The sequence below is a fragment of the Marinitoga sp. 1135 genome (assembly GCF_013363245.1).
GTDB classification, from domain to species: Bacteria; Thermotogota; Thermotogae; order Petrotogales; family Petrotogaceae; genus Marinitoga; species Marinitoga piezophila.
The window spans coordinates 1-46,878 of the sequence record NZ_LBEZ01000013.1; the positions used below are offsets into that span (position 1 = coordinate 1).

Annotated in this window: 38 protein-coding genes; 25 read left to right on the top strand and 13 right to left on the bottom strand. The window is 29.3% G+C overall.

Annotated elements, in window-relative coordinates:
* The 4 genes from XO10_RS06300 to XO10_RS06315 form a co-directional block, all read right to left on the bottom strand.
* Positions 1 to 672: Rpn family recombination-promoting nuclease/putative transposase (locus tag XO10_RS06300; protein ID WP_175421292.1), on the bottom strand; the 672-nt coding region annotated here is incomplete at its 3' end.
* Between the two features lie 29 nt (positions 673 to 701).
* On the bottom strand, positions 702 to 2,219 hold the full coding sequence (locus XO10_RS06305; RefSeq protein ID WP_175421293.1) for an HD domain-containing protein: 1,518 nt from the start codon (positions 2,217 to 2,219) through the stop codon (positions 702 to 704).
* 6 nt (positions 2,220 to 2,225) lie between these two features.
* Positions 2,226 to 2,933, bottom strand: coding sequence for a rhomboid family intramembrane serine protease (locus tag XO10_RS06310; protein ID WP_014296746.1), 708 nt, complete (start codon positions 2,931 to 2,933; stop codon positions 2,226 to 2,228).
* A gap of 13 nt (positions 2,934 to 2,946) precedes the next feature.
* Positions 2,947 to 3,891: an ROK family protein gene (locus XO10_RS06315; RefSeq protein ID WP_014296747.1), complete on the bottom strand. Its 945-nt coding sequence runs from the start codon at positions 3,889 to 3,891 to the stop codon at positions 2,947 to 2,949.
* A gap of 119 nt (positions 3,892 to 4,010) precedes the next feature.
* On the opposite strand from XO10_RS06315, the gene ispD reads away from it, so the two are divergent.
* The 9 genes from ispD to XO10_RS06360 all read left to right on the top strand — a co-directional run bounded on the left by ispD (position 4,011) and on the right by XO10_RS06360 (position 14,048).
* Positions 4,011 to 4,706 (top strand): 2-C-methyl-D-erythritol 4-phosphate cytidylyltransferase, encoded by a 696-nt coding sequence (ispD, locus tag XO10_RS06320; RefSeq protein WP_014296748.1) that lies wholly within the window; start codon positions 4,011 to 4,013, stop codon positions 4,704 to 4,706.
* On the top strand, positions 4,699 to 5,553 hold the full coding sequence (locus XO10_RS06325; protein WP_014296749.1) for a deoxyribonuclease IV: 855 nt from the start codon (positions 4,699 to 4,701) through the stop codon (positions 5,551 to 5,553). The genes ispD and XO10_RS06325 overlap by 8 nt, the downstream gene beginning before the upstream one ends.
* A gap of 16 nt (positions 5,554 to 5,569) precedes the next feature.
* The gene (gene hflK, locus XO10_RS06330; RefSeq protein ID WP_014296750.1) at positions 5,570 to 6,553 is read left to right on the top strand and encodes an FtsH protease activity modulator HflK; all 984 of its coding nucleotides are present in this window, start codon (positions 5,570 to 5,572) and stop codon (positions 6,551 to 6,553) included.
* A complete protein-coding gene (hflC, locus tag XO10_RS06335) occupies positions 6,550 to 7,410 on the top strand; it encodes a protease modulator HflC (RefSeq protein WP_014296751.1) in 861 nt (286 codons plus the stop codon). Before hflK ends, hflC begins: the two co-directional genes overlap by 4 nt.
* Positions 7,411 to 7,415: 5 nt before the next feature.
* Positions 7,416 to 9,185 (top strand): hypothetical protein, encoded by a 1,770-nt coding sequence (locus XO10_RS06340; protein ID WP_014296752.1) that lies wholly within the window; start codon positions 7,416 to 7,418, stop codon positions 9,183 to 9,185.
* On the top strand, positions 9,182 to 9,868 hold the full coding sequence (locus XO10_RS06345; protein WP_175421294.1) for a tRNA1(Val) (adenine(37)-N6)-methyltransferase: 687 nt from the start codon (positions 9,182 to 9,184) through the stop codon (positions 9,866 to 9,868). Before XO10_RS06340 ends, XO10_RS06345 begins: the two co-directional genes overlap by 4 nt.
* A gap of 25 nt (positions 9,869 to 9,893) precedes the next feature.
* On the top strand, positions 9,894 to 10,496 hold the full coding sequence (gene tmk / locus XO10_RS06350; RefSeq protein WP_075780601.1) for a dTMP kinase: 603 nt from the start codon (positions 9,894 to 9,896) through the stop codon (positions 10,494 to 10,496).
* 637 nt (positions 10,497 to 11,133) lie between these two features.
* Positions 11,134 to 12,303 (top strand): ATP-binding protein, encoded by a 1,170-nt coding sequence (locus XO10_RS06355; protein WP_075780602.1) that lies wholly within the window; start codon positions 11,134 to 11,136, stop codon positions 12,301 to 12,303.
* Between the two features lie 161 nt (positions 12,304 to 12,464).
* A complete protein-coding gene (locus tag XO10_RS06360) occupies positions 12,465 to 14,048 on the top strand; it encodes a 4Fe-4S binding protein (RefSeq protein WP_014296756.1) in 1,584 nt (527 codons plus the stop codon).
* 23 nt (positions 14,049 to 14,071) lie between these two features.
* Here the strand turns inward: XO10_RS06360 and XO10_RS06365 are convergent, their stop codons facing one another.
* From XO10_RS06365 to XO10_RS06395, 7 genes are all read right to left on the bottom strand, one after another.
* Positions 14,072 to 14,386, bottom strand: coding sequence for a heavy metal-binding domain-containing protein (locus XO10_RS06365; RefSeq protein WP_014296757.1), 315 nt, complete (start codon positions 14,384 to 14,386; stop codon positions 14,072 to 14,074).
* 16 nt (positions 14,387 to 14,402) lie between these two features.
* Positions 14,403 to 15,158, bottom strand: a complete 756-nt coding sequence (locus tag XO10_RS06370) for an ABC transporter permease (protein WP_175421295.1) — start codon at positions 15,156 to 15,158, stop codon at positions 14,403 to 14,405.
* Entirely contained in the window at positions 15,158 to 15,928 is a 771-nt protein-coding gene (locus XO10_RS06375; RefSeq protein ID WP_175421296.1) for an ABC transporter ATP-binding protein, read from the bottom strand. The genes XO10_RS06370 and XO10_RS06375 overlap by 1 nt, the downstream gene beginning before the upstream one ends.
* Positions 15,929 to 15,948: 20 nt before the next feature.
* Positions 15,949 to 16,308, bottom strand: coding sequence for a GntR family transcriptional regulator (locus tag XO10_RS06380; RefSeq protein ID WP_014296760.1), 360 nt, complete (start codon positions 16,306 to 16,308; stop codon positions 15,949 to 15,951).
* Between the two features lie 116 nt (positions 16,309 to 16,424).
* Complete coding sequence (gene nagA, locus XO10_RS06385) at positions 16,425 to 17,504, bottom strand: N-acetylglucosamine-6-phosphate deacetylase (protein ID WP_175421297.1); 1,080 nt, start codon at positions 17,502 to 17,504, stop codon at positions 16,425 to 16,427.
* A gap of 595 nt (positions 17,505 to 18,099) precedes the next feature.
* Positions 18,100 to 19,863 carry an HD-GYP domain-containing protein gene (locus XO10_RS10505; RefSeq protein WP_075780607.1) on the bottom strand — a complete coding sequence of 588 codons (1,764 nt, stop codon included), beginning with the start codon at positions 19,861 to 19,863 and terminating at the stop codon, positions 18,100 to 18,102.
* Positions 19,864 to 19,933: 70 nt separating this feature from the next.
* Complete coding sequence (locus tag XO10_RS06395) at positions 19,934 to 21,166, bottom strand: hypothetical protein (protein ID WP_175421298.1); 1,233 nt, start codon at positions 21,164 to 21,166, stop codon at positions 19,934 to 19,936.
* 1,153 nt (positions 21,167 to 22,319) lie between these two features.
* Between XO10_RS06395 and XO10_RS06400 the strand changes: the two genes are divergently transcribed.
* From XO10_RS06400 to trmB, 3 genes are all read left to right on the top strand, one after another.
* Entirely contained in the window at positions 22,320 to 23,444 is a 1,125-nt protein-coding gene (locus tag XO10_RS06400; RefSeq protein ID WP_014296764.1) for an MFS transporter, read from the top strand.
* Between the two features lie 246 nt (positions 23,445 to 23,690).
* On the top strand, positions 23,691 to 25,853 hold the full coding sequence (locus XO10_RS06405; protein WP_014296765.1) for a metallophosphoesterase: 2,163 nt from the start codon (positions 23,691 to 23,693) through the stop codon (positions 25,851 to 25,853).
* A gap of 140 nt (positions 25,854 to 25,993) precedes the next feature.
* Complete coding sequence (gene trmB, locus XO10_RS06410; RefSeq protein ID WP_175418372.1) at positions 25,994 to 26,941, top strand: tRNA (guanosine(46)-N7)-methyltransferase TrmB; 948 nt, start codon at positions 25,994 to 25,996, stop codon at positions 26,939 to 26,941.
* A gap of 37 nt (positions 26,942 to 26,978) precedes the next feature.
* Here the strand turns inward: trmB and XO10_RS06415 are convergent, their stop codons facing one another.
* Positions 26,979 to 29,009, bottom strand: coding sequence for a methyl-accepting chemotaxis protein (locus tag XO10_RS06415; protein ID WP_175421299.1), 2,031 nt, complete (start codon positions 29,007 to 29,009; stop codon positions 26,979 to 26,981).
* A gap of 141 nt (positions 29,010 to 29,150) precedes the next feature.
* Positions 29,151 to 31,184, bottom strand: a complete 2,034-nt coding sequence (locus XO10_RS06420; RefSeq protein ID WP_175421300.1) for a methyl-accepting chemotaxis protein — start codon at positions 31,182 to 31,184, stop codon at positions 29,151 to 29,153.
* A 174-nt stretch (positions 31,185 to 31,358) separates the two neighbouring features.
* Here XO10_RS06420 and XO10_RS06425 point away from each other — a divergent pair, with 174 nt between their 5' ends.
* The 13 genes from XO10_RS06425 to XO10_RS06485 form a co-directional block, all read left to right on the top strand.
* On the top strand, positions 31,359 to 33,878 hold the full coding sequence (locus XO10_RS06425) for a DNA polymerase domain-containing protein (RefSeq protein WP_175421301.1): 2,520 nt from the start codon (positions 31,359 to 31,361) through the stop codon (positions 33,876 to 33,878).
* 99 nt (positions 33,879 to 33,977) lie between these two features.
* A complete protein-coding gene (gene nadX, locus XO10_RS06430) occupies positions 33,978 to 34,733 on the top strand; it encodes an aspartate dehydrogenase (RefSeq protein WP_075780610.1) in 756 nt (251 codons plus the stop codon).
* 2 nt (positions 34,734 to 34,735) lie between these two features.
* Complete coding sequence (gene nadA / locus XO10_RS06435) at positions 34,736 to 35,671, top strand: quinolinate synthase NadA (protein WP_014296771.1); 936 nt, start codon at positions 34,736 to 34,738, stop codon at positions 35,669 to 35,671.
* Positions 35,672 to 35,675: 4 nt separating this feature from the next.
* Positions 35,676 to 36,497 carry a carboxylating nicotinate-nucleotide diphosphorylase gene (gene nadC, locus XO10_RS06440; RefSeq protein WP_175421302.1) on the top strand — a complete coding sequence of 274 codons (822 nt, stop codon included), beginning with the start codon at positions 35,676 to 35,678 and terminating at the stop codon, positions 36,495 to 36,497.
* 159 nt (positions 36,498 to 36,656) lie between these two features.
* Positions 36,657 to 37,427: a Fe-S cluster assembly ATPase SufC gene (gene sufC, locus XO10_RS06445; RefSeq protein ID WP_075780612.1), complete on the top strand. Its 771-nt coding sequence runs from the start codon at positions 36,657 to 36,659 to the stop codon at positions 37,425 to 37,427.
* Between the two features lies 1 nt (position 37,428).
* Positions 37,429 to 38,844 (top strand): Fe-S cluster assembly protein SufB, encoded by a 1,416-nt coding sequence (gene sufB / locus XO10_RS06450; RefSeq protein WP_303048671.1) that lies wholly within the window; start codon positions 37,429 to 37,431, stop codon positions 38,842 to 38,844.
* Positions 38,845 to 38,868: 24 nt separating this feature from the next.
* Positions 38,869 to 40,092, top strand: coding sequence for a SufD family Fe-S cluster assembly protein (locus XO10_RS06455; protein ID WP_175421303.1), 1,224 nt, complete (start codon positions 38,869 to 38,871; stop codon positions 40,090 to 40,092).
* Entirely contained in the window at positions 40,049 to 41,260 is a 1,212-nt protein-coding gene (locus tag XO10_RS06460) for an aminotransferase class V-fold PLP-dependent enzyme (protein ID WP_175421304.1), read from the top strand. Before XO10_RS06455 ends, XO10_RS06460 begins: the two co-directional genes overlap by 44 nt.
* Complete coding sequence (gene sufU / locus XO10_RS06465; RefSeq protein WP_075780615.1) at positions 41,257 to 41,685, top strand: Fe-S cluster assembly sulfur transfer protein SufU; 429 nt, start codon at positions 41,257 to 41,259, stop codon at positions 41,683 to 41,685. Before XO10_RS06460 ends, sufU begins: the two co-directional genes overlap by 4 nt.
* A 79-nt stretch (positions 41,686 to 41,764) precedes the next feature.
* Complete coding sequence (locus XO10_RS06470) at positions 41,765 to 43,144, top strand: RtcB family protein (protein WP_175421305.1); 1,380 nt, start codon at positions 41,765 to 41,767, stop codon at positions 43,142 to 43,144.
* 96 nt (positions 43,145 to 43,240) lie between these two features.
* Complete coding sequence (locus XO10_RS06475) at positions 43,241 to 44,134, top strand: DUF89 domain-containing protein (protein ID WP_175421306.1); 894 nt, start codon at positions 43,241 to 43,243, stop codon at positions 44,132 to 44,134.
* 32 nt (positions 44,135 to 44,166) lie between these two features.
* Positions 44,167 to 45,717, top strand: a complete 1,551-nt coding sequence (locus XO10_RS06480; RefSeq protein ID WP_014296780.1) for a 5'-nucleotidase C-terminal domain-containing protein — start codon at positions 44,167 to 44,169, stop codon at positions 45,715 to 45,717.
* Positions 45,718 to 46,266: 549 nt separating this feature from the next.
* Positions 46,267 to 46,878: AAA-like domain-containing protein (locus XO10_RS06485; RefSeq protein ID WP_175421307.1), on the top strand; the 612-nt coding region annotated here is incomplete at its 3' end.

The window sequence follows — 46,878 nt, forward strand, 5'->3', positions numbered from 1 at the left end:
TTTTACCAATACTTTTATTATTCCGTTTATGTATTCACCAAACTTTTCTTTTTCATTTTCTGGTAGTTTTTCAAGTACTTCTTTTATTTCTTTTAAGGATTTTGATATTTCCTCTTTATCCAATTTTTCTACAGCTAATAATAAACTTAATGCATTTTTTGCTTTTAATAAGTCTTTTTCTTCTATTTGACTTAAATCTATTATTTCATATTTAAATTGTGGTACATATACGCTAAATTCTTCCCAGTTAATTATTTTTCTCATAAACCAATTTTCTGCTGTCCATCGTCTTTTTCCGTTATAGAATACTACTGGTATTATTGGCGGTAACTTGAAACTTTTCCTTTTAGATTGTTCTTTATTTTCGTTTATATATTTTTTCCATATTCTTACCATATATTCAAGTATTCTAAATTGCATTAAATAATCTACACTTGATTGATGTTCTATTATTAAATATAGAAATAATTCATTTTCTTCATATTTTATTTTAAATAATAAATCGCTTTCTCTATCTCCATACTTTAAATCTGTGAATTTTGTTTTTTCTATTGTTATGTTTTCAGGTTGTATGTCGTAATTTTTTAGCTTTTTTACAAATAGGTTTATAAATTCAACTAACATCTCTTTATCGGAAAATATCTCCTTAAATAGTTGATCATAATATCCCATTTGCATCCCCCTTACTTTATAACTTAATCTCACCACCTTGTGGTTAGGTTTATACCTCCAATTTTTGGTACTAAATCGTATTTTCTTAATATTTCCCTTTTATCTTCTGTTAAATATATTCTCGATATCTGTATTAAATTGCTTTCCATAAACTTGTATGCAGGATATCTTTCGAATACTTCATCAAATCTAAGTATATCACCGTTATAATCAAGAATTGATACATCGCTTGAAAGGAATTCTTTTGGATGCATTAATGATAATTTATATGGCGTATCGATTATAAATAGATTTTCAAAGTTATCGAGTATATACGATAATTCCTGTTTGTCTTCTTTTGGAATATCTGTTTTTATTGTTTTTTCTATATTGGTTTTTAATTGTTTTAGCACATTTTCTGCAACGCTTACGCTTATTACTGAAGGATCTAATCCTGTTGTTGAAAATGGAATTTCTATTAATAACTTCCATAAATCCCTTGATTTTAATCTTTTTACCAGTTCATATGCTTTGGCAACTTTATCTGATTTTTGCATTAATTCAGGGCTTATGCTGAACAATTCATTGTTTTTCTTTTCGTATAATTCTTCATATACCATTTCTATTTCATTTATTATCCTCTGGTCTGTGAGCGATACAAATTTATCAAGGTCTTCTACTCTTGATTTTATATCAAGTATATCATCAGCTAATCGTAATATTTCCTGTATCATTTGATCTGCTGCTCTTGAGGTTTTATGGAAATATACATTTTTGTACATCATAAACCTTGCAAAAAGAACTGTGTAGATGTTGTCTATTATTTTTATGTTATAACACAATTTTTCTTTTCCATTTGAAGTTTTTATTGATGCATTTCTTATTATTCTGTCAAGGTCTCCAGTTCCAAAATCTCTTGTTCCTGCATAATATGAATCTCTTAAAACAAAATCCAGTCTATCTGCTCCTAAAGGTCCCTGAACAATGTTAAATTCTGGACTTCCTCCTGTATTTTCTGCTTCAAATAATTCGTTTATCATATTCATTACTTCTTTTAATGCTTCTTTTATTTCTTTTTCATTATCTGAAATTTCTCTTTTTACAGTTAAAGATAAGTCTTTTAGAAAATCTTTTTTGGTTCTTGAATCGTTGAGCTTTTTATATACATTATATGCCTGCTCTATTAATTTTGTGTTTAATATCTTTTTTCTATATTCATCATGACCATCATCTAATCCCATTCTTTTGTAAATTACGTCATCAAATTGATGACTGTATGGTCCGTGACCAAGGTCATGTACAAGACCTGCAAGTCTTATTATTCTTATTTTCTGGTGATTATCTTCAAATAATTTATTTGCATATAATCCTGCTATATGCATTACTCCTAACGAGTGAGAAAATCTTGTATGTGTTGCGCTTGGATATACATATTCAGCTCCTGCTAATTGACTTAAATATCTTAATCTCTGTACTAAAGGTGTATCAGCTATTACAATTTCAAGTGGATATAAGAATATTTCTGAATATATTGGATCTCTTGAAACTTTAAAATATAATTTTTCCATTTTTTATCACCCCAATATTAATTGTATATCAAAGAATATAAGCCATGCAAATGATATTAATATTAATGCAAGACTTATATACCCTGCTATTTTCCATATTTTATATGATGTATATGTATCTCTTACCGATGTTAACCAACCAAATGTAAATCCTACAAGCAATCCTCCAATATGCGCAAAATTGTTTATTCCAGATGATGTAAATCCAAGAAAAAGGTTTATTAAAATTACCGGTAATAATGCTGTTCCTGTCATTGGTTTAAGCATTGGTGGTGTATCATCTCTAAATCCTGCGCCAAATAATAACCCAATTAAACCAAAAATCGCTCCACTTGCACCTACAGAAAATGCATTTGGAATAAATATTTGTGTAAGTATTCCTCCACCTATTCCTGATGCAAGATATATTGTTAGAAACTTATATGGACCATATACTCTTTCTACTATATTTCCAAGATAATATAATGCGTATAGGTTGAAGGATATATGTAATATTCCACCATGAACAAATAAAGCTGTTATAAATCTAAAGTATTGATGATATATGGTTATTAATTTTCCATATTGTGCTCCAGCAACTATTAAAGTGTATGAATTTGAAAACGCGCCAAATCCTCCTCCAAATACAAACATTAAGACAAATACTACAATATTGAATGTAAAAATCTTTTGTGTTACATCTTCAAATCTGAAAATCCTTTTTATATAATCCATTTTTTACTCCTTTCTATCTTGTATGATACATTGCAGCTGCAGATGCACCAAGAATCCCCGCATCTTCAACTAACGCTGAAGGTAATATTTTAAATGTTCCTCTAAATGATGGCATTATATATAGACTTATTTTTTCTTCTATTGGTTTTATTAATGCATTTCCTGCTTTGCTCATTCCACCACCTATTACTATTAATTCTGGATTGAATATATGAACATAATTTGCAATTGCTCTTGCCAAAGCATCTGTTACTTTTTCAACTACCAATTTTGCTACGTAATCTCCACTTTTTAATGCTTCAAAAACATGTTTTGATTCTATTTTATCTATTCCACCGGCAAGTTCAACTACTTTGTTTTCAGGTATTTTTACAGAGAATTCTTTTGCCCATCTTGCAGTATTTCTCGCTGAAGCTATTGCTTCTATACATCCTCTTGAACCACAACCACATAATGGTCCATCTGGATCAACTATTACATGTCCCAATTCTGCTCCTATACCATCTCTTCCTGTTATTAATATTCCATGAGAAACTACTCCGCCGCCAATACCTGTACCAAGAGTTAATGCTACAAAATGTTTCATACCCTGAGCAGAACCAAAATACCATTCACCAAGAGTAAATGCATTTGCATCATTTTCCACGAATGTTGGAACTTTCACTTTCTCAGAAATATGATGTGCAAGTTCAAAATTGTTGAACGGAAGATTTGGTGAATATCTAACTATTCCGTGATCCCTATCAATTGAACCTGGTGAACCAATTCCTATTGCCTCTATTTTATTTTCTACACCTTCACTTACCATTTTTATTGTTTCAACTATATTTTCAACAACCTTTTCCTGTCCAAGATGTGCTTCTGTTGGTAATGCAACTTTTTTTATTATTCCTTTATCTTTTGAAACAAGTCCTGTTTTTATTTCTGTTCCCCCTAAATCCACTCCAACTATATACATATTTTCTCTCCCCTTTCAAAATTTTTTGATTCAAAATTCTACTGATATTGTATATTAATAATATTATAGTATAATTATATAATAAAGTGGATAAAATTGATTCGATAAGAGGTGATTTTATGAATATCGGCATTATTGTCGCTGCAGGAAAAGGTTCTCGAACAAATTTAACCTTTCCTAAACAATTTTACCAGATTTTAGGTAAAAGTTTGTTAAGAATTGCATTAGAAAAATATGAATATTCGGAATTAATAGACAAAATTATTGTTGTCGCAAATAAAGATTTTCTTGAAGAAACAAAAAAAGAATGTTATGAAATTAACAAAATTTATAGTATAATTAATGGTGGCGAGTCAAGGCAGGAATCTGTTTTTAATGCTTTAAAGTTTATATACAATGAATTTGAATATGATGCTAAAATCGTCTCTATACATGATGCAGCAAGACCATTTGTAAGTACAGAAAAAATAAATGAAAGTATTAGAATCGCTGAAAAATGTGGTTCTGCTGTTTTGGGATTACCTGAAAAAAACTCTGTTTCATATGTGTTAGACAATAATGTGGAAAAAATTCTCGATAGAAATGAAATATATATTCATCAAACACCTCAAACTTTTGATTTTAAGAAATTATATAAGGCATATACAAATTTTGAGAATGAATTAAAGGCTTTTACTGATGATGCAAGTATATTCCACAAAGCTGGAAATACTGTAAGAATAATTCCTGGTGAGGAATATAACATAAAAATAACAACTGAATTTGATATTAAATTTGCAAAATGGTTATTGAAAGAAGGTATAATTAATGGTTAAAATTGGAGCTCATATGAGTACTTCAAAAGGGTTTAGAAAAGTACCAGAAGATACAATAAATATTGGCGGAAATACATTTCAAATTTTTTCACACAGTCCAAGAACATGGAAGGTTAAACAACCTGATGAAAAAGATGTTGAAAAATTTAAATATGAAATGATTAAAAATAACATAGCATTTGAAGATGTTTTGGTTCATTCTGGATATTTAATCAATCTTGCTTCTCATAAGGATGAAAATTGGCAAAAATCTATTAATCTTATGATTGAAGAAATAAAGGTTACAGCAAAATTAGGAATTAAATATTTTAATGTTCATCCTGGTTCTCATCTTGGTAAAGGTGATGAATATGGTTATGATAGAATTGCAAAGGCTTTAGATATAATTTTCAATGAAGTAAAGGATCTTGATATTTATATACTTTTAGAAAATGTTGCAAAAAAAGGCGGAAATATTGGTTGGAAGATAGAACAATTGGGAGAAATTATTAATAGAACATCTTTTAAAGACAGAATTGGTATGACTTATGATACATGCCACGGTTTTGATTCTAATTATGATATTCGAAATAAAGACGGAGTAAGAGCTTTGTTAGATGAAATTGAAAAATATTTAGGTTTAGATAAACTAAAAATGATTCATTTAAATGATTCAAAATTTCCTTTAGGAGCTGGAAAGGATAGGCATGAATTTATTGGAAAAGGCGAAATTGGTATAGAAGGATTTAAAACGTTTTTCTCTTTTGAGGAAATTTTAAAAATTCCTATGCATTTAGAAACACCTGGCGATGATCAGGAACATGCTGAGGATATAATCACTGTTAGAAAAATTCTGGAAAACCTATAACGAGGGGAGTGGAAGGATGTCAGAAAACTTTGAAATTTTTGATGTTGAAGAAGAAAAGCCCAGAAAAAATAAGCATATTTTTAGAAAGATTATCTGGGCTGTTGTAATTTTATTGGTTTTAGCCTACGCAGGAACAAGCGTATATCAGGTTGGACCATCTGAAATGGGATTGGTACTTACTTTTGGTAAGTATACTTCAAGTACAGGGCCAGGGATTCACTGGCATTTGCCATATCCATTTCAAACACATAGAATTGTGGATGTAAGAACTTTGAAAAAGATTGAAATTGGTTTTAGGACTGTAAATTATCGTGGAAAGATTGAGTATCAACCTGTAGATGAAGAATCATTAATGATTACAGGTGATGAAAATATTGTAAATCTCGAAGCTGTTGTACAATACAGAATTGCTGATCCTGTAAAATTTGAGTTCAGGATACTCAATGGATTTGAAATGGTAAAATTTGCTACAGAAAGTGTTTTAAGAGAAATGGTTGCTATTAATCCAATTGATAATGTTTTGACCACTGAAAGGGATAGAATTGCTATGGAAACTGCAGCAAAGGTACAGAAAATTCTTGATAGCTATGGTGCAGGTATAAAAATTGAAAATGTTTATCTTCAGGAAGTCAGTCCACCAGCTGAAGTTGTAAAGGCTTTTGATGATGTTAATAGCGCCAAACAGGATAAGGAAAAATTCATAAATGAAGCAAATAGATATGCAAATGACGTTATTCCAAAAGCTCAGGGTGAAGCTCAAAAGATTATGAGAGAAGCTGAAGCTTATGCATATGAAAAGGTTGCGCTTGCTACAGGTGAAGCTAAAAGGTTTAAGGCTATGCTAAAAGAATATGAGATGACAAAGGATATTACAAAGAAACGTATTATTTTTGAAGCTATTGAAGGTTTGCTTAAAAATTCAAAGGAAAAGATTATTGTTGATAGTTCTGAAACTTTAAAATTGCTTAATTTGCCAGAAATAGGTGGTGGTACAAAATGAAGCTCACCAAAAATAAAATAATTATAATTGTATTATTAATTTTAGTTGGCTGGTTGATTTTATCTTCTATGTTCATTGTTAACCAGGAACAACAGGCAGTAGTTTTAAGATTTGGTCAAATACGAAAAGTTGTAACGAAACCGGGAATTAATTTTAAAACACCATTTGTTGATAATGTGGTAAAATTTGAAAAAAGGTTAATGTTATATGATATTGAACCAGAAAGAATAATAACTGCAGATAAAAAGACTATAGTTGTTGATACATACGCAATCTGGAGAATTAATGATCCAAAAACATTTATGGAAAGTATGCGTTCTGTACAGCTTGCTTTGACAAGAATTGATGATGTTGTATATTCAAATGTCAGGGATTTAGTTGCAAAATATACTTTTGAAGAGGTTTTATCTAAAAAAAGAGAAGAAATGTTAAAAGAAATTACTGAAAGAAGCAGTCATAACCTTAAGGATTTTGGTATTGAAATTGTAGATGTTAGGGTTAAAAGAACTGATTTGCCACCAGATATTTCAAAAGCTGTATATAATAGAATGATGGCAGAAAGATATAGTATTGCTGCCCAAATAAGGGCTGAAGGTCAAAGAGAATCAGAAATTATAAAAGCTGAAGCTGATAAGAAAGTTAAGATTATTATTTCCGAAGCTAAGAAAAATGCCGAGGTTATAAAAGGTACTGCAGATGCAAGTGTAATTACAATATATGCTGATGCATATAATCAAAGTCCAGAATTCTTTGAATTAAGAAGATTAGCTGATATATATAATTCTTCTATGGACAATAATATATTATTACTATCACCAGATTCACCTATTTTGAAGTTCTTATACGAGGAGAAGTAATATTGATGAAAAAATTGTTAATACCTTTTTTGTTTTTAATATTGTTTATATTCATTTCATGTGATCAACAAAGCAAAATAAATATTACAATCGAAGGTGACATTGCGTCACCTTCTTTCCCTATTAAAATTCAAATTCCTCAAAGTTTAGATTATGAAGTAAAATTCTTCGAAGGAGAAAATGAAATTAAATATGAAAAAAATGGAAGCGAATATTATTTTAAAGATTTAAAAGAAGGAAAACATACATTAAGAATGGAAATTTACAAAAATAAAAATAAGGTTTCAGAAAGAACTTTTACTTTTTATTATGATACAACAGCGCCAGAAATTGGATTTTTAAATGTTTATTTGAAATCTGGAGAATTAAATGTTACCGCTGCTTCTCCAGCTACTGATCTTTCAAGATTTATTTTAAAAGATGCAAGCAATACTTACAATTTTAATATAAATATAAAAATTCCTCTAAAAAAGGATATTGGAACTAAAAATTTTGAACTTTACGCAGTTGATAAATATGGAAATATTTCTAAAGAAAAGATAATAACCATTAATACCGATGAAGATAAACCACCTAAAATTCTAAACGATACACTTAAAATTTCTGTATTTGGAGATACAAATATTAAACTTTTTGATGATTGGACAAAAGATGAGGATTTAAAGGTATTTTTAAAAACAAAAGATGGTATTTATTCAACATATACAATGAGCGAAATACTGGATGATACTACCGACGATGGAACATTGCTTGTTATTGATAATGGAAATAATATCACCACAAAGAAAATAAAAATAGAAGTGGAATATTCTATTCCATCTATGCCTTCAGGAAACCCAAAGTTAATTGATTATTCTGTTGATACATTTGGCTGGGATTATGAAACTGATATTGAATCATATATTGTGGAAACACCTTATGAATATGGTTGGAAAAAAGAAGTGGAAACAAAGGCGGCATATGCCAGACTTGAAAAAGCAAATGTTGCAATGATCAGGAAAAAAAGTAAATTTGGAACTTTAAGTTTTCCTTCACAACCTACAATTCGTTTTTCTGGAACTTTTGTTCATCTGGTGAGAAATATTCTTGAATCTTCAAATGAAAACCTTTATTTGCCACAGATTAATTCAGAATTTTTAATTGGTGGAGAAACTGTTTTAGGTAAAGATAGTGTTGTTATGGTTGAGTCTGGAAGTATTTTAAAATTTGTCTCTAATTCTAAATTAGTTATAAAAGGTGTTTTCTTTATTATGCCGGGACCTGGAAAATCCTTAATAAACGGTAATGGAGAAATAATAGTTGATGGTGGAATTTTTATTGCTTCTAAAACTATTTTTGATAAGGTTAAAATTATAGGTAAAAATGCAAAGCTCATATATCTTGAAGATTCTGAATTTCTGGAAAACTCAGATTTAATTTCTTCGAATGATTTTAGAATTTGTTTGTATAATACTATAGGATATAAAACCCAAATTAATTTATTCAATTCAGAGGAGATTTTTATAAAAGAAAGTACGTTTAAAAATATAGTTATGAATAATGTAAATATGCTCGAAAGTATTAAATCTGTTTTTGCTAATGTGGAAATAGAAAATCTTAGTAAAGCATATATTGATAATTCGAGCATTAATACAATGATTCAAAAGAATTTTTCCTGGTCAAAAATTGTAAATTCAAATATTAATGATTTGAATGTTGAAAATTATTCAAGAAGTGTAATTGATAATTCAAAGATTTTAAATATTATAAATAAAGGTAGTACGGTGATAAAATGATAAATTTTGATATAATAGAAGACGTTTTTAGAAATTTGAAATTATGCTCACCAGGAAAATATCATTTACCAACACATGGTTCCACTTTTCTTGCTCAAATTTCAGATTTATTAAAAAATGAAAAAAATATAGTTGAGCTTGGTTCTGGAATTGGTAATGTTTCAATTGCTCTTGCAAAGATATATGAAGATATAAAAATTACCGGAATTGAAATTCAAAAAGAACCTTTTGAATGTTCATTAGAAAACATTAAATCAAATAATCTTTTAAATAGAGTTGATTTTATTAACGATGATATAAAAAATATAGAGAAATACTTTAAAAGGGAATCAATAGATTGCGTTATAACAAATCCACCACATTATTCTGATAAATCTTTGATAAGCCCATATGAGGATAGAAAAACTGCAAGAACATTTGATATAAACGACCTTGAAAAGTTTTTTTATGCAGCCAATTATTTATTAAAGAATAAGAAAAGAATGATTTTTGTTTATCATCCTGTTCATTTTGAAAGTTTTTTGAAACTTGCGTGGAAATATAAATTTTCACTGCAGGAAATGTTTTTAGGATATGGGAAAAAGAAAGGTGAATGTCAATTAATAGGTGGAATTTTACGAAAAAATGGTGGCGAAAATCTAAAGATTCATCCACCTGTATTTTTTAAGAATTCTGGATTATAATGTGCTAAAGGAGGAAATATATTATATGCTTATAACTTTTGAAGGAATTGAAAGTTCTGGTAAATCTACTCTTTCAAAAAAATTAGTTGAATATTTTAAAATTAAGAATAAAGATGTTATCTGGAATAGAGAACCAGGTGGAACAGAACTTGGTGAGAAGATAAGGGAATTATTGCTGGGTGATTATAAAATATGTCACGTAAGTGAAGCTTTATTATTTGCTGCCAGTCGTGCTCAATTGATAGAGGAAATTATAAAACCTAATAAAGATAAGATTATTATTCTTGATAGATTTGTTGACTCTTCAATTGTTTATCAGGGATATGCAAGAGAGCTTGGTTGGAAAGAGGTTTTTGAGATTAATAAACATGCGTTAGATGGAATAATGCCAGATTTGACGATTGTTGTTGATGTGAATGTTGAAACGTCTTTTGAAAGGATGAAGAATAAAAATAAGGATAGAATTGAAAGTGAAGGAAGAGAATTTTTTGAAAAGGCAAGGGAAGGGTTTTTGAAGTTAAAAGAGTGGTTCCCTGAGAGGAATATTGAGTATATTAGCGGTGAAAATACGCTTGATGTTGAATATAATGAGCTTATTGCAATAATCAATAAATATGTAAATATCTAAAAAAAAAGACTTTCAGGATTTTTCCTGAAAGTCTTTTTTTTAGTGAAAATTCATGTTCATGTTTGTACTTTTGTTTTCAAAAAGAAATAATAATATTCTTTCAGGCAGGTGAAATTTCTTATAATTGTGAAAAATAAAAACTTATTCAGACGACTCGAACGTTGATCCTCAAAAATTCTCGTTCCCGCCGGCCGTTGCAGACTCACATCCATGTTCGTCCTTTTTGTTGTAGATTGAAAAAATAAAAGTTCATTCATACGACTTGAGCACTAATCCTCAAAAACTGCTCATATTCGCGGGGTCGCTTAGATTCTGCATCCCTGCAGAAGCTGCGCTCAAAAAAACATCCTGTTTTTTTGACCCTCTCCATTCGCAGTTTTTTTCGGGTGCTCTGCAAGTATTCATTCACTTTTATTTTTTCAATCGTTTGTAATTTTACCTTGGACACTCTGCGAGCCTTCACTCGCTTTTATTTTTTCCAACTATCCTGTCATCACCGCTTCGGGAAATTCTTAGTCTTCGCTCATATTATTTTTCTAAATCACTTAACAAGAATTGTCACAATCGTCTACAAGGATTCTACAGTTGTCACACAGTCACAATTGTATGTTATAATAATTAATAGGGGGTGATGATTATGGATAATGATAAATTGAAATATATAATTTCTTCACTATTTGATGTCCCCATTAGCAATAAAGATTTGCTTGTAGATAGGGAAAAAGAATTAAAACATTTAAATAATCTTGCATATTTTCAACCCATGGGAATTTTTGGAGTATGTGGTGAAACTGGTGTAGGAAAAACTACTGTTTTGAATTTTATAGAAACAGCAGATTCCACAAAATTCAATATATTAATTACTGAAAAAGATTCTAAAGAGGTTATTATAGCTGATTTTCTTTATAAATTATCAAAATTATCATTATCTTTAAAAAATAAAAATATAGAAAAAATAGCGCTGGAAGCAAAAGATTTTATTTTAACAGAAAAAAGTTTTAACTCAAATTATAGCGGGGGAATAAATGCTTTTGCAAGTGCAACGTATGAAAAAGGATTGTCAAATAAAAAAAGATTTAATATATATACTATTAAGGAGTATATTGAAAAATTGCTTGAATTATTGATAAGAGAATATGGAAAAATTTTAATTGTAATAGATGAATTAGATAAAGAAAAAAAAGATGAAGTTCTGAATATTCTTGATTCTTTGAAAAATATACTTCTAAAAGAAAATGTTATTACAATTGTTTCTTTACCTTTTTCAATTTATAGGGAATACTCTAATGATAGAATGCGATGGAATGAGAGTGGAAATTTAGAAAATATTTTTAAAGATATGATTTTTCTGGATCCACTTACAAAAGAAGATATAAAAAAATTAATATTAAAACGTATTAAAGATTATCCTGATTATTTTCATATTAATGCTCTTGAAGAAATTGCTTCTTTTAGTGATGGGAATCCAAGAGATGCTTTATGGATTGCTCAACAAATTGCTTTATATAATACAGATAAAAAGAAAATTGATGAAACAACTGCCAAAGAAACTATAAAAAGTATTTTTTTACGAACTTTTTCTAAAACAAAATCCTTTACCGAAATACAAAAAATTATCTTAAAGGAAATTATTAAAGAAAACATAGATAGAACATCATTAGTTAAAAAATTACAGAAAAAAAATATAAAACGGCAAACAATATATACTTATATTACCCGCTGGAAAAATGAAGGATTAATTTTAGAAAATGATGATGGAATATTATCTTTACCAGCAAAAGTAAAATATTATGTAGAAAATTTATAATTTGTCACAGTTGTCTACAAGGATTCTACAGTTGTCACACAGTCACAATTGAAAGAGATGGAATTTTCCATCTCTTTTTTTATTTCTAAGTTTTTTCTAAGGTTAATATGTTAATATATATTTGCAAAAAAATGAAAAAGATCATTGTGGGGGTGAGTGATATGAAGAAAAGTAGTTCTTTACAAAAGTTTCGACTGGCGGTACAGATTGTTTTTGTTGCGTTTGTGTTGTATGTGAGTATTGGACATTATATTGTAGAAAATAATCCTGGTGTTGAGTTATTTGGTGTTGCAAGTTTGCATACATTATGTCCATATGGTGGAGTTGTAAATCTTTATACATTTTTTACCACTGGAAATTATGTAAGTAAACTACATCAATCGGTGTTTATTATGCTATTTGCATTGTTTGCACTTTTGCTATTTACCGGTGCAAGTTTTTGTGGTTGGATATGTCCTTTAGGTTCTGTTCAGGAATGGGTTGGAAAACTTGGAAAAAAGATTTTTAAAGATAAATATAATAGAGTTCCTGTAAAGGTTGATAGAGTTCTAAGATATTTAAAGTATATTGTTCTTGCAATTATTATTATTCAAACAGCACGAACAAGTAAGTTAGTTTTTGAACCATATGATCCGTATTATAATCTGTTTAATATATGGACAGATGAAATTGCAATTACTGGATATATTTCTGTATTGCTCGTTTTAGGATTGTCGTTATTTGTAGAAAGACCATTTTGTAGATATGCATGTCCTTTAGGTGCTATAAATGGTTTGTTTAATTCTTTTAGTTTTTTAACTATTAAAAGGAAAAAGGATACATGTATAAATTGTAAATTGTGTGATAGAGCATGTCCTGTAGGAATTGTTGTTTCAGAAAAGAATGCTATAAACAGTCCTCAATGTATTAGATGTATGAAATGTGTTGAAGCATGTCCAGTAAATGATTCAAGTAAATTAACTCTTCAGGTTAGACCTATTTTAACTAAACCAGAAGAAAGCAAAAAAACTGTAAGTCTATGGAATTATGCATTTATAGCCCTTGCTTTATTTCTTGGTGTAATTTTAATAGCTAATGTTTCAGGTAATTTTAATACAGAAAAAATACGAACATATAATTCGATAAATGATATAAGAGGTTCTTCTACTTTACAGGAAATAATAGATAATTATCCTGTTTCAAAAGAAGAGTTGTATAGAGCATTTAATATTCCTCGAAATATTGTAACAACTGCTAAGTTAAAGGATTTATCTGAATTAATGGGATTTGATGAAGAACTTGAAATAGTTTCACCGGAAGGTATTAGAAGTTTTGTAGAGTATATTGATATGAATGTTTCTGATTTTCTTGCTGAATATGGAAAAACTATAAATGATTTTGATGAATTAAAAAGTATTGAAGGTATTGAAAATATGAGTGTAAGGGATATTATAAAAAAGACTAAACCTGGATTTATTGCATATGTAATTAGTGGATATTTGCCTGGTGAAGTTTCAGAAAATCAAGAAGCAAATATTAGTAATTCTACTGTTGAAAAAGAAGAACATGATACTTCAGAATTTATTATAAGAGGAAAAACTACTTTGAAGGAAATTAAAGAAAATATCGATGATTATAATGCATTTTTGAAAGAATTTGGAATTTCTGAAAAAGAAAGTTCTTTAATGGAATTAAAGGATATTGTTCAAAAATACAATTTATCAATGTCTGATATTAAGGATTATATTGAATTGCATACAAAATAATAAGAGGGCTTAAGCCCTCTTTATTATTTTAATTTTACTGCTGTTCCATAAGCTACCATTTCTGCTGCTCCAGCCATAACTGCAGAACTTGAAAACCTCAAACCAATTACTGCATCTGCTCCTAATTTTTCTGCCTCGTCTATCATACGATTATAGGCTATATTTCTTGCTTCTGTAAGCATTTCTGTATAACCTTTTATTTCTCCTCCTGCAAGTGTTTTAAATGCTGCTGCTATGTCCCTTCCTAAATGTTTTGAATGAACAACATTACCTATAACTATTCCTAAAACTTCTTCTATTTCTCTTCCAGGAACAAATTCAGATGTAGTTACTATCATGGAAATCCCCTCCTTATTAAATTTCTTTTTTTCTAAATTGATAATAGGCTATACTAACTATCGTTTCTCCTATTAAGAATAATGAAAGCGTGTATAATAAATCTATTTTTCCTTCTGAAATAATTTTTGAGCCTAATATATATGGATATGTATTTAAGAAAGATAAAGGTTTAATGAATCCTGCAGCTGTGGTGATAATCAATGTCCCAACTGAAACTAATATTGGTTTTACCTGATCATTGAATATTACAGAAAATAATACTGTTATTTCATACCAGAACAATCCACCAAAAAACATATGAATAAAATATTTGAATAATAGACTATATGCCAAATCTTTCCCTGAAATTAATGAATATGCAGCTGGTAGAACTATTCCTATTGTTATCCATATAATAAACATTGTCAAACCGGTATATACTTTTGTGATAAATACATAATCTCTTGATTTTCTTACCAATAAATATTCCATTGTTCCATTTTCATATTCTCTGGAAAATAACGGAAAGGCAAAAATAATTGCAAAAATTGGAATTAATTGACCAAAGTTTTTACCGAACCATTGCGTATACATATAATAATTCCAATCATTTAAGTTATCCAATATATTTGAAAATCCAAATTTTTCTGCATATGGCTTTATTGCCGCCATATTTTCTTTTATCATATCAACATAAAATTTTTGAAAAGGGGCTATGCTGAAAAATAATAAAATTAATATTACTATTGAAATTATTGTTCGTGTTTTCATTTCATAAAGTTCTTTTTTCATTACCATTCCCCCTTTACCACTGCTTCAAAGATTTCATCTATAGTAACAGGTTCTCCATCTTGATTTTTTACTATCCAGATATTTTCATTTTCTAATTTTTTCCATAAATACCCTTTTGTTTTTTCGTTTTTTGGTAATGATATTGCTGTATATTTTGTTTTTATGTTATCAAGATAATCTAATTCTAAAATCTTTCCTTTTGACATTATCGCAACTCTATCTGCTATTTTTTCTACTTCAGAAAGTATGTGACTGGTATATAATATGCTTTTTTCCTGATATGAGCTTTCACGTATTATTTCAAGTACTGTGTTTCTCATTAATGGATCCAATCCCCAGGTTGGTTCATCAAGAATATATAAATCAGCATCCTGTGAAAAGGTTAATATTACATACACCTGAGTAAGCATACCATGGGATAGATTTGAAATTTTTGTGTTTTTATTTATTTGAAATTTATCCAGCAATTCGTATGCTTTTTCAATAGAAAAATTTTCTGTAAGCTCTTTGTTGATTTCTATCATTTTTTTAACTGTTAATGATTTGTAGAGATTCTTTTTTTCAGGTAAATATGCAACTTTTCCATTTAAATATATTTTTCCGCTATCTGACCATCTTAAATCAAGGATACATTTTATTATTGATGTTTTTCCTGCACCATTTGGTCCAATAAATCCAAAGATTTCACCTTTTTCAATTTCAAATGAAACGTTATTGACTGCTGTAAGAGTTCCATATTTTTTTACAAGGTTATCAACTTTTAATATCATGGATTCACCTCCAGATTTTATCAATCATCATATAACTTATTGATTATTGATATCAATTTTTCTTTTTGAATTTTTGCGTTTTTACATTCTAAAACACTTTTTTGAAAATTTTCTAATTTTTTTTCTATAAACTGATTTTCATCAATTCCTAATACTATATATCCTGAACCTCTTACTGATTTTATTACTCCTTCAAATTCGAGTTCTTTATATGCTCTTGATACAGTATTTAAATTTACACCTAGTTCTTTTGCAAGAACTCTTATTGAAGGAATAAATTCATCTTTTTTGAGTTCATTGGTAAGGATTTTTTCTTTTATCTTGTTTTTTATTTGTTCGTAAACAGGAGTGTGCGAATGAAAGTCTATGGAAAACCACATTTATATCACCTCTGTACTATTATACTATGATAGTAGGTTAAAAATCAATGATGATTTGATGAAGTTTTGTTAATCGAAAAAAATAAAAAATTCGACAGGATTTCCTGTCGAATTTTTTAGGTGTAATCCCCTTCGAATATTGTTTTTTTGAGGTTTAAATTTTTATCTAATAATACAAGATTGGCGATGTAGCCCTCTTTTATTCGTCCTAAGTTTTGAAGTTTCAAGTTTTGTACTGTGTTGTATGAGGATACTTTTGCAAGTTCCGTTAATGTACAATTGGTAAATTTTTGGAAGTTTTTAACTGCTTTGTCGAATACTAATGTGCTTCCTGCTATTGTTCCGTCTTTTAATGTTGCTTTTCCATCTCTTACCGTAACTTCAAGACCACCAAGATCATATTTTCCATCATTTAATCCCGCAGCGCTCATTGAGTCTGTTATTAGTATAATATCATCGATATTTTTTATTTTATATATTAGTTTAACAAAATCCGGTGATGTGTGGATTCCATCAACTATCATTTCTATTTTAAAGTTTTCAAGCATTACTGCACCAACTCCACCTAATTCACGGTGATGCAGTCCTTTTATTGCATTTGGAAAGTGAGTTATTCTGTTTATTCCTTTTTCATACGCTTTTTTGAATTCTTGATAATCTGCTTCTGTGTGACCAAGGGATATTACTGTGTTATTTTTATGAATTATATTTATTACGTCATAAAATCCTTTTATTTCAGGTGCCATTGTTATTAATTTTATTTTTTCATTTAGTATTTCTTTTATTTCTTTTTCTTCTGGATTTCTAATGTATTCAGGATTTTGTGCTCCTTTTTTGTTTATGTTTATATATGGTCCTTCAAGGTGTATTCCTTTTATTGATTTTTCTATTGGTGTGTTTTTAATAACGTTTTTTATTTGCTCTTTAGATGCTGAAACTGTTGTTGGAAAGAATGTGGTAACTCCGTGTTTGAAGTTCATTTCTGCCCATTGTTTGAAATCTTTTTCTGTTGCGGTCATTGTGTCTATTCCGCCATAACCGTGAGTATGCGTGTCTATAAATCCGGGCATTAATATGTAGTCGTAATATGAATCTTCTGTTTTTATTATTTTTTCTATTTTTCCATTGTTGATTATTATTTTTCCGGTGTATTCTCCATCAATAGGATCAACGATGAGTAATTTGGATATTTCCATCTTTGTCTCTCCTTTTCGAAAATAGAAATAATAATATTCATTCAAACAGCAAGAAATTCTAATCCTTGCTCCATTTGAAAATTCGGGAAATTCTTAGTCTTCATTCATATTATTTTTCTACTTTCATCTTTTCATTTATATTTAAGAAAATAGCTAGAATAATGTGAGCGAAAACTTGAAAATTCCCGAAGAGAAACAATTATGATTGAGAAAAATAAAAACGAACGAAAACTCGCAGGTTGCCCGAGAAAATCATGAATGGAGGCTGTCAAAAAAACAGGATGTTTTTTTGAGCGCAGCTTCTGCAGGGATGCAGAATCTAAGCGACAGCCGGGAATGAGTGATTTTCGAGGATCAGCAACCAAGTCGTTTGAGGGAGTTTTTATTTTTCTCAATCAACAACACAAAAGGACGAACATGGACGTGAGTCTGCAACGGCCGGCGGGAACGAGAATTTTTGAGGATTAGAATTTTCTACCGTTTGAGCGAACATTATTCGTACTATTTTCTTCATATATTGTCTTTATTTTTTCAATTGCCCTATAATCTCCGTTTCGGGAAATTCTTAGTCTTCGCTCATATTATTATTTCTATTTTATTTTATATCATCTTCCTGTATATTTTTCATTAGTTCATATAATTTGGAGCTTTGTTTGTCTACTTCTTCCCATAATTTTCTCAGGTCTTCGGAATACTCTTTGAATATTTTCAATACTTCTGGATGGAAATGTGTTGGTTGTGTTCTATCGTCTCCTTCAAGAATTATTTTTAACGCCTTTTCGTGTGAAAATGCTGGTTTATATGGCCTTTCTGACCTTAATGCATCATATACATCTACAACAGAAACTATAGCAGCTTCAATTGGGATTTTATCCCCTTCTAATCCAAATGGATAACCGCTTCCGTCATATTTTTCGTGATGATATAATGCAATGTTTTTAGCAAGTTTGAACATAGGTGCGTCACCTATTAATAATCCACCGTAAATTGTGTGTTTTTCCATTATTTTCCATTCTTCATTTGTTAATTTTCCTTTTTTCATTAATATGTCTTTTGGGATCATTAATTTTCCAATATCGTGTAATGGCGCATAATACTTCATTTGATACACTGTATGATGATCTAAACCCATTTTTTCAGCTATAAATGCCGAAAGCTCTCCAACTCTATTAACATGATTTCCGGTATTTTCATCATAACCTTCAGCGATTATTGAAAGTTGAGTACTAAAGTTTAAGTATGATTCTTCTAATTCATTATTGACTTTTTCTATTTCTTTGTATGAATGTTCTAGTTCTTCGTTCATTGCGTTGATTTCTTCAAATGATGACATTATGTCTTCTGCCATTTTTTGATATTCATCCATTAATTCGTTTATTTCTTTTATTTCACATTTTTCAAACATTCTATCAAATTCTAAGTATTTTGTTTCTCTGAATTTTTTCATATTATCTACCATTAACTCAAATGGTCTTGAAATTTGTTTTGAAACTTTTCTTGCTTTTATTGCAACTAAATACATTATTATAATTAAAGCTAATATAAATATTGTTATGTTGTATATTAAAGCATTTCTGAGCATCCCAACATCTAATTTTAATACTATTCCAATTGGTTTGAATGTTGATTTTTCATCTTCATAGCTCCAGGTATAATAAAAAATCAGTTTGTTTCCTTTTTTTATTATTATTTCTTTTCCAGTGTCAAATGCTTTTTTCAGATATTCAACATCTTTGTCTGTTAAATCGTTTTCTTTGCTTGAAAGATTTTCAAAATTATGCGTGCATATATCAATTTCATCTATGAAATTGTATTTTTCCTCAAGAGCATGAAAATTATCTAATGTATTTTTTATTTTATCTACGGAATATGATGCTCTTATTAGATAATATTCATTATCTATTTTTAAATAAATATCTTTTAATAGTTTTTCTGAGGTTAATTCAAGTTCAAAATAGTATTTGTAATTTTCAAGTTTATCTAATTTTTCTTTGATTTTTGAATTTAATTTGTTGTAATCAATTTTCTCTATACTGGTATCACTATTAAAAAACGCGTATTTTGATATGTTTTTTATTGTTTCTTCTTTGTTTTCAGAAGTTTTTAAGGCTTCTATAAATCTCTCCAACCCTTTATAATATCGAACATCAAAATCATATAATGCATTTGATAATGAGGTGAATGCCATATTAACAATTTGTACTGCATTTGCTTCAAATTCTTTTTCTACACGTCCAAGATTATATAGGCTAATCATGCTGAATATCATTATTACTGAACCTATTCCAATTATTACTATAGTCATTATATTTTTGATTATAAGATGATAAAGCGTTATTTGCTTATCTCTTTTTCTCAATTTAATCACCTCACTTGATATGAAATGCATTTTTATTATATGTTTTCAAGCTTAAAAGTTTCTTAGAATTTTATTTTATAAAGTTAGATTTTCCGTTGATATCTGTATATATTATAAGTCCTTTTATTATTTCACCGTTTTTTTGGTATCCAGAGAATATCAGTCCATCATTATAATTATACACCTTTGTTAGTCTTTCATCTAATAAGGTTCCATAATAGTTTTCAAATAATACTATTCCAGTTTGTTTTTCTATAAAAAGTGAGTATCCGTCAAAATCATTATTTTTTTCAAGTGCATATCCGGTAACTGCAATTTTATCCAGTGTTTGAGTTATGGATAATCCCCTGGATGATTTTTTCATTAAATAATCTGTTCTCCATATTTTTTGTAGATTGTTATCTGTCTTTATTATTAATGTTTTCCATGGGTAGTTTTCTAATGGAGAACTATATCCTGCAATATAAAAGTATTTATTGTCCTTTGTAAATGAATAAGCATAATCTTCCAAATTTTCAGAACCAAATTTTTTTATTGAGTAATCATTATAATTTAATTTGTTTAGTTTTATGATGAATATATCCCAATTGTTGTTTGCAGTTGAATTTGTATTTCCAAGAAGATATATATAATTTTTATCCGTTTCTATATCTTCTAGTATTTCATCATTATACCATGTAATGTTAAATTCATTTAGTAATTCTAGTGATGGGTTTATTTCATACATGAATCCTATTTTTTTATTGTTATCTATTTTATATCCTACGATATAAATACTGTCAAAGTTATCTATTTTTATTTTTTTTATTTTTCCAGAGAAATTAAGTGTTTTTGATCTTAATATGTTTCCATTGATATCTACTTCTAAAATATATGGTTTAAAGTTTTTGTATCCTGATAATATAAATATGCTATCTGCAAGTATAAATGAGTTTATTTCTGTGTATATACTTTCTGTAATTTCTATGTGTTTTTTTATATTTCCATATTTGTCTATTTTATATATATGTATTTTTTTCTTTATTTCTTTTGATTCTGCAGTTATATATACATATTCTTTATATTTGAAGATGTCTTTTATTATTAAGTTGTTATTGTTTTCCAGAAATTTATGCCATGTGTTTTGTTTTGTGTAGATTTGTGAGTAGTTTTTTGAATTCATAATATCTTTTATTATGGAACTTTCTTGAGTTTTTTTTGTTTTTACTTCAATGGTTGTTTTTGAAGAGTTTTTTATTATTGATATGTCTATTATTATTAATAGAACTAATAGTATTGGAATTAACAACATTATTTTTTTCATATTTTTATCCCTCTCTTATATTATTTATATAGATGCTGGTGGTGTAGTGATGTTTATTGTTGATATGTTATTGTAATTATTATTATAAAAGAATTTTATACTGTTCATAATTTTTTTGATTTTTGTTGATATGAAAAAATTTTTATGTTGATAAGTGTACATGCGAATATTTGTTCTATAAAAAATGTTGAATTTTATTAGATGGTTTATAATTTTTGAACTTTGAACGTTGATTGTTGATATTAATGTTGGTGAATTTTTTCTATGAACGAAGATTGGTTGAGAAGTTATGAACGAAATTTAGAGTTAACAACTTTTTATGTTGATAACTTTTATAATTTATATTTTAAGCGAGTTATATGTTTTGAACTTTGTTGGAAATTATAAACGAAAATAGTTTTTAATGGAGATTTATGTTGGAAATTTAATTTAATTATATCATATCTGATGATTGTTGCAGATTTATGTTCATATTCGTCCTTTTGGTGTTGATTGAAAAAAATAAAAACACCTTCAGACAACTTGAGTGCTAATCTTCGAAAATTTTTTTTGAAAGTAGAAAAATAATATTCACTCAGACGGCAAGAATTTCTAATCCTCGCTCCATTTGAAGTTTCTTTGTGTTGGAAAAAATAAAAGTTCATTCATACAACTTGAGTGCTGATCTTCGAAAATTGTTCGTTCTCAGGGGTCGTTGCAGACTCACATCCATGTTTGTCCTTTTGTGTTGTTGATTGAGAAAAATAAAAACTCCCTCAAACGACTTGGTTGCTGATCCTCGAAAATCACTCATTCTCGGCTGTCGCTTAGATTCTGCATCCCTGCAGAAGCTGCGCTCAAAAAAACATCCTGTTTTTTTGACAGCCTCCATTCATGATTTTCTCGGGCAACCTGCGAGTTTTCGTTCGTTTTTATTTTTCTCAATCATATTTATTTCTTTTCGGGAAATTTCAAGCCTTCGCTCACATTATTCTAACTATTTTTTTATTTTGCAATTAGTGATTTTTGTTTACATATGAATTAATAATCGGTATTTTTTGGTTTACAGTTGGAAGTATTTTCATTATTTTAATCCACATTTAATGTATCACATGTTATTTTAAATTTTTTATTATAAACTTGAAGGCAAAGGTAAAAAAGGAGGTTGATTGGATTGAAAGGATATTTAAAATATATTCTTGCATTACCATTTTTACAGGTTTTTGTTCAGGTTGGAATTGCATCATCATTCCCACAATTAACAGAGATGTTTGGTTCTGCATGGTTGGCAAGTACTTTTATAGGTATTACACCACTTGTATCTATAGTTTTTGGTTCATTTTGGGGTAAGATTTTAGAAAAACATGGTGAAAGTAAAACCTTTTTGTTTTCAATGGTAATTTGGAGTGTTTCATTATATTTATCAGGATTATCTCTTAGTTATCCAATTCTTGCAATCGTTTTCCGTGGTTTTCAGGGAATTGCTGATTCTGCGTTGTTTGCAAATGCATTAACAGTTATAACTAAAGGTGATTTTTCAAAGCAGGAGAAAGCAAAGTATTTTGGTATGGTAGAATTTTTGGCAAGTTTTGGTGCTGTTATGGGGCCATTGGTTATTGGTTCTGGATTTATTTATATCCCAAAACACACATTAACTGCTTTAGGTGTTTTATTGTTTATATTCACTTTGATTATTTATAAGCAATTACCTGTTATTGAGATACATTCAGAATATTCAAAGAAACAGGTTGCTAAGTTTTCACCAAGGATTTTCCTTGCAGCATTTTTTGGAATTATTACTATAGCTATTGTTGTTGGATTCCAGGTAACTATGCCTTTATTTGTTGAGGGCATTGTAGATAATCCATTATACGGTAAAATTTATACTTCTATATTTGCTTTGTTATTGATGCTTGGTAATTTGTTTAAACATAAGGTTCATGGTGTAAAGCTATGGATTCCCCTTGGAACTTTTGCAACATTGAGTATAGCAATGTTTGTAAATTCATTTTCACTTGTAGGATTTTTAATATTTGTTTTAGTTTCCGGTATATTCCTTGGATTATCAATTACAATGAGCAGCGAATATGCTTCAATTCTTTCTGTTGGATTCGAAGAAAAGGGTATGGCAGTTTTTTCCGCATTTAGATTAAGTGGAAACTTTTTTGGACCATATCTTTCTATTTTCTTTTCAATGGGTGGAATAAATATGTTTACTATGGTTCTTGCAGTTTTGGCATTAGCTTCAAGTGTGTTTTTAATTAATTTTAAAAATTTTCAGGAAGTTGAAAATATATAATATATAATTTCTCATAAAAAAGGGCTGTTCATTTTCGCCCTTTTTTTTGTAATTATTTTTTAATATGTTTTTTATATGTAGTTTTAATATTAATCAATATTTCAAGATAATATTCTAAAATGGATTTATACGGGATGTGATAATATTTGACTTTTTTTAACAAAAGGAGTATCATTAATATTTGCGAGAAAACGTTTGCAATATATTATCGCAATATATTATCTTTAAAAAAGGGGGAGTTAGAGTATGTTTAAGAAATCACTGGTATTGTTATTGGCATTTTCATTGTTGATTTCTGTATTTGCATTTGCAAATGCAAAAGCATTTAAAGTAACTGACAAATCACAATTATTACCAGGTCCAGCAGCGGATGGTAAGGTTGGGGACTATATTTTAAAGAATGAAAAGGTTGCTTTCTTAATAGGTCAATTGGATAATTATCATGGTTATATGAAGTCTGGTGGAAACATATTAGATGCTATTTATTGTGGCGGAGAAGATCAGTTTGATGAAATGCACACATATTTTGGTTGGCCAAAACAGGCTATTTATGAAAATATATATATTGAAAAGAATGGATCTAATGGTGGAGCTGCAGTATTAAAATTAACAGGACATCATTCAGATATTCCAGGTATAGCAATTACAACAACTTATACATTATTCCCGGGAACAAATTATCTTATTATTAAAACTACTCTTGTAAATAATAGCGGAAAAGATATTGATAAGATGATTCTTGGTGATGCTACATTCTTTGGTTATGCAAGACCATTTACTTTTGGTTTAGGTTATAAGGTAAGCAGAATTGATACAGATTTTATCGGTGCTCAGGGTGACAAAATTGCTTATGGTGTGACTACAACAGAAAGAGATGAAAATGGAAAATTAAGAGATATTCATATTTCTTATATCTTTGCTGATCCAGAAATTAAAACAGTTGCTATTAAAAATGGAGAAAAGGTTACATTCCAGAGAATATTTGTTGTAGGTAAGGATTTATCTTCAGTATTGGAGACATCTCTTGATATTAGAGGTAAAGGTTATACAATGGTGAGCGGTAAAGCAGAATTTGCAAATGGAAAACCAATAGCAAATTCAAAGGTAAATATTTTTGACGATAAAGGAATATTGTATATTGTAGCTTATACAGATGAAAACGGTAATTATAAATTCCCGGCAAATCCTGGAAAATATACAGCTAAAGTTGATGTTATGGGTGTAAACACAGTAAAGGCACCAGAAATTGTTGTTAAAGGTGAAGAAGAAATAAAAGCCGATGTTGTTGTTGGTAAATACGCAGAAGAAAATAAGGTGTTATGGGGACCATATCTTTCAGATTTAGGAAAGGATAGCGTATATATTAACTGGAAAACTTTAGTTCCAGCAAAAGGAAAGATATTAATTAATGGAAAGATTTTAGAAGATAATACAGTATCTAATTTACATCATTTCAAGATTACAGGATTAAAACCTGGTGAAGAATATACATATTCACTTGTTGTAGAAGATGGAGCAGCAAAAGGAGTTACAACAGATTCTTATACATTTAGAACAGTTGCTGATCATCCAGAAAAGTTCAAATTTGTTGTATATGCAGATACAAGAACATATAATAAGAGACATAGAATGGTTGCAGATAAAATTGCTGAAGAAAATCCAGATTTTGTAATTCATGTTGGTGACCTTGTAATGGATGGAAGAATTATGAGTGATTGGGATGGATTTTTCTGGGCAATTAAGAATATGGCTGCAAAAGCTCCATTCTATCCAGTTCTTGGAAACCATGAATATAATTCAAAATATTATTTCAGTTCATTTGTAACCCCACAGGGTGGCGGAGATTATAATGAACAGTATTATTCGTTTGATTATGGAAATGCACATTTTGTTGTTCTTGATGCAGATATTCTTTTAATGCAGAAGGATAAAGAGGGAATGGAAAGAGAAACACAATGGTTAATTAACGATCTTGAAAAACATAAAGATGCAAAATGGAAATTTGTATTCTTCCACGAACCATTCTGGACAAATTGTACAGAGTATGGTAAAGACCCTGTAAGTCCAACTATTGACTACTGGAAACCTGTATTTGAAAAATATGGTGTAGATATTGTATTCAACAGTCATTATCATATGTATGAAAGATTTACAAATAATAAGATTGAATATATTGTAACTGGTGGAGGAGGAGCTCCATTATACAGTAAAGTAAGATCATACAATGAAAAGTATCCATTTACAACAAAGGATATAACAGGAATTCATCATTTTGTAGAAGTTATTGTTGATGGAAATCAGGTTAAGGTTCTTGTAAAAGGTGTTGCACAGCAAACAGATAAGAAAAAAGAAGACGGTTTCTTCCCTGTTAATGTAATATTGGATCACTTTGTATTAAATAAATATTGATTTTAATAATGCCTCCGGATTTATTCCGGAGGTTTTTTATTATAAGAATAATTTAATATATTTTGAAGAATTTATATATGTTAAGTCAGTTATGGTATAATGTTTTATACGTTAAGGATTAATTATTGGGAGGAATTGATATGCATGATAAAATAGCAGTTTTAAAATATTTTTTAAAACCGCAGACTTTTGATGAGTATCCTGTAAATTGGAAGGATATTTTTGGAAATAGGAAGAAATTATATGTTGAAATAGGTTTTGGAAGTGGAGAGTATATGGCAGCACTTGCTAAAGAGAATCCAGATATTAATTTTGTTGGCTTTGAAACTTCTTTAACAGCTTTATATAAGGCTCAAATTAATTTTTATAAGAATAATATTAATAATGCCAGGGTTATTCAAGGTGATGCAAGGTTGTTAATCAGAGAATTGTTTCCGTCTGGTTCTATTTCAAAGCTTATTGTGAATTTTCCATGTCCATGGCCAAAGAAAAGACATAAGGAAAGAAGAATTTTTATTGAATCATTTATTTTAACCCTTGCTGATGTATTAAGAAAAGGTGGAACTATTGAACTTGCTACAGATGTTGACTGGTATGCACAGGAGGTTTATGATAATTTTAGTAAATCAGAATTTTTTGAGGCACAGGAAATAATAGAGAATTTTAATAGACCAATAAAAACGAAGTATGAGTTAAAATGGGATAAAGAAGGAAGAAATAAGTATTTATTTATTGCTAAGAAAGTGAAAGATTATAAGGTTTTGAGAATTCTGGAAGGAGTGAGTGAAATGCCTCATAAGAATATAAATTCTATAGATATTGATAAATTAAAGGATTTAAAGGATAAAAAGTTTCAAGAAGGTAATAAAACGTTTGTTGTAAATAATGTTTATGAAGATATGATAAATGATAGATATTTGTTAAAGGTTGTTTCTTCAGATGATGATTTTATTCAACAGTATTATGTTGCTATTTATAAAAAGACCAATTCATGGCTTGTTAAACTGGATTCTGTAACTATCCCGTATAGAACACCAGCTGTTAAGTTTTCTGTTTATAAAATTGCTGAGTTAATTGAGGAAATATAAAAATAACCCCAACCAAAAAGGGTTGGGGTTATTTTTTTTAACTTAGTTTATTTATAGCCTGATCTATTAATGATTCGAGTTTTGTAGATGTTTCTTTTACATTTGATAATAATTTTTCATTTTTGTCTCTATTTTTATATTCAAAGTTTTTAGCGTAATTGTGTAATTGTTCATGATATTTTAAGATTTCAGACCATATATCATTTATTTCTTCAGGTACATTTTTAGATAATACTTTTACAAATACACCAAATCCACATCTGTGAGGATTATCTTCTGCTGCCAGCCATGTGTTGTTATGAACAGATTCTTCAAATCTTTTTACCCATCTTCTGTGAGCTTCTTTGGCACCATTTAGTTCATTAATAAGATCCTTATGTGTAAACATTTTAAATGTTGAGAATGTTTCCACAGTATTTATAAGTTGATTTGCTTCTTCTTCAACGATTTTTAATAAATCCATATTTCTATCGTTCATGTATTTTTCTTCTTCAACAATTTCATCCATTTCTTCTTTTAGATTATTAACAAGTTCGGTGATATTTTGAGATGAGGCTGATAATTCCTGAACGGCTGCTCCTTGCTGTTGAGCACTTGCGGCTAAATTGTCAGCATAATTTGAGATTTTTTCCACTGAATCAATTAATTCATATAGTTCATTTGATGTTTTGTCATTCATTTCAGATACAGATTTTATATTTTCAGACATTTCAATTACCATATCCGATGCTTCGTTGACACCTGTCATAACTTCACCAAGATTTTCTCTTATACTTTCTGCAGCATTTCTACTTTCTTCTGCAAGTTTTCTTATTTCATCAGCAACTACAGCAAATCCTTTTCCTGCTTCGCCAGCCCTTGCAGCTTCAATTGCAGCATTTAGTGCAAGAAGATTTGTTTGTTCAGAAATACTTGTAATTGTTTCCACAACTTCATTTATAATCTGGGCTTTATCGGATACTGCTTTTACTTTATCAACTATTGGAACCATACTTTCAGAAATGTTGTTTATAGTTTCGTTTACATTGTTAAGACTTTTTCTTCCACTTTCTGCCACATCACTTATCTCATGAGCTATATTACTTAATTCTACAGCTGTGTTTGCAAGATTTTGAATGTTGTCAGATATTTCTAATGTACTTGCATTTTGTTCTTCTACATATGAGGTAATATTATCCAGAGAACTTTTTGTTCTTGTTAATGCATCATCTATATCATCAAAGTTGGTTTTGAATATTTTTAATTCATGATTAATTGTGTTAAATTGTGTGATGTTGTTTCTAAATCTATTGAAAAATCCCTGAAGAGATGTTCTAAATGAATCTATAAAATGATTAAAGAATTTAGATATTTCTCCAATTTCATCTGATGTTTTTACTTCAAGTTTGCTTACCAGATCACCACCGCTTTTAGAAAGTTCCTCAAGTTTGTTTCTTACAGAATATAATGGTACCATCATGTATAATATATACATAAAGGTTACAAGTACAGTAATGATTAAGGCTATTGATACAGCTGTTATTAGATATTGAAGACGTCTTATATTTCCTTCAAATTCGTTTGTTTTTTCCCTGGTTAATTTGTCCATTATTTTTTCAAGTTCTCCAAAAGCTTTTAATGCTGGACCATCATCTATTTTTATTATTTTATCTATTTCACTTATTGATTTTCCTTCTTTTTTGAGTTTTATTGCTAATTGTAGATTTTGACTATATTGCATAAATGTATTTTTTATAATTTCAAGGTTTTTTAATTCTTCCTGACTTACATCATGTAATTTTTCGTATTCAGCAAAATCTTTTAATATTGCCTTTTCTTTTTCTTCAAAGGCGGAAATGTATTTGTCATATCCTCTAAGAACATAGTTTTTGAATATATGGATACCTCCACCATATCCAAATTGTGCTTTAATATCTGATAATATTTTCTGTCTTGTTGTGACCGAGTCAATATAATCTATCCATTTATCTTCCAGACTACTTGTTTCAAGAAAAACAAATGATCCAATAATAGTGAATACAACTACTGCCAGAACTAATAATAACATCATCTTTGTTTTAATCTTCATAGGATCACCCCTTTGAATATGTTTTATATTGATTTTATTATTGAAATTCTTTCTATTAATAATTATATCATAAAATAAATAAAATATTTCAAAAAAAATACTCCAGGAGTTTATAAAATAAAATCTCCTGGAGTATATAAATTAATTTTTTAATTTTCTTATAGCGGTATTTATAGATTCATTCATTTTTGATAATGTTATCCTGGCATCTTTTAATAGTTTTTCGTTTTTATTCTGATTTTTATATTCGTATTTTTTAGCATAATTGTGTAGTTCGTTATGTAGGATTATAATTTTTTTCCATATATCGTTTATTTCATCAGGTATGTTATTTCCAATTACATTTATAAATAAACCAAATTCACATTTTTGAGATTCATCTTCTACAATTAAATATGTATTGTTATTTATTGCATCTTCGAATTTTGATATCCACTCTTCGTGATTTTTTATTGCATTTTTCAGTTCTGCAATAATATTTTCTTTTTTAAACATTTTAAAGGTGGAAAAGATTTCTACAGTTTTAGTTAGTTGTTTAATTTCATTTTCTATTATATCAAAGAGATATTTGTTTTTTGTATTCATGTATTTTTCTTCTTTAACTATATTTTCCATGTAATTTTTTAAGGTATTTATTAGTTCTGTAATTCTTTGAGATGAAGCTGATAATTCTTCAACAGCTGCACCCTGTTCCTGGACACTTGCTGCAAGATTATCAGCTGATATAGAAATTTTTTCTACAGAATCTATAAGCTCATATAATTGATCAGATGTTTTATCGTTTATTTTGGTTACGGATTTTATATCTTCTGACATGTTAATAACCATATCAGAGGTTTCTTTAACTCCAAGCATAACTTCACCAAGGTTTTCTCTTATACTTTCTGCAGCACTTCTGCTTTCTTCAGCAAGTTTTCTTATTTCTTCAGCTACTATTGAGAAACCTTTACCAGCTTCTCCAGCTCTTGCAGCTTCAATTGCAGCATTTAATGCAAGAAGGTTTGTCTGTTCTGAAATGCTTGTAATTGTTTCTACAACATCATTTATAATTTGTGCTTTATTTGAGACGTTTTTTACTTTTTCTACTATTGGTATCATATTATCAGAGATATTATTTATTGTTTTATTTACAATTCCAATACTTTTTCTCCCTGTACCTGCAACCTCACTAATTTCGTGAGCTATATTGCTGAGTTCAACAGATGTGTTTGCAAGTTTTTGGATATTATTTGAGATTTCTAAAGTGCTCATATTTTGTTCCTCTATATATGAAGTAATATTATCCATTAGTTCTTTTGTATTAAATAGCGATTTATCCATATCGTCAAAATTTACTTTAAATATTTTTAATTCATGGTTTATTATATTGAATTTAGAGATACTGTTTCTAAACCTGTTAAAGAATCCACATAATGAATTTCTAAATGTTTCTGTAAAATCATTAAAAAATCGCGATATTTCTCCAACTTCATCATATGTTTTTACTTCTAATTTTGTTACCAGATCACCACCACTTTTTGAGAGTTCTTTTAATTTATCTTTTACGAAATGTAGCGGTTTAATGCTTTTAACCAGATAAAGTTGAATTATAACCATCATTGCAATTACCAGTATTGAAACAGCAGTTACAAGGTATTTTAGTTTTTTAATATTTTCTTCAAACTTTTTAGTTTTTTCCTCTGTTAAATTATCCATAATTTTATCAAGTATGTCAAAAGCTTTTAAAGCAGGTTCATCGTCTATTTTTATAATTGTATCAATTTCATTTATTGATTTTCCTCTGCTTTTGAGAGAATTAACAAGATTTATGTTTTCATAGTATTTTAGTAATGTGTTTTTTATCACATTTAAAGATTTTAATTCATCTGAAGATATATCAGGTAGTTTTTCATATTTTTCAATATTTTCCATAATTTCATTCTTCTTTTTTTCAAATAATGAAAGATATTTTTCTTCACCTCTTAAGATATAATTTTTAAATGAATGTATAGCTCCACCATATCCAAATTCCTCTTTTATATCAGAGACCAATTTTTGCCGTATGGTTACTGATTCAATATAATCATTCCATTTACATTGTAAAACGCATATTTCATAAAATACAAGTGCTCCAACAATGCCAACTATCACCCCACCAACAACCATTAATAATAACATTTTTGTTTTTATTTTCACAAATTACCCCCCTTTTAAAGATTTATTTTAATCATTTGTAAAATCAAGAATTATTTATATAATATTTTCTTTTCATCTATTTTTTCATCTGGTTAATAAAAGTTGATAAAAAGTTCTTAATAAAGTATAATAAATATTATAGGAGTTGATGAAAATAGTATTGGAGTTGATATTATGAATGTTTCCGCTATATGGCAAAATCCGAATAATAAACAATTTTACTATAAAGAAAGGCCATTTTCAAAATGGATTAAATTAAATAAATCGCTAACCTTTTTGTTTGAAAGACATTTGAAGAAAGAAATTGTGCAGTTGTTAAGGGAGAATAATTTTAAAAATTCAGATATAAAAAATGTTGAGGAAGATTGGAAGGATATTTTCAATAAACCTTTAGTAAAGGTAAATTTTGAGAATAATATTTCGTATTATAGATATAATAATTTTTTGAAAAAATTAAAAGAAAAAGGAATAGGTATATATGGAAGGGATATTATAAATATTTTTCCTTATGATATTTCTGAAAGAATAGAGGATAAACGTATCTGGTTTCTGGATATAGAGGTTGAAGGCGATGAGGATATTGCTGAAGATTCAGTTCCATCATCTATTTTAGCTAAAGGAATGATAATTTCTATTACATATTATGATTCATATGAAAAAGAATATTATTCCATTATTGTTAGTAGAGAAAAAGTTGATACGTTTAATAAGAAAATAAGATTTGTTGATAGTGAAGAGGAGTTATTAAAAACGTTTAATAATCTTTTGAAGAGAAAGGTTCCTGATATTATTACAGGATGGTATTCAAATGGATATGATATTCCATATATTATAAATAGAGGAAAGAAATATCACATAATCATTTCAGCTATTGATGGATTAAAGCCGTATTCTTCATATAAGAAACAACCTTCTGGATATAGGTTTAATAATTCTATTCCTGGTGTAAATTTGCTTGATTATATGGAGTTATACAAGAAGTATATTTTTGAGAAACCACCATCATATAAGCTTGATGAGATTGCCAGAATTCATAATATTGAAGGAAAAAGTGAATACATGGGATTTTTGAATTATAAGAAAAATTTTGAAAAGTTTGTAGAATATATTTTTAGAGATGTTGAGATATTGGTTGAATTGGAAGATAAATTAAATCTTTTAAATTTGATTTGCGGGTTACAATCTGTAATTAGAATACCTATAAATATGTTATTGGCACCTTCTATATCAATAGAACATTACTTACAACAATTTTTATTGCCAGAGAAAAAATCATTTAAGGAAAATTATAATATATATAGTTCAAAAAATGTTGATTTTAAAGGAGCTATTGTTTTACAGCCACCAGATAAAAAATATGAAAATGTAATTGTACTTGATTATGCATCTCTTTATCCAAATGCAATTCAAACTTTTAATCTTTCTCCAGAAACTCTTAGATATGATTTTAACTATAACGGAAAACATGTTGATATTGGATTGATGATTCAGGATGAAGGAAAGGATTATATTCCGTTAAAATATACTCTTGAAATTGAAGGCGTATTGCCTTCTTTAATTAGGTATCTTTTAAAAGAACGTTTGAAATTTAAGCAATTAAAAAAATCTACTCCTCCAGATAATCCTGAATATATAAAATATGATATTAAACAGAGTAATTATAAGATTCTGTTGAACTCTATGTATGGTGTAATAGGTACTGAAAGGTTTCCTTTGCATGATAAACGTGTAGCTGCTTCTATAACAGGTGGTGCTCGCGGTGCATTAAGATATATGAATAATAAACTCAATAATCATGAATTTAAAGATGTTGATATAAATGGCAGGAAGATATCTTTTAGAACAGAGGTTATATATTCTGATACCGATAGTTCATTTAATGTGATACATTGTGAAGAAAAGTTGTCGAAGGAAGATGTTGTTCAAATTGGGAGATATATAGCAACATATATAAATGATAATATTGCTAAAGAGTTTGTTGTTAAATATTCCAATACTGAAGAGATAATAAATAGAAATTCTTTAAAGGTGGAAGTTGATAAGATATTTAAGGTTGTTAGATTTTTTGGAGTTAAGAAACGTTATTTTGGATATGATTTTGATAAAAATATTATTACACATGGAGTTGAAATTGTAAGGGTTGATACCCCAAGAAAAATAAAGGATATATTAAAGGATTTGTTTATTAAAGCTTTAGATGGTGTGTTGAAAAAAGAGGATTTAATTCGATATTATAATGTTATAAAACAAACACCTCTTGAAGAAATTGCCATTTCAAAGACTGTTACAAAGATAGATTTTGATAAGTATAAGACAATTCCAAATCATGTTCGTGCAATTCAATTAATGAGAGAGATATATAAGTTCAAATATACATTAAATGATAAATTGTTATATTTTCACATAAAATATAATAATAGGAGAAATTATAGAATTGTTGAAAGGATTTTTAATAAGAAGTTTAAGGATGTTGCACTTGTTTCTGCGTGTATAGAGAGGGAACATTTGCCACAATTTGTTAAACTCGTAAAGGCAAATGAGCTTGAGATAGATTATTATACGCTTTTTGATAAGCAGGTTTTATCTACGTTGAAACAGTTTTCTGAATATCGTGAAATTATAAAAGAGGTAAAGAATGAAATTGAAAAAATGGAAGGGATTAATAATAAAAGCGAGCAATTAAAATTATTTTAAAACACTTTTATAATTACTTTTATATAAAATCGACAAAATTTCTAAACATAAAAGTCTTAAAATATATTGTGATTTTATTTTCAAAATGGAGGGATTGTAATGAAAATTTTCTTGATTGGTGCCGGGAATTCGGCAAAGATTATTTTGGAAGAATTAAAAGAAGAATTGGATAAGGTTTATGTGTATGATGTTGATAAATCCCAAATTGAAAAATTAAAGGAATTTTATAATATTTCTTATGCAGATATAAAGGATATTGCGAATTTAGATATAGATTATGTTATAGAAGTTGCATCAACAAAGGCTGTTGTGGAATATGGAAAGTTTGTTATTGAAAATAATAAGAATTTTATTATTTTAAGCACAGGTGCTTTTGCTGATAGAGATTTTTTAAATGATTTTCAGGAAGCATTAAAAAAATCAAATAGTAGAGTTTACGTTGTTTCTGGAGCTATTGGTGGAATTGACCTTATTAATGCAATAAACGATAAGATAAAATCAATTACATTAACAACAAGAAAACCTCCAAGAAGCCTCGGACTTGAAATTGATGAGGAAAAAGTTATATTTGAAGGAAGTTCAACGGAAGCGATAAAGAGATTTCCTAAAAATGTAAATGTAGCTGTGACATTGTCGCTTGCAGCAAGGGATTTTGATAAGGTAAAGGTTAGAATTATTGCTGATCCTAAAGTAGAAAGAAATATTCATAATATAAAAATTAATTCAATAGCGGGAAATTACGAGTTTACATTTGAAAATTTCCCTTCTGAAAATCCTAAAACAAGTTATTTAGCACCGTTATCTGTAGCAGGATTATTAAAAAATATAAATTCAAAAATCAAAATAGGAGGATGAAGATGATAAATCAAACAGCTATTGAAAGAGATTTTATTGAAAAGATTATAGAATTAAAGAAAGAGAAAGGTTATACAATTCTTGCTCATAATTATCAAATTGGAGAATTACAGGATATAGCAGATATTACAGGTGATTCATTACAGCTTGCCAGATTGGCAACGGAAATTGAAAACGATAAGATACTCTTTCTTGGTGTAGATTTTATGGCAGAAACATTAAAGATTTTAAATCCTTCAAAGAAAATAATAGTACCAACAAAGGGTTCTACATGTCCAATGGCAAACTCATTAACTCCGGAAATAATAAAGGAATTTAAAGAAAAATATCCAGAAGCTCCTGTTGTATTGTATGTAAACAGTACTGCAGCATGTAAGGTATATGCAGATTATACATGTACTTCAGCAAATGCTGTTGATGTAGTTAGCAAAATAGATTCAGATATAGTATTATTTGGACCAGATAAGAATTTGGGATCATATGTTGCAGAAAAAACAGGTAAAAAGGTTATTCCAATTCCAGGAGATACCGGATACTGTTATGTTCACAATAGATTTTCAGCAGAGGATGTTAAAAAAGTAAGAGAAGAACATCCAGATGCAAAGATTATAATACATCCAGAATCACCAAAGGAAGCAAGAGATTTATGTGATTATATTGGAAGCACAGGACAGATGATGAAATTTCCTGAAACAGATGATGCTAAAGAATTTATCATTGGTACTGAAGTTGGAATGATTCATAAATTAGAAAATACATTTAAAGATAAAAAGTTTTATCCATTAAAAGAACTTGCTATATGTAATAATATGAAAAAGAATAATTTGAAGAATGTATATCTCTCTTTATTAAATGAAGAACACGAAATAGAACTTCCTGAAGAAATAATGGAAAAAGCAAAGATTCCTATTTTAAATATGTTTAAAATTATGGAGTGATAATATGTTTAAATATGAGATTGAGTTGTTAAAGGATTGGATTGAAAGGGATAATTCTTTTTTTGATATAGCTTCGTATGAATTGAGAGATAAAGAAGCTTCAGGGATAATAATTTTAAAAAATTCAGAAGTTGTGTTGTCTGGAATTGAGATTATAAAAAGATTATTTGAAGAATATAATATCGATTATAATTTTAAGTTTAATGATGGTGAAAAGGTTGATAAAAGAATTATTGGTGAAATTAAAGGAAATGCATATAATGTTCTTATTGTTGAAAGAACAATGTTGAATATTCTTTCTATGATGAGCGCAATTGCAACTAGGACTCATAATCTTGTAAGTAAAATAGATGGTAAAACCAGATTAGCAGCAACGAGAAAGGTTTTTCCAGGTCTTGGAAATCTTGAAAAATTAGCTGTATTGCATGGTGGAGGCGATACACATCGCTGGAATCTTTCAGAAAGTATAATGCTTAAGGATAATCATATAAAAATGTATGGCGGTATAGAAAATGCAATAAATACAACCAGGAAATATAAATCATTTACAAAAAAATTGGAAATTGAAGTTGAAAATGAAAAAGATGCTATTATTGCTGCAAAAAATGGTGTTGATATTATTATGCTTGATAATTTTTCTGCTGAAAAAGCCAAAGAAACTGCAAGAAAATTAAAAGAAAATTATCCCCATATAATAATAGAAGTTTCCGGTGGAATAAGTGAAGATAATTATCTGGAATACGTTGATGATAATATAGATATAATATCAATGGGAAAATTGACCACAGAAATAAAATATATAGATTTTTCTCTTGAAATGAAATAAAACGCCTGATTTTCAGGCGTTTTATTTTTTTATATATTGTAAAAGAAAAAAATTTTTAAATAGTTATTTACATGATTTATATTTTTAAATTTGACTTTTTTTGTCTAATTTTGTATAATGATAATAGAATAAAATACGACAAAAAAAGGAGGAATTAAAATGTTATTATCTATCAGAAATTTAAAGGCTAAGGTTATTGAAGATGACAAAGAAATATTAAAAGGCGTGAATTTAACTATAAATCCTGGCGAAATACATGTATTAATGGGACCAAACGGTTCTGGTAAATCAACACTTTCAAATGTTATTATGGGATCACCAAAGTTTGAAGTAACTGATGGTGAAGTTTTATTTGAAGGAAAGGATATTTTAAACCTCGATACAAATGAAAGGGCTAAGTTAGGAATATTTCTGACTTTTCAACACCCTCAGGAAATTGAAGGGGTTAAAATGAGACAGTTTTTAATTAATGCATACAGACATATGCATCCTGATGAAAAGGTTTCACCTATTGAATTAAACAAGAGATTGAATAAGTTATGCGAAGAGATAAATCTTTCACCATCATTTTTAGAAAGATACGTTAATTCTGGATTTTCCGGTGGAGAAAAGAAAAAGAGTGAAATTTTGCAATTGTTTTTCTTAAAGCCTAAGCTCGTAATTATTGACGAAATAGATTCAGGATTAGACGTTGATGCATTAAGAGATGTTGCTGAAGCTATTAATAAATTAAAGACTGAGGATATGAGTATTTTAATGATTACACATTATCAGAGAATTTTGAAATATTTGCATCCTGATTTTGTTCATGTATATGTTAATGGAAGAATTGTTCATACAGGCGATGCATCACTTGCTGAAGAAATTGAGGAAAAGGGTTATAGTATCTTAAATGAGTTTGTTGATGCTGACACTGTAAAGGGGTGGTAATATGAAGGATATTAATGATATAAACTATGATGAAATAATGGTTAATCAATCGATGTTCGATTTTAGAAATGAAGCTAAATACGCTTTTAAAACACCTCCTGGGTTAAATGAAAAGGTTATTAGAGAGATTTCAGAAGCAAAGAATGAACCTAAATGGATGTTAGAACATAGATTGGAAGCTTTTAAGATTTTCGAATCTTACCATGAACCGAATTTTGGTGTAGATATTAAAAATCTTGATTTAAGTAAAATAGTTGCATATATGAAACCTGATGCCAAAAAGGCTGCAACATGGGAAGAGGTTCCTGAGGAAATTAAGGATACTTTTGAAAAATTAGGAATTCCTGAAGCAGAAAGAAAGGCTTTAGCTGGAGTTGGGGCACAATATGATTCAGAGGTTGTTTATCAGCATATTCAAAAGGAATTAGACGAACTTGGGGTTATCTTCCTTGATATGGAAACTGCTGTAAAGGAATATCCTGATTTAATAAAAGAATATTTTATGAAACTCGTGCCTTCATATAATCATAGATATGCAGCTTTACATGGAGCATTATGGAGCGGCGGCTCGTTTTTATATGTTCCAAAAGGTGTAAAGGTTCCTTTGCCATTACAGGCATATTTTAGAATGAATAATCCTGGAATGAGTCAGCTTGAACATACTTTGATTATTGCAGATGAAGGGGCAGAGGTTGAGTTTATTGAAGGTTGTTCTGCACCATTTTATAGTGTAACCAATTTACATGCTGGTATGGTTGAAATATACGTAAAAAAAGGCGCAAAGATGAAATATTCCACCATTCAAAATTGGAGTAAGAATACATATAATCTCAACACCAAGAGGGCTATTGTTGACGAAGATGGTTCTATGGAATGGGTTTCCGGTTCTCTTGGAAGTTTTAAAACTATGCTTTATCCTATGACTATCTTAAAAGGTAAAGGCGCAAAGAATAGCAGTATTACATTAACATATGCCGGACCAAATCAACATCTTGATACTGGTTCAAAGGTATTTCACCTTGCACCATATACAAGTTCTGTTGTTAATGCAAGAAGTATTAGTATTGGTGGCGGTTGGGCATTTTACAGAGGTTGGGTGAAGATTGCCGAAAGTGCAAAAGGAGCTAAATCTTCTGTTGAATGTAATGCTTTAATGCTTGACAATAAATCAAAGAGTGATACTGTACCTTTAATTGAGGTGTTTACAGATGATGCTGATGTTGGACATGAAGCTAAAATTGGAAGAATCAGTGAAGAACAGATATATTATTTAATGTCAAGAGGTCTTAGCGAAGCGGACGCAAAGAGCATGATTGTAAGAGGGTTTATTGAACCGTTAGTAAAGGAATTGCCACTTGAATACGCATTGGAATTAAATAAATTAATTAATCTTGAAGTTGAATCCTCTATAGGATAAGCTTCAGTGGAGGTGAATTTTTAAATGTACGAAAAAGCGCTTATTTTAAATCATAATGATTTTTTGGCTACAGAATGGGAGGTTCCTGAGATAAAATCAGATAATGATTATGGTATAATTGAAATAGAAGAAGCTGAGAAATTTTACACAAGTAATGAATTAAAAAGTTTTAGAAGAAAAAGATTTGAAGAATATAAAACTTTAGGATTTCCAAAGTGGAAAAGGAGTAAATTGGAAGGTTTTAATCCTTTGCCATATGTTGCAAAGTTTAATTCTTTAATGTCAGATAATCTTAAATCAATTAATGATATAGATAATAAAGGTATTGAAATCTTAAATAATATGGATTTTGATGGTTCACACAGAAAATTTTTGTTAATGAGCGACGTGTTTTTTAACACAGGCTTCTATTTAAAAACTAACAAAAACCAGAATAATGAGGTTTATTGGATAAAAGAGGTTATTGATAAATCTCCATTATATGGTCTTGAGGTAATATATATTGATGAAAATAGTGAAGCTACTTTAATTAGATTTATAGAATCAAAGGGAAAGGGTACAAAGATTAAAACGTTAAGAGGAAAGCTGGAAGAAAATTCAAAATTAACTGTAATAAATATAAATCTTTTTGATAACGACATTTCAACAGATAATATATTTTTTGATGTAGGAAAAAATGCACAATTAACTGTTTATGATATTAACATCGGCGGAAAGGTTACTGCACCACATATTGTAACTCGATTAGCAAGTGAAAATGGAAAGGTTAATATTTATCCATATTATCTTACGCAGGATGATGAAGTAATAGATATGTTTTATCTTTTAAGATATTATGCACCAGAGACTATTGGACATATTGTAGGACGTGGCGTTTTGATGGATTCTTCAAGGGTTATATTTAGAGGGAATCTTGACATTAAAAAAGGTGCAAAGAATGCTGAAGCTGAAGAGCAGGATTTTAATCTTGTTTTATCTGAAAAGGCTAAAGTAATGGCTTTCCCTTCATTATATGTTGATGAAAACGAAGTTAATGCTGGACATGCTGCAAGTGTAGGAACAATAGAAGAGGATAAGCTTTATTATATGATGACAAGAGGATATTCCAAAAATGCTGCTAAAAAGGAAATTGCTTTTGGGAATTTTGAACCGGCAATAGAGGTTATTGAAGAAATAAATTCTAAATATGCGGGGGCGTTAAGAGATGTTATCGAGAGAAGATTTGATAAGGAGTTTTCCAATTCTTGAGAGAGAGATTAATGGAAAAAAATTGGTATATTTTGATAATGGCGCAACAACTTTGACACCTGTTGAAGTTACTAATGCCATAAAGGGTTTTTATGATTATCATAACGCAAATGTGCACCGTGGTGCGCATATGCTTTCAAATGAAGCCACAGATATGTATGAAAGTTCAAGAAAAGCTGTAGCAAAGTTTATTAATGCTAAAACAAGCGAAGTGATTTTCACAAGGGGAACAACAGAGTCTATAAACCTTTTTGCATATTCCATAGGCAAAAGCGGTTGGTTAAAAGCCAAAGAAGTGCTTATTACTACTATAGAACATCATTCTAATTTTGTCCCATGGCAACAGTTAGCCTCTACATTTGATTTTACTGTTCAATATTATAATCCAGAAAATGGAATCTTTAACCTTGATGAATTTTTAAAAAATGTGAATGAAAACACAAAACTAATTTCAATAACGGGATTATCAAATGTCACAGGTCAGGTAATCCCTATTGAGGAAATTATAAAATTTGCTCATGAGAAAGAAATCTTAGTTCATGTTGACGGTGCTCAATTGGTTCCACATTTTGGAATTGATGTAAAGAAACTCGATGTTGATTTTCTTTCATTTTCAGGGCATAAGATGCTTGGACCTATGGGAATTGGAATATTCTATGGCAAGAAAAAACTTTTAAAGAAATTGCCTCCTTTTCATTATGGCGGAGAAATGATTAATTGGGTTAGCATTGAAAATACAGATTTTGCTGAATTGCCAGAAAAGTTTCAGGCTGGAACACCAAATGTTGGTGGTGCTGTTGGATTAAAGGCTGCTATTGATTATATAAACAAAATTGGAATAGATAATATTATTGAACATGATAAAAGATTAACTGAGTATGCTAATAAACGATTTAAAGAATTGGATTTTGTCACTGTTTATGGTCCAGAAGATAAAACATCAATTATTACATTTAACGTGGATAACATTCATCCACACGATGTTGCACAGATTTTAAGCGATAAGTTTGGTATAGCTGTAAGAAGTGGTCATTTGTGTGCTCAGCCTTTATTAAAACAGCTTGGAACAAAATCTGTGTGTAGAGCCAGCTTTTATTTTTACAATACAGAAGAAGAGGTTGATAGGTTAATAGAAGGATTAAAATATATCAGGGAGTGGTTGAGATGAGTTTAGAGGATTTATATTCTGATATTATTCTTGATTATGCAAGAAATCCACAATTTCAGGGTGAAATTGATGACGCAACAATTTCTGAAGATGGAAAAAATTTATCCTGTGGTGATGAAATAACGCTATTTTTAAAAGTAAAAAATGGCAAAATAGAAGAGGCAAGATTTAAGGGACATGGTTGCATTGTCAGTCAATCTTCAGCTGCTTTAATGTGTGAAGCAATTACCGGAAAAAGCTTAGATGAAGCTGAAAAAATCCTTGAAGAGGTTGAAAAAATGGCACAGGGTGAGGATTTTGATGAAGAATTGGTTGGTAATCTTGTGGTTTATTCTGAGATATCAAAATTTCCGGTAAGGGTTAAGTGTTTTACTCTTGCCTGGCATACACTTGAAAATGCGCTGGAAGAAATAGAGGAAGGTTAAAATAACCTTCCTCCATTTTTTTTCTAAAAATGTTTATAAAAATAAAATGCTATGTTATAATTATCATGGAGGGAAAATAATGGATATTATAAGAGAAAATAAATATATGTGGAAAGTTGAAAAATTTAAAAATATGAAAGTTCCTGTTTATGTTTTAACCGATTCCCAAACTATTCGTAGCCAGGAATATCATGAAGCTATTATGCAATTGGTTAATGTTGCTACATTACCAGGGATTGTGAAAGGTTCTTTTGGTATGCCAGATATACATTGGGGTTATGGTTTTCCAATAGGTGGTGTCGCAGCATTTGATGCTGATAGTGGTATTATTTCTCCTGGCGGAGTTGGATTTGATATTAATTGTGGTGTTAGAATAATGACTACCTCTCTCGAATTTTCAGAGATAAAAGATTATATAGATGAGATACTAACCAGAGTTTATAATGAAATTCCTGTTGGCGTCGGCTCCAGAACGAATTTTAAATTGTCTGTAAAGGAAATGAAGAAAATCCTGAACAATGGTGTATATTGGGCAATAAATAATAATTACGGTTTGGCAGAAGATTTGTATAATATTGAAGATAGCGGTAAAATTAAGTACGCAGATGCGGATTTTGTCAGTGATGAAGCGATAAAAAGAGGAGCAGATGAATTAGGGACTCTTGGATCTGGAAATCATTTTATTGAAATCCAGATTGTTGAAAAGGTTTTCGAGAAAGAAAACGCTGAAAGATACGGTCTTTTTGAAGGTCAAATTGTATATATGATTCATTCAGGTTCAAGAGGTCTTGGACATCAGGTTGCAACAGATTATATAAAAATTTTCAGAGATAATTTAAAAGATTGGAATAAAAAAATTCCAGATAAACAGTTAATAAATGCTCCTTTTAAAAGCAAATATGGTCAGGAATATTTTTCTGCAATGAATGCTGCTGCCAATTTTGCTTTTGTTAATAGACAGATAATGGGACATAAAATAAGAAATATTTTTAAGGATTTATTTGATGTTGAATCTAAATTGTTATATGATATTACGCATAATATAGCAAAATTGGAAAAGCATAATGTTGATGGTGAAGAGAAAGAGTTAATTGTTCACAGAAAGGGTGCTACAAGAGCGTTTCCGGACCAAATAGTGTTGATTCCTGGAAGCATGGGAAGTTCTTCATATATTTTGCTGGGTACAGAGAAATCTATGAGTATTGCATTTGGCTCATCTGCTCATGGAGCAGGGAGAGTTTTAGGTAGAAGACAGGCTAAAAGAAGATTAAATTATAAAAATGTTTTAAATTCAATGAAAGAAAAAAAGATAAAGATAATTTCAAAATCAAAAAATACCATTATTGAGGAAGCACCAGAAGTGTATAAAGATGTAGATTCTGTTGTTGATATCATAGAAAAAATTGGAATATCCAGAAAGATTGCAAAGTTAACCCCCGTTGGAGTTGTAAAGGGTTAATCAAATTTAAAAGGTATATTCAATTTAAATCTTTAAAACTGTAAACTTTTATTTCTATAATTTAAATAAAGAAATAAAAGAAACGGGGGTAATAATATGTATGCGAAGTTTGAGTGTATAGATTGTATAGTTTCTCAGATAAAAACAATTATAGGAAAGAACTTTGATTATCTCGATGAAAAGGAAAAATTTGATTTGATGAAGTCTGTTTCTACGGATCTTTTAAAATATTCAGAATATGGAAAAAGACCTATAGAATTGGCAAGGGTTATTTATGAGAAGCTTGGAGAAAAGTCTGAAACTAAGACACATGACTTTTATAGAGAAGAAAAACAGGCGTCAAATGCATTATTTTTAGAGGCTTATGATGAATTGTATAAGTTTTTAAAGGATTCTGATGAGCCGTTGAAAAATGCAGCAAAGTTATCTGTTCTTGGAAATGTTATAGATTATGGAATAAAAAATTCCTTTGGAGAGTTAGAATGGGAACTTGAAAATAGTTTAAAACTAAAGAATTTTTCTCTGGATGATTTTGATTCTTTTTATGAAACGCTTCAGGAGGCAAAAATATTATTATATATTCATGATAATGCAGGAGAAATTGTTCTTGATAAGTTGTTTATAAAAATGATAAAGGAAGAATTTCCTGAAGTACATATTATTTCTGCTGTAAGAAGTGCTCCTGTAATAAATGACGTTACTTTAGAAGATGCAAAGGAAGTTGGATTAGAAGACGTGGCATCAGAGGTAATTGAAAGTGGAAGCAAGATTCCAGGTACATTATTAAGCGATGTTAATCAGGAATTTTTAATTGCGTATAAACAGGCTGATATTATTATCTCAAAGGGTCAGGGGAATTTTGAAGGTCTTAATGGAGAATCTGAAAAGATATACTTTGCATTAATGGCAAAATGTCCTGTTGTTGCTCGAGAATTAAAGGTAGATGTTGGGGATATAATCTTTTCAAGAAAGAATCTTTTTGTAAAATAAATCCTAAAATCTTATATTAAGGGGGTATTATGATGAAGAAGCTTTTAGTATTGTTGGTTGCATTGTTGTCTATTGCTATCTTTGCAGCACCAACACATCTTGTTATTTTCCACATTAACGACACACATGGACATGTATGGCCATATGGTGAGTATCACAATCCTGACATTGGTGGTTTTGCAAGAATTGCAACATTGGTAAATCAGGAAAGAGCAGTTAATGATAATGTATTATTCTTACATGCTGGTGACGTAAACACAGGTGTTCCAGAATCAGATCAATTAGATGCAATTCCGGACTTTGTTGCATTACATTATATGGGTGTAGATGCAATGGCTTTAGGTAATCACGAATTTGATAATCCTTTAAGCACAACATTTATGCAACAGAGATATGCTGGATTCCCATTCCTTTCAGCTAATTTTGTTACAAAAGACGGAAGACAGTTATTCAAACCATATATCATTAAAAATGTTGGTGGAGTTAAGGTTGCTATATTAGGTGTTACAACAGAACAGACACAGGTATTGGAACCACTTCACTTAAATGGCGGAAAATTCTTAAATGTAGAAGAAACAGTTAAGAAATACTTACCAGAATTAAAGAAAAAAGCTGATATTGTTGTTGTATTAGGACATCTTGGTTATGGTAAAGATGATCAACCACTTGGTGTAAAATACACAACATCAGATCAATTAGCAAAAGATGTTAAGGGTATTGATATAATTATTGACGGACATTCACACACATTAATGAATAAAGCAGCATATATCAACAAAACAATTGTTGTTCAGGCTGGTGAATGGGGTAAATATCTTGGAAGATTGGATTTATGGGTAGAAAATGGAAAAATCGTTGATTACGAATGGGCAGCAATTCCTATTAACTTAAAGAAATATTTAGGAAAAGACGAAAATGGACATTCAAAATATGAATACGTAACAGAACCAATTCCAGAAGATCCATTTATCAAAATGATTGCTGATTACTATTATTCATTAGGTGCAGAAGAATTAAATAAAGTTGTTGGAGAAACAAAGATATTATTAGATGGTGAAAGGGCACATGTAAGAAGTGGAGATACAAATCTTGGCCACTTAATTACAGATGCATTAATCTGGAAAACAGGTGCAGATGTTGCATTGCAGAATGGTGGAGGAATTAGAGCTTCAATTCAACCAGGACCAATTACATATAGAGATATTTTAACTGTATTACCATTTGGAAATACAACATATGTATTTGAAATGACAGGTGCAGATTTAATGAAAGTATTAGAATACGCAGCAACAATACCAGCTGGTAAAGGTGCATGGTTGCACGTTGGTGGTATGACATACAAGATTAAGGATAAGAAACCTGTTGATGTTATGGTAAATGGAAAACCAATAGACTTAAAAGCTACATATAAAGTAGCAGCTAATAACTACATTGCTGGTGGTGGAGACGGTTATAAGATGTTAAAAGGATTAAAAGGATTCGATACAGGATTTGTTCTTGCTGATGTTGTAAAAGAATACATTCAGCACTTAGGAACAATAGAAAATTATGATAATGCACCAAGAGTAGTTGTTGAAAAATAATAAGTTTTAATTGTATCCCTCTGGTATAAAACCAGAGGGGTTTTTTTTAGTAGTATATACGGTCGTTGCAGACTCACGTCCGTGTTTGTCCTTTTGTGTTGTTGATTGAGAAAAATAAAAACTTCCTCAAACGACTTGGTTGCTAATCCTCGAAATTTATCTTTGAAAATAGAAAAATAATATTCACTCAGACGGCAAGAATTTCTGATCCTTGCTCCATTTGAAAATTTTTTGTGTTGGAAAAAATAAAAGCTCTTTCAGGCAACTTGAGTGCTGATCTTCGAAAATTGTTCGTTCTCAGGGGTCGTTGCAGACTCACGTCCGTGTTCGTCTTCACTCAAAATCACATCCGTGTGATTTTGCCCCCTTCCACTCACAATTTTCTCAGGCACTCTGCGAGCCTTCACTCGCTTTTATTTTTTTCAACTATCCTGTCATCACCGCTTCGGGAAAATCTTAGTCTTCGCCCCTATTTTACTATTTACAAAATAAGGCGAAAGCATCATTTTGTTTTGATATGGTATAATTGAAGAGTAGGAGGTGGAAGTGATGAGGATGTTTTGTACATCAGGACCAGTTGATAAGAAAACATGTTATTATGTGGAAAGACCGGATATAACGGAAGAAGCGCTTAATCATATAGAAAGATGGGAATATTTTAATATAATAGCTCCTGCACACTCTGGAAAAACAACTTTTTTAAGAATGTTAGAAGAAAAAATAAAAGACAAATATTTACCTATGTATGTATCATTTAAAGATTATAAAAATATAGAGAATTCCGAAGATTTTGTAAATAAATTTTTTGAAAGTATAGAAATAAACAATAAACTTAAACGATTAAGAGATATTGAAAATTATTTTTATGAACTTCACGAAGAACAGAAAAAAGATATAATATTAATGATAGATGATTATAATGAATTGGATAATAAAGAAGTATTAAATGATCTTTTGCATATAATAAGAGCAATGTTTCATAAAAAAGAATTATATGGATTAAGAAGTGTGATAATATCAGGAACAGAATACATACCAATATTTCCGGATGATCCAGCAAGTCCATATAACATAGCATATGAAATGGAATTTCCATACTTTACAAAAGAACAGGTATATGACTTACTTTCACAACATGAAAAGGAAACAGGGCAAATATTC

Bases quoted from the DNA above. Each gene is read 5' to 3' on its own strand.
- XO10_RS06405 (WP_014296765.1), top strand. From the start codon at position 23,691: ATGTTTAAGAAATCACTGGTATTGTTATTGGCATTTTCATTGTTGATT.
- XO10_RS06395 (WP_175421298.1), bottom strand. From the start codon at position 21,166: ATGAAAAAAATAATGTTGTTAATTCCAATACTATTAGTTCTATTAATA.
- hflK (WP_014296750.1), top strand. From the start codon at position 5,570: ATGTCAGAAAACTTTGAAATTTTTGATGTTGAAGAAGAAAAGCCCAGA.
- XO10_RS06375 (WP_175421296.1), bottom strand. From the start codon at position 15,928: ATGATATTAAAAGTTGATAACCTTGTAAAAAAATATGGAACTCTTACA.
- XO10_RS06475 (WP_175421306.1), top strand. From the start codon at position 43,241: ATGTATGCGAAGTTTGAGTGTATAGATTGTATAGTTTCTCAGATAAAA.
- nadC (WP_175421302.1), top strand. From the start codon at position 35,676: ATGTTTAAATATGAGATTGAGTTGTTAAAGGATTGGATTGAAAGGGAT.
- XO10_RS06360 (WP_014296756.1), top strand. From the start codon at position 12,465: ATGAAGAAAAGTAGTTCTTTACAAAAGTTTCGACTGGCGGTACAGATT.
- sufC (WP_075780612.1), top strand. From the start codon at position 36,657: ATGTTATTATCTATCAGAAATTTAAAGGCTAAGGTTATTGAAGATGAC.
- nadA (WP_014296771.1), top strand. From the start codon at position 34,736: ATGATAAATCAAACAGCTATTGAAAGAGATTTTATTGAAAAGATTATA.
- XO10_RS06470 (WP_175421305.1), top strand. From the start codon at position 41,765: ATGGATATTATAAGAGAAAATAAATATATGTGGAAAGTTGAAAAATTT.
- nadX (WP_075780610.1), top strand. From the start codon at position 33,978: ATGAAAATTTTCTTGATTGGTGCCGGGAATTCGGCAAAGATTATTTTG.
- trmB (WP_175418372.1), top strand. From the start codon at position 25,994: ATGCATGATAAAATAGCAGTTTTAAAATATTTTTTAAAACCGCAGACT.
- XO10_RS06460 (WP_175421304.1), top strand. From the start codon at position 40,049: ATGTTATCGAGAGAAGATTTGATAAGGAGTTTTCCAATTCTTGAGAGA.
- sufU (WP_075780615.1), top strand. From the start codon at position 41,257: ATGAGTTTAGAGGATTTATATTCTGATATTATTCTTGATTATGCAAGA.
- XO10_RS06340 (WP_014296752.1), top strand. From the start codon at position 7,416: ATGAAAAAATTGTTAATACCTTTTTTGTTTTTAATATTGTTTATATTC.
- XO10_RS06345 (WP_175421294.1), top strand. From the start codon at position 9,182: ATGATAAATTTTGATATAATAGAAGACGTTTTTAGAAATTTGAAATTA.
- ispD (WP_014296748.1), top strand. From the start codon at position 4,011: ATGAATATCGGCATTATTGTCGCTGCAGGAAAAGGTTCTCGAACAAAT.
- XO10_RS06425 (WP_175421301.1), top strand. From the start codon at position 31,359: ATGAATGTTTCCGCTATATGGCAAAATCCGAATAATAAACAATTTTAC.
- nagA (WP_175421297.1), bottom strand. From the start codon at position 17,504: ATGGAAATATCCAAATTACTCATCGTTGATCCTATTGATGGAGAATAC.
- sufB (WP_303048671.1), top strand. From the start codon at position 37,429: ATGAAGGATATTAATGATATAAACTATGATGAAATAATGGTTAATCAA.
- tmk (WP_075780601.1), top strand. From the start codon at position 9,894: ATGCTTATAACTTTTGAAGGAATTGAAAGTTCTGGTAAATCTACTCTT.
- XO10_RS06310 (WP_014296746.1), bottom strand. From the start codon at position 2,933: ATGGATTATATAAAAAGGATTTTCAGATTTGAAGATGTAACACAAAAG.
- XO10_RS06380 (WP_014296760.1), bottom strand. From the start codon at position 16,308: ATGTGGTTTTCCATAGACTTTCATTCGCACACTCCTGTTTACGAACAA.
- XO10_RS06370 (WP_175421295.1), bottom strand. From the start codon at position 15,158: ATGAAAAAAGAACTTTATGAAATGAAAACACGAACAATAATTTCAATA.
- XO10_RS06325 (WP_014296749.1), top strand. From the start codon at position 4,699: ATGGTTAAAATTGGAGCTCATATGAGTACTTCAAAAGGGTTTAGAAAA.
- XO10_RS06415 (WP_175421299.1), bottom strand. From the start codon at position 29,009: ATGAAGATTAAAACAAAGATGATGTTATTATTAGTTCTGGCAGTAGTT.
- XO10_RS06315 (WP_014296747.1), bottom strand. From the start codon at position 3,891: ATGTATATAGTTGGAGTGGATTTAGGGGGAACAGAAATAAAAACAGGA.
- XO10_RS06455 (WP_175421303.1), top strand. From the start codon at position 38,869: ATGTACGAAAAAGCGCTTATTTTAAATCATAATGATTTTTTGGCTACA.
- XO10_RS06355 (WP_075780602.1), top strand. From the start codon at position 11,134: ATGGATAATGATAAATTGAAATATATAATTTCTTCACTATTTGATGTC.
- hflC (WP_014296751.1), top strand. From the start codon at position 6,550: ATGAAGCTCACCAAAAATAAAATAATTATAATTGTATTATTAATTTTA.
- XO10_RS06305 (WP_175421293.1), bottom strand. From the start codon at position 2,219: ATGGAAAAATTATATTTTAAAGTTTCAAGAGATCCAATATATTCAGAA.
- XO10_RS06480 (WP_014296780.1), top strand. From the start codon at position 44,167: ATGAAGAAGCTTTTAGTATTGTTGGTTGCATTGTTGTCTATTGCTATC.
- XO10_RS06365 (WP_014296757.1), bottom strand. From the start codon at position 14,386: ATGATAGTAACTACATCTGAATTTGTTCCTGGAAGAGAAATAGAAGAA.